The organism is Flavobacterium sp. NRK F7 (assembly GCF_024054195.1).
Classification (GTDB): Bacteria; Bacteroidota; Bacteroidia; order Flavobacteriales; family Flavobacteriaceae; genus Flavobacterium.
In genome coordinates this window covers 1,370,621-1,428,291 of sequence record NZ_JAMXLB010000001.1, presented here as the reverse complement: position 1 = coordinate 1,428,291, position 57,671 = coordinate 1,370,621, and the positions used below count along the sequence as shown (strand labels likewise).

General features: G+C 31.5%; 55 protein-coding genes and 1 pseudogene (1 of these 56 cut by a window edge). 29 read left to right on the top strand and 27 right to left on the bottom strand.

Features of this window, described 5'->3' with window-relative positions; all coding sequences use genetic code 11:
- Positions 1-286 precede the first annotated feature (286 nt).
- From NHF47_RS06130 to NHF47_RS06120, 3 genes are all read left to right on the top strand, one after another.
- Entirely contained in the window at positions 287-1,660 is a 1,374-nt protein-coding gene (locus NHF47_RS06130) for an SPFH domain-containing protein (protein ID WP_252764101.1), read from the top strand.
- 193 nt (positions 1,661-1,853) lie between these two features.
- Complete coding sequence (locus tag NHF47_RS06125; protein ID WP_252764100.1) at positions 1,854-3,608, top strand: hypothetical protein; 1,755 nt, start codon at positions 1,854-1,856, stop codon at positions 3,606-3,608.
- A 107-nt stretch (positions 3,609-3,715) separates the two neighbouring features.
- Positions 3,716-4,162: a KTSC domain-containing protein gene (locus NHF47_RS06120; protein WP_252764099.1), complete on the top strand. Its 447-nt coding sequence runs from the start codon at positions 3,716-3,718 to the stop codon at positions 4,160-4,162.
- A 214-nt stretch (positions 4,163-4,376) separates the two neighbouring features.
- On the opposite strand, the gene NHF47_RS06115 is transcribed toward NHF47_RS06120, so the two are convergent.
- The 5 genes from NHF47_RS06115 to NHF47_RS06095 all read right to left on the bottom strand — a co-directional run bounded on the left by NHF47_RS06115 (position 4,377) and on the right by NHF47_RS06095 (position 7,451).
- Complete coding sequence (locus tag NHF47_RS06115) at positions 4,377-5,048, bottom strand: response regulator (protein ID WP_252764098.1); 672 nt, start codon at positions 5,046-5,048, stop codon at positions 4,377-4,379.
- Positions 5,049-5,053: 5 nt separating this feature from the next.
- A complete protein-coding gene (locus NHF47_RS06110) occupies positions 5,054-5,701 on the bottom strand; it encodes a sensor histidine kinase (protein WP_252764097.1) in 648 nt (215 codons plus the stop codon).
- Positions 5,702-5,784: 83 nt separating this feature from the next.
- Positions 5,785-6,441 (bottom strand): hypothetical protein, encoded by a 657-nt coding sequence (locus NHF47_RS06105; RefSeq protein ID WP_252764096.1) that lies wholly within the window; start codon positions 6,439-6,441, stop codon positions 5,785-5,787.
- 59 nt (positions 6,442-6,500) lie between these two features.
- Positions 6,501-6,815 carry a hypothetical protein gene (locus NHF47_RS06100; protein ID WP_252764095.1) on the bottom strand — a complete coding sequence of 105 codons (315 nt, stop codon included), beginning with the start codon at positions 6,813-6,815 and terminating at the stop codon, positions 6,501-6,503.
- 183 nt (positions 6,816-6,998) lie between these two features.
- On the bottom strand, positions 6,999-7,451 hold the full coding sequence (locus NHF47_RS06095; protein ID WP_252764094.1) for a hypothetical protein: 453 nt from the start codon (positions 7,449-7,451) through the stop codon (positions 6,999-7,001).
- A 233-nt stretch (positions 7,452-7,684) separates the two neighbouring features.
- On the opposite strand from NHF47_RS06095, the gene NHF47_RS06090 reads away from it, so the two are divergent.
- Together NHF47_RS06090 and NHF47_RS06085 are read left to right on the top strand one after the other, a co-directional pair.
- A complete protein-coding gene (locus tag NHF47_RS06090; RefSeq protein WP_252764093.1) occupies positions 7,685-8,155 on the top strand; it encodes a DUF1761 domain-containing protein in 471 nt (156 codons plus the stop codon).
- Between the two features lie 68 nt (positions 8,156-8,223).
- Positions 8,224-9,369, top strand: coding sequence for an 8-amino-7-oxononanoate synthase (locus tag NHF47_RS06085; protein ID WP_252764092.1), 1,146 nt, complete (start codon positions 8,224-8,226; stop codon positions 9,367-9,369).
- 7 nt (positions 9,370-9,376) lie between these two features.
- Here the strand turns inward: NHF47_RS06085 and NHF47_RS06080 are convergent, their stop codons facing one another.
- Positions 9,377-10,255: a diacylglycerol kinase family protein gene (locus NHF47_RS06080; protein WP_252764091.1), complete on the bottom strand. Its 879-nt coding sequence runs from the start codon at positions 10,253-10,255 to the stop codon at positions 9,377-9,379.
- A 61-nt stretch (positions 10,256-10,316) separates the two neighbouring features.
- Here NHF47_RS06080 and NHF47_RS06075 point away from each other — a divergent pair, with 61 nt between their 5' ends.
- A complete protein-coding gene (locus tag NHF47_RS06075) occupies positions 10,317-11,285 on the top strand; it encodes an App1 family protein (RefSeq protein WP_252764090.1) in 969 nt (322 codons plus the stop codon).
- Between the two features lie 49 nt (positions 11,286-11,334).
- Here NHF47_RS06075 and NHF47_RS06070 read toward each other — a convergent pair whose 3' ends face one another.
- From NHF47_RS06070 to NHF47_RS06060, 3 genes are all read right to left on the bottom strand, one after another.
- A complete protein-coding gene (locus NHF47_RS06070) occupies positions 11,335-11,715 on the bottom strand; it encodes a hypothetical protein (RefSeq protein WP_252764089.1) in 381 nt (126 codons plus the stop codon).
- A gap of 181 nt (positions 11,716-11,896) precedes the next feature.
- A complete protein-coding gene (locus NHF47_RS06065; RefSeq protein ID WP_252764088.1) occupies positions 11,897-12,337 on the bottom strand; it encodes a carboxymuconolactone decarboxylase family protein in 441 nt (146 codons plus the stop codon).
- 66 nt (positions 12,338-12,403) lie between these two features.
- A complete protein-coding gene (locus tag NHF47_RS06060) occupies positions 12,404-12,979 on the bottom strand; it encodes a Crp/Fnr family transcriptional regulator (RefSeq protein WP_252764087.1) in 576 nt (191 codons plus the stop codon).
- A gap of 283 nt (positions 12,980-13,262) precedes the next feature.
- On the opposite strand from NHF47_RS06060, the gene NHF47_RS06055 reads away from it, so the two are divergent.
- Positions 13,263-13,598 carry a hypothetical protein gene (locus tag NHF47_RS06055; protein ID WP_252764086.1) on the top strand — a complete coding sequence of 112 codons (336 nt, stop codon included), beginning with the start codon at positions 13,263-13,265 and terminating at the stop codon, positions 13,596-13,598.
- A 281-nt stretch (positions 13,599-13,879) separates the two neighbouring features.
- Here the strand turns inward: NHF47_RS06055 and NHF47_RS06050 are convergent, their stop codons facing one another.
- A complete protein-coding gene (locus NHF47_RS06050; protein WP_252764085.1) occupies positions 13,880-15,802 on the bottom strand; it encodes an ABC-F family ATP-binding cassette domain-containing protein in 1,923 nt (640 codons plus the stop codon).
- Between the two features lie 69 nt (positions 15,803-15,871).
- Between NHF47_RS06050 and NHF47_RS06045 the strand changes: the two genes are divergently transcribed.
- Positions 15,872-16,279 carry a DUF983 domain-containing protein gene (locus NHF47_RS06045; protein ID WP_252764084.1) on the top strand — a complete coding sequence of 136 codons (408 nt, stop codon included), beginning with the start codon at positions 15,872-15,874 and terminating at the stop codon, positions 16,277-16,279.
- On the opposite strand, the gene NHF47_RS06040 is transcribed toward NHF47_RS06045, so the two are convergent.
- The 7 genes and pseudogenes from NHF47_RS06040 to topA form a co-directional block, all read right to left on the bottom strand.
- Positions 16,272-17,327, bottom strand: a complete 1,056-nt coding sequence (locus NHF47_RS06040) for an FAD-binding oxidoreductase (RefSeq protein ID WP_252764083.1) — start codon at positions 17,325-17,327, stop codon at positions 16,272-16,274. The genes NHF47_RS06045 and NHF47_RS06040 overlap by 8 nt on opposite strands.
- 70 nt (positions 17,328-17,397) lie before the next feature.
- The gene (gene gldN / locus NHF47_RS06035) at positions 17,398-18,285 is read right to left on the bottom strand and encodes a gliding motility protein GldN (protein WP_140996994.1); all 888 of its coding nucleotides are present in this window, start codon (positions 18,283-18,285) and stop codon (positions 17,398-17,400) included.
- 44 nt (positions 18,286-18,329) lie between these two features.
- A pseudogene (gene gldM / locus NHF47_RS06030) lies at positions 18,330-19,879 on the bottom strand (gliding motility protein GldM).
- Between the two features lie 53 nt (positions 19,880-19,932).
- Positions 19,933-20,565, bottom strand: a complete 633-nt coding sequence (gene gldL, locus NHF47_RS06025) for a gliding motility protein GldL (protein ID WP_252764082.1) — start codon at positions 20,563-20,565, stop codon at positions 19,933-19,935.
- 55 nt (positions 20,566-20,620) lie between these two features.
- A complete protein-coding gene (gldK, locus tag NHF47_RS06020) occupies positions 20,621-21,997 on the bottom strand; it encodes a gliding motility lipoprotein GldK (protein WP_252764081.1) in 1,377 nt (458 codons plus the stop codon).
- 147 nt (positions 21,998-22,144) lie between these two features.
- A complete protein-coding gene (locus NHF47_RS06015; protein ID WP_252764080.1) occupies positions 22,145-23,293 on the bottom strand; it encodes a formimidoylglutamase in 1,149 nt (382 codons plus the stop codon).
- Positions 23,294-23,299: 6 nt separating this feature from the next.
- Positions 23,300-25,798 carry a type I DNA topoisomerase gene (topA, locus tag NHF47_RS06010; RefSeq protein ID WP_252764079.1) on the bottom strand — a complete coding sequence of 833 codons (2,499 nt, stop codon included), beginning with the start codon at positions 25,796-25,798 and terminating at the stop codon, positions 23,300-23,302.
- 242 nt (positions 25,799-26,040) lie between these two features.
- Between topA and miaB the strand changes: the two genes are divergently transcribed.
- From miaB to groL, 7 genes are all read left to right on the top strand, one after another.
- On the top strand, positions 26,041-27,492 hold the full coding sequence (gene miaB / locus NHF47_RS06005; RefSeq protein WP_252764078.1) for a tRNA (N6-isopentenyl adenosine(37)-C2)-methylthiotransferase MiaB: 1,452 nt from the start codon (positions 26,041-26,043) through the stop codon (positions 27,490-27,492).
- 100 nt (positions 27,493-27,592) lie between these two features.
- On the top strand, positions 27,593-28,861 hold the full coding sequence (locus NHF47_RS06000; protein WP_252764077.1) for a sigma-54-dependent Fis family transcriptional regulator: 1,269 nt from the start codon (positions 27,593-27,595) through the stop codon (positions 28,859-28,861).
- Entirely contained in the window at positions 28,862-29,365 is a 504-nt protein-coding gene (locus NHF47_RS05995; protein WP_252764076.1) for an LptE family protein, read from the top strand.
- 15 nt (positions 29,366-29,380) lie between these two features.
- A complete protein-coding gene (locus tag NHF47_RS05990; RefSeq protein WP_252764075.1) occupies positions 29,381-30,415 on the top strand; it encodes a tetratricopeptide repeat protein in 1,035 nt (344 codons plus the stop codon).
- A complete protein-coding gene (gene secG / locus NHF47_RS05985; protein ID WP_252766063.1) occupies positions 30,416-30,778 on the top strand; it encodes a preprotein translocase subunit SecG in 363 nt (120 codons plus the stop codon). It begins immediately after the preceding gene.
- Between the two features lie 137 nt (positions 30,779-30,915).
- Positions 30,916-31,191, top strand: coding sequence for a co-chaperone GroES (gene groES, locus NHF47_RS05980; protein ID WP_252764074.1), 276 nt, complete (start codon positions 30,916-30,918; stop codon positions 31,189-31,191).
- A gap of 44 nt (positions 31,192-31,235) precedes the next feature.
- A complete protein-coding gene (gene groL, locus NHF47_RS05975) occupies positions 31,236-32,867 on the top strand; it encodes a chaperonin GroEL (protein ID WP_252764073.1) in 1,632 nt (543 codons plus the stop codon).
- 55 nt (positions 32,868-32,922) lie between these two features.
- Here groL and NHF47_RS05970 read toward each other — a convergent pair whose 3' ends face one another.
- Genes NHF47_RS05970 through xrtF form a run of 7 tightly spaced genes read right to left on the bottom strand, consistent with a single transcriptional unit; the run spans position 32,923 to position 39,219 of the window.
- The gene (locus tag NHF47_RS05970; protein WP_252764072.1) at positions 32,923-33,267 is read right to left on the bottom strand and encodes a heavy-metal-associated domain-containing protein; all 345 of its coding nucleotides are present in this window, start codon (positions 33,265-33,267) and stop codon (positions 32,923-32,925) included.
- Positions 33,268-33,287: 20 nt separating this feature from the next.
- Positions 33,288-35,528, bottom strand: coding sequence for a TonB-dependent receptor (locus NHF47_RS05965; RefSeq protein ID WP_252764071.1), 2,241 nt, complete (start codon positions 35,526-35,528; stop codon positions 33,288-33,290).
- A gap of 59 nt (positions 35,529-35,587) precedes the next feature.
- The gene (locus tag NHF47_RS05960; RefSeq protein WP_252764070.1) at positions 35,588-35,992 is read right to left on the bottom strand and encodes a hypothetical protein; all 405 of its coding nucleotides are present in this window, start codon (positions 35,990-35,992) and stop codon (positions 35,588-35,590) included.
- 44 nt (positions 35,993-36,036) lie between these two features.
- Positions 36,037-37,392 carry an MBL fold metallo-hydrolase RNA specificity domain-containing protein gene (locus tag NHF47_RS05955; protein ID WP_252764069.1) on the bottom strand — a complete coding sequence of 452 codons (1,356 nt, stop codon included), beginning with the start codon at positions 37,390-37,392 and terminating at the stop codon, positions 36,037-36,039.
- Complete coding sequence (locus tag NHF47_RS05950) at positions 37,389-38,216, bottom strand: restriction endonuclease (RefSeq protein ID WP_252764068.1); 828 nt, start codon at positions 38,214-38,216, stop codon at positions 37,389-37,391. Before NHF47_RS05950 ends, NHF47_RS05955 begins: the two co-directional genes overlap by 4 nt.
- Positions 38,217-38,243: 27 nt before the next feature.
- Positions 38,244-38,687 carry an exosortase F system-associated protein gene (locus tag NHF47_RS05945; RefSeq protein WP_252764067.1) on the bottom strand — a complete coding sequence of 148 codons (444 nt, stop codon included), beginning with the start codon at positions 38,685-38,687 and terminating at the stop codon, positions 38,244-38,246.
- Positions 38,671-39,219 carry an exosortase family protein XrtF gene (gene xrtF, locus NHF47_RS05940; protein WP_252764066.1) on the bottom strand — a complete coding sequence of 183 codons (549 nt, stop codon included), beginning with the start codon at positions 39,217-39,219 and terminating at the stop codon, positions 38,671-38,673. Before xrtF ends, NHF47_RS05945 begins: the two co-directional genes overlap by 17 nt.
- 73 nt (positions 39,220-39,292) lie before the next feature.
- On the opposite strand from xrtF, the gene NHF47_RS05935 reads away from it, so the two are divergent.
- The 10 genes from NHF47_RS05935 to NHF47_RS05890 all read left to right on the top strand — a co-directional run bounded on the left by NHF47_RS05935 (position 39,293) and on the right by NHF47_RS05890 (position 52,039).
- Positions 39,293-39,748: a GAF domain-containing protein gene (locus NHF47_RS05935; RefSeq protein WP_252764065.1), complete on the top strand. Its 456-nt coding sequence runs from the start codon at positions 39,293-39,295 to the stop codon at positions 39,746-39,748.
- Positions 39,749-39,964: 216 nt separating this feature from the next.
- The gene (gene rpsO / locus NHF47_RS05930) at positions 39,965-40,234 is read left to right on the top strand and encodes a 30S ribosomal protein S15 (RefSeq protein ID WP_252764064.1); all 270 of its coding nucleotides are present in this window, start codon (positions 39,965-39,967) and stop codon (positions 40,232-40,234) included.
- A 138-nt stretch (positions 40,235-40,372) separates the two neighbouring features.
- On the top strand, positions 40,373-42,541 hold the full coding sequence (locus tag NHF47_RS05925) for a polyribonucleotide nucleotidyltransferase (RefSeq protein WP_252764063.1): 2,169 nt from the start codon (positions 40,373-40,375) through the stop codon (positions 42,539-42,541).
- A gap of 126 nt (positions 42,542-42,667) precedes the next feature.
- Positions 42,668-43,612, top strand: coding sequence for a C1 family peptidase (locus tag NHF47_RS05920; protein WP_252764062.1), 945 nt, complete (start codon positions 42,668-42,670; stop codon positions 43,610-43,612).
- Between the two features lie 19 nt (positions 43,613-43,631).
- Positions 43,632-44,195 carry an RNA polymerase sigma factor gene (locus tag NHF47_RS05915; RefSeq protein ID WP_252764061.1) on the top strand — a complete coding sequence of 188 codons (564 nt, stop codon included), beginning with the start codon at positions 43,632-43,634 and terminating at the stop codon, positions 44,193-44,195.
- On the top strand, positions 44,182-45,630 hold the full coding sequence (locus NHF47_RS05910; protein ID WP_252764060.1) for a hypothetical protein: 1,449 nt from the start codon (positions 44,182-44,184) through the stop codon (positions 45,628-45,630). The genes NHF47_RS05915 and NHF47_RS05910 overlap by 14 nt, the downstream gene beginning before the upstream one ends.
- Before the next feature lie 129 nt (positions 45,631-45,759).
- The gene (locus NHF47_RS05905; RefSeq protein WP_252764059.1) at positions 45,760-46,485 is read left to right on the top strand and encodes a hypothetical protein; all 726 of its coding nucleotides are present in this window, start codon (positions 45,760-45,762) and stop codon (positions 46,483-46,485) included.
- Complete coding sequence (locus NHF47_RS05900; protein ID WP_252764058.1) at positions 46,472-49,219, top strand: TonB-dependent receptor; 2,748 nt, start codon at positions 46,472-46,474, stop codon at positions 49,217-49,219. The genes NHF47_RS05905 and NHF47_RS05900 overlap by 14 nt, the downstream gene beginning before the upstream one ends.
- Positions 49,220-49,223: 4 nt before the next feature.
- Positions 49,224-50,417 carry a DUF4249 domain-containing protein gene (locus NHF47_RS05895; RefSeq protein WP_252764057.1) on the top strand — a complete coding sequence of 398 codons (1,194 nt, stop codon included), beginning with the start codon at positions 49,224-49,226 and terminating at the stop codon, positions 50,415-50,417.
- Positions 50,414-52,039 carry a hypothetical protein gene (locus tag NHF47_RS05890; RefSeq protein ID WP_252764056.1) on the top strand — a complete coding sequence of 542 codons (1,626 nt, stop codon included), beginning with the start codon at positions 50,414-50,416 and terminating at the stop codon, positions 52,037-52,039. The genes NHF47_RS05895 and NHF47_RS05890 overlap by 4 nt, the downstream gene beginning before the upstream one ends.
- Before the next feature lie 180 nt (positions 52,040-52,219).
- On the opposite strand, the gene NHF47_RS05885 is transcribed toward NHF47_RS05890, so the two are convergent.
- Positions 52,220-53,293: an acyl-CoA desaturase gene (locus NHF47_RS05885; protein ID WP_252764055.1), complete on the bottom strand. Its 1,074-nt coding sequence runs from the start codon at positions 53,291-53,293 to the stop codon at positions 52,220-52,222.
- A 103-nt stretch (positions 53,294-53,396) separates the two neighbouring features.
- On the opposite strand from NHF47_RS05885, the gene NHF47_RS05880 reads away from it, so the two are divergent.
- The 4 genes from NHF47_RS05880 (at position 53,397) to rpe (ending at position 57,107) form a co-directional block, all read left to right on the top strand.
- Complete coding sequence (locus NHF47_RS05880; protein ID WP_252764054.1) at positions 53,397-54,341, top strand: hypothetical protein; 945 nt, start codon at positions 53,397-53,399, stop codon at positions 54,339-54,341.
- 82 nt (positions 54,342-54,423) lie between these two features.
- Complete coding sequence (locus NHF47_RS05875; protein ID WP_045967558.1) at positions 54,424-55,287, top strand: RNA polymerase sigma factor RpoD/SigA; 864 nt, start codon at positions 54,424-54,426, stop codon at positions 55,285-55,287.
- A 394-nt stretch (positions 55,288-55,681) separates the two neighbouring features.
- The gene (locus NHF47_RS05870; RefSeq protein ID WP_252764053.1) at positions 55,682-56,299 is read left to right on the top strand and encodes a hypothetical protein; all 618 of its coding nucleotides are present in this window, start codon (positions 55,682-55,684) and stop codon (positions 56,297-56,299) included.
- Between the two features lie 139 nt (positions 56,300-56,438).
- A complete protein-coding gene (rpe, locus tag NHF47_RS05865; protein WP_252764052.1) occupies positions 56,439-57,107 on the top strand; it encodes a ribulose-phosphate 3-epimerase in 669 nt (222 codons plus the stop codon).
- A 50-nt stretch (positions 57,108-57,157) separates the two neighbouring features.
- Here the strand turns inward: rpe and NHF47_RS05860 are convergent, their stop codons facing one another.
- The gene (locus NHF47_RS05860) at positions 57,158-57,577 is read right to left on the bottom strand and encodes a CBS domain-containing protein (protein ID WP_252764051.1); all 420 of its coding nucleotides are present in this window, start codon (positions 57,575-57,577) and stop codon (positions 57,158-57,160) included.
- Positions 57,578-57,660: 83 nt separating this feature from the next.
- Positions 57,661-57,671 carry the final stretch of a zinc-dependent peptidase gene (locus NHF47_RS05855; protein WP_252764050.1) on the bottom strand. Its footprint extends 787 nt past the window's final position, so the window shows 11 of its 798 coding nt (coding positions 788-798); its start codon lies off the right edge, out of view; the stop codon is at positions 57,661-57,663.

The window sequence follows — 57,671 nt, the reverse complement described above, 5'->3', positions numbered from 1 at the left end:
AATTGAAATTGTAAACCCTATGAAAACTGCCCCTACTCTTCTTATTTTTAAAAAGCCTATAAAAAGCTTTTGCGATAAACTTCCCGACACAATTGGTGGCGTATTTGTAGGAATGTAATCAAAAACCACCAACTTAAATCCTAGTATTTTATCATCGTTAATGTGTCTGTAACTCCTTATTGAGAGTCGTCAGCCGTACATCTTGCTATGCTTCATAGTTAGAAACACTTTCTATTTTTAATTTTTAAACCTTATATACTATTAATCTATTTTTAATTTATTTATCATGTTAACATTTTTTGGTTATTTATTAGTCATTTTTGCTATCGTTGTTACTATTGTTTATCCCTATTTACATAAAAAATGGAGCGAAAGCGAAAAAAAATCTTCTTATTTAAACTTCATCTCTTATTTGAATTTTAAAGTAAGAGCTGGACTTCTTCTTACTGGCTTACTGATTCTTTTAATTAGCGAATCCGTAATTTTTTCAAAAGAAGGACATCAATATTATATTTTAAGCCCTACTGGAGCTCGTTCTACTATTATGACTCCTGGTCTTAAGTTTATTGTACCTTTTAGTAAAATTCAGGAATGGGAAAAATTTATCGACATCAAATGTGTAGCCTTAGACAAACAAGGCAATTACAAACAAGATGTAACGGGTATTGAAGGTGTTATTCCTAATGGAATTAATGTGCGTTTTATAGATAAAGTAGATGCTAACGTCTATGCTTCGGTTCGTTTTGAAATGCCAAGTGATGATGAATCCTTTATTAAATTAGTGGAAACCTATAGACATCCATCTAACTTAATCAACAACACTTTATTGCCAACAGTTTCTGAGCAATTAAAAAACGTAACCTTTATGTATTCTGCTGAAGATTATGTTTCTGGTTCGGCAACTGATTATCGTATGACAATTGAAGATGCGTTGAAAAATGGTGGTTTTGTCGTAAAAAAAGTGGAAGTACATGATACGATTTATGACGAATCGGGTGTTGAAGATGTTTTAAATAAAAGACGTCACATTAAAGAAATCAACAAATTCATTCGCAACGAAAAAGTATATGTGAATGGAGTACCAAAAAGAATTCCCCACGAAATTAACGTGAATAAGATTGTAACGGCTCAGGTAATTATTGATGATGTGGATTTAAATAAAGCTTTCGAAGACAAATTGAAACAACAAAGAGACATTTCTGCTGAGAAAATTATTGAAATTCAAAAAGTGGAAACCGCAAGAGCTGCACAACAACGTATTGTAGCTGAAGGGGAAAGAGATAAAGCTGCTGAGCGTGTAAAACAAGAAAAAATGCAGGTTAACACCTTAATTGCGATTGAAACACGTGTAAAAGAAGAGGAATCCAACAGACAATTGGCTGAAATTGCAGTAAAAACTGCCGAACTAGAAGCAAAAGCTTTATTAATCAAAGAAAAAGCACAAGCTGATGCTAACCGTCTTAAAGTGAATGCAGGTTTAACTCCTCAAGAAAAAGCGCAAATTGAAAAAGAAACACGCATTGGTGTAGCACATGAGCTTTCTAATATGCAAGTTCCTGCTAATATGATCATTTCTGGCGGAAACAATAGTGGCAACACTACCGAATCGTTATTACAAATTAAACTTTTAAACGATTTGACCACTAACAAAAAACAATAATGGTTATTTTAAAAGTCACTCCTTATAGAGTGGCTTTTTTTATTTATATTGCCGATAATATAATTTCCACAATATTTTAGCGTTCTATCGATCAGAAATGAGCTGGAGAAACCGTATTATGATAAAGAAAATTGTACTGTTATTATTTTTAAATCTACTTGTTTTTCAACCTTGTTTTTCTCAAAAAAAAACAATGGAAAATGATTCTGTACAAATCTATCACGACATACATGAATACTCTAAAAAGAGTAAGTTCTCTAAGTTTGTATACCGCTTATTTTTTCGTCCTTCTAAATTGAATGAAAAAGAAAACAAACCCCAAAAAAAAGTGGTAACGGTTGATTATTCAAAGTACAATGGAAAAATCATTCGTAATATTAATATTCAAACATTGGACCCATTTGGATATGCCGTTGATGACACGACTAGAAAACCTAAAAAAAGCTTAGAAATAGCCGGCAATGCGCTTCATGCCAGAACCAAAAAATTTACCGTTAGAAATTTATTACTTTTTAAAAAAAATGAACCTTTTGATAATTTAGCCATTAAAGAATCGGAACGTTTAATTCGTGACCAACGTTATGTAAGACGGGTAGTAATTACTCCCAAAACTATATCTAAAGCCTCAGATTCTATAGATGTTGCTATCGTTCTTTTGGATTCTTGGAGCATTTTACCAAACGGTAGTTTATCTTCAGATCAAGGACGCTTTTCATTAAGAGAAAGGAATTTATTAGGTACCGGACATCAGTTAAGTGGCAGTTATAAAGAACGCTTTACAGATGGTTACAATGCCAAATCGGGAGCTTATGCCATCAATAATATTAAAAATAGCTATATCAGTTTCAATGCCATTTATGAAAATGATTTTGACAACAACACCAGAAGAATTCTGTCTCTTAATCGAAATTTTTTCTCCGCTTTAACCAAATGGGCTGGCGGAATGTATTTTGAAAATAGAGTTCTTGGCGAACCTTTTATTATTGAAGCTGATAGCGTTTTTATAAGTCCAACTAAATCGGAATTTCAAGAATACTGGGTAGGACGTTCCTTTAAATTGTCAAACAATAAAGATTATGATAGTAGAACCAAACGTTTAGTGGTATCACTAGCTTACAATAAAAAAATATTTTTACAGAAACCAGATATAACATTAGATCCCACTTCTTTTTTTGCGAATGAAACCAACATTATTTCTCAAATTGGTATCACTTCTCAAAAGTATTATAAAGACAGTTTTATCTTTAACTATGATATTGTGGAAGATGTACCGTATGGAGAAATTGCTGCAATTAATGTGGGGTACCAATATAAAAACAATTTGACGCGGCTATATTTAGGTAGTAAAATTGCCTATGGAGCCAAATATGATTTTGGCTATGTTAGTGGCGCTGTAGAATGGGGTAGTTTTTTTTATCAAGGTAATACCTATCAAAACACATTAAAAATTGGATTGAATTATTTCAGTCCTTTGATGCATTTCGGAAAATGGAAAACGAGACAATTTATTAAACCATCTTTCGTTTGGGGTAATAATCGCGATGCCTCACAAAAAGACGTAATTGGATTAGATGGAAATTCAGGAATTCAAGGTTTCACCGATTTAGTAAAAGGAACAAAAAAGTGGTTGATTTCTTTTCAAACACAAACCTATTCACCTGGTAGTTGGAAAGGATTTCGCTTTAGTCCGTATTTAAATATAACGATGGGTTCTATATCTGAACGCAACAGAAGTTTATTAACAGGGCGTGTGTATTCTAAATTCGGTATTGGTCTACTAATAAATAACGATTATTTGGTTTTCAATAGCTTTCAAATTTCTTTTTCCTACTATCCTAGTATTCCTTTTCAAGGTACGAATGTAATTAAGACCAATTCGTTTGAAAATGATGATTTGACATTGCCTCAATTCCGACTTTCAAAACCCTATCATATTAGATATCAATAAAATAATATTTTTTTTACAATTGGAAAGGTAAAAAACTGTACATTTGCCGCTAATTTATTTTTTACCTGTTACTTTCTAGAAAGTATTTATCACTTTTACTTATGAATATGAAAAAAATTGTAGAGTATCGTAAATTACTCAACGTTACAAAAGACGTTACTCTAAGCGAATTAAAATCTATCTACAGAACCAGTATGAAAGAAAATCATCCAGATAAATTTACGGATGAAGAAAAGAAAAAAGAAGTAGAAGCCATCAGCACTTTAACTATTGAAGCTTATCATTTCTTAGTTAGTATTGCTAATGAAACTTTGGCAAAAGATAAAGACATGTATGTAAAAACGACTTCATCAGTAAATATTGAAGATTTCTATATGGAGAATAGTGTTTTGTACATTCAATTCTTAGATGGAAACCGATACGAGTATTTTGGTGTACCTAAAAACACCTATATTAAGATGATAAATGCAGAATCTCCGAGTCGATTTGCAAGAAGACATATTTATGGAAATTTTTTATATCGTAGTGCTTCTAAATTAGTTGCTGCAGAATAATTTTTTCAAAATTATAAAATAAAGAAGCTGCCTCTAAAGGCAGCTTTTCTTTTTTAAATTTGCTTACTATCAAACAAACTTAACAAAACAAACTCTAAACTATCTATTCAAAGATAAGTCGATTTAAAACAAAAAAAAATACGTATTTACACGTATTTTTAAGCCTTTTTCATACGTAATTACACGTATATTGCTATACCTAGTAGTCTTTTTATTAAATTTCTTCTAAAGCAATGAGTTGATATTTTAAAGCAAAAACAACCACTCCAATAAAATTTTTGGAATTTGTTTTTTCCATGATATGTTTTCGATGTGTCTCTACTGTTCGTACATTAATATTAAGTATTTCAGAAATTTCTTTACTACTTTTCCCATTAGAAACCAATTTTATGATTTCAATTTCTCTTGCAGTCAAACAATTTTCATCAATTTCGAAAGCATCTTCTACTTGTTCATCATTACGCTTTTTTTCCCAAAGCATCACTTCTCGAATGACAGAACCTAGTTCATTACCAAAATAATACCCATTTTCTTTAATACTTATAATCGCATTATGCAATTGAACTGGATCTGAATTTTTTGTGAAAAATCCATGAGCTCCTAATTCCATAACTTTATGAATACTTTCTTTAGTAGTTAATTGAGAAATAATTAAAACATAAATATTGGGATATTTATCTTTTAAAATCCTGCATGTTTGAAACCCATCCATTTCTGGCATTTGAATGTCTAATAACACTAAATCAATGTCGTAATCCTCAATAGAGCTTAAAAACTCCCTCCCATTATTTGCTTGTAAAACTACTTCAATCTCGTCAAATGAATTGAGCAAATGGGCTAGACTCTTTCTAAAAAGCTGATGATCATCTACTATCGCTACCTTCATTATGTTTATTTTTTTACCGAAATTACGAATTCATTTCCTAAAACGGATTGATTTTGTTTAAAAATTGCATCTATAACTTTTAATCTTGAACTGATATTTTTTAATCCTGTACCTTTCGATAAGGTATACATCTCTTTAAAATTAAAAGGTATTCCATCATCGGTAATGCAAATAGAATATCCAGTAACATCCTTTAAAATTTGAATTTCACATTTAGAAATGTTCCCATACTTTATCATGTTAGTGGTCAATTCTTGAATAACTCTAAATAGTTCATAGGAAATTTCATTGGATAAATGTACCGTATCTAAATCGGTTGTGATAAAAAATTTCGCAGTAGTTTTAGAATTTAATCGCGAAAAATAATCTTCTAAAGCTACTAAAAAACCTGAAGTTTCTAATAAAGGTGGCATTAATTTGTAAGAAACCAATCGCGTATTTTCTATCGCCGCTTCCACTCCAGTTTTAATATCATCATACAGTGCCTTTTTTTCTTCAGAAGTTTCTGTTTTATAAAGTACAGAGAGAAAATTACGAATGGCATTCAAATCTCCAGATACACCATCATGTATATCTGCAGCAATCCTTTTACGCTCTTGCTTTTCAGATTCTAAGGAAGTTTTAAGAAGTAGTTCAGCCTCCTTGCGTTTCATTTTCATCACATAAGTCTGATAAAAAACAGCCAAAAATAGAACAATTAGGACTAGTAAAACTATAAATCCTGTACCTATAAAAATTAATGTTCCAATTTCACTCTTGCTTTCCAAACGGTAAAAATTAAAGTTAGCCTTAACAATGCGTTAAAAATAACAATTATATCCCAATAATAAAGCAATTCAAGCGAATCATTATTAATGATATAATCCGTCATCAAAAACATTAAAAAAGTGGAGGAGAAATAAATTAATAACACTGAAATGTAATAAAATTCAATTCTTCTATAAAGAGGCACATCTTCTAACTTTTTAAATACCTCTATAAACCAAAAAAAACTCGAACAAATTACTGTTAATGTTACAATTATATTTAAAGGCAAATCATCTAAACCTCTCTTATCAGTATTCCATTGGAATAATAAATATACATAAGCAACAAAATAAATTAATCCAAAACCAAGCAAAACCTTTTTAAAATTTAACAATTTGTAATAAAAGTATAATACCGTATAAAATTCTAAAAACATATAGGCTCTAAACCAATACTTTGTTCTCAATTGAAAAATGGATGTACCTATTATCTCATATAAACTGGCAAAAGCTGTCAAAAAAATCAATGGTAAAAGATAACGGGTTTCAACAGTTACATTTCGGTTGAATAAATAAATAATTAAAGGAATTACTCCAAGAAGACAGACAAAATCAACAAACGCAAAATTTTCTATGTACTGTAACATTAATAGCAAAGGTAAATAAAAAGAGAACTTCAAGAAGTTCTCTTTTTATATTATTAATTTTATTTGATTAACGGACTTGATGTGTCACAATATTCTGGACACGGTTTTAATCGATCTAGAATAACACCATCTACCATGTCTTTCCCAGTGGCATCTACTCCTACTAATACTGGAGCTAATTTTCCAGTTGCATTATCATATCCATTATAAATACGAACACCTATACAATTTGGTTGAGATAAGATAAGATTAATTGTTTCAATACCAACGAAAGAAGCCTTAATATCTTTTGGATTATTACTTCTAAAAGCACTAACTAACTCTAATGCTACATCTAAACTAATTTTTTCACCTGAATTTGGGTTAATTGACATAATTTATCTTTTTAGGGGTTAACAGAACTAAAATAAACATTTTTTTAACAAAAAAAGATTTTAAAAAATTTTTTTTAACATTTTTTTAATAAGAATTAATCCTAAAAAGCAAAATAACCAACTAAAAAAAACTGGACTATGAAGCTAATCATTTTATTTAGAAGCAGGTATAATAAAATCAATTCAAACAAAACTCTTATTAAAAAATAATGATTTTATCATCGACCATACAATTCTTACAGCGATAAAACTAAATGAAAAAGAAATAAAATGTTTAAAATCATAATCCAGCAAAAAGTTAATCAGCATGGCAAATGTTAAATAACCTATAGAGCATATCATGGAATTAATAAAAATTCCAGAGGGATTACCTAAATATTTAGTACTTCTTCTATGATCGGTAAAAAGAAGTAAAACTGTTGAAACGCAAATATTCATAAAAAACCAAATGAAAGACATTACAAAACTAATCCCCATTACATAATAAAAATTCTTGTCAAAAAAATAATTTTCATCTATTAGTAATAAGAAATCTTGCTTAAATAGAAAAAAAGCAATTAAAAAATAATACGTCTGACCTGCAATTGCTAAAAATACAGTTCGCTTATTAATTTTTAAATCTTCTATTAAACTCATCAAATGCATGTTTCTTTATTTATCATATCAACATTTCAAAACTAAATACAAAAACAAAGCTAATCAATACGTATTTATACGTATTTTTCGACCTTTTTTGTACGTATTTATACGTATTTTCTAGATTTCATCGGATTTTCACCTTCTCTAAACAAAAAAATATGCCTATTTAGTAATGTTTTTTTCATCTATTTTTTAATTATATTTGATATACTAACCAAAAATTATTAATTATGAATTATTTAGCAATTTTAGTCGCTGCATTAAGCACATTTGTATTAGGTGCCATTTGGTACAATCCTAAAGTTTTTGGAACCGCTTGGATGAAAGAAGCAGGTTTAACGGAAGAACAACTAAAAAAAGGAAACATGGTCAAAATTTTTGGATTTGCCTTTGTATTTGCTTTTTTAATCGCTTTTTTAATGCCAACCTTAGTCAATCATGAGATTGGTGCTATACAAGCTGCTGGTGGTGATGCTAATGATCCTGCATTAATTGAATTCTTAAAAGTACATGGAGGTAAATTTCGTTCCTTTAAACACGGAGCCTTACACGGAACTTTCATTGGAATATTTTTAGCTTTACCAATCTTAGGAACAACTTTTTTGTTTGAACAAAAATCTTGGAAATACATTTTTATTCATGCTGGATATTGGATTGTAAGTTTTGCCATTATGGGTGCTATCATTTGCGGTTGGGTGTAAACATTTGTAGAAATTAACATTTTATTATATAATAATCGTCCTATTTTTGTGGGACGATTTTTTTTACCTTGGAAAACATTACTTTTAAAATATATCGAGATGTTCAATCACTACCAGAGCAATGGGATGAAGTAGCGTCTGAAAATCATTTCTTACAAAAACCCTATTTAAATGTGTTGCAACATACCGCACCTATTAATATGGAGTGTTTTTATATTGGTATTTTTAATGTTTCAGAATTAATTGGTGTTTCTATTGCACAATATGTTAATGTTGACCAATTAGAATCTTTTGGAGAGAGAGACAATTGTTTGAAAACACATATTCGGAATTTTATCTTTAAAAAATTTTGTTCGCATGTCTTATTCTTAGGCAATAATATGATTACTGGTGAGAATAGTTTTGTATTTAAAAACAAAGTTCCAGTAGCTTGGATAAGTAAAATTCTGTCGGAATGTACCCAAGAGCTCATTCATTATTTCAAACAAAAAAAGATTAAAATTCATATTGTTACCTATAAAGATTTTTATAAATCTTTTACTAAAGAACTAAAAGCGCATGATTTTAAATCTCTTTACGAGTTCAATACGCAACCCAACATGATTTTTAAGCTGGATCCCGAATGGAAAAACAGTGCTGACTATGTAAATGCATTCACCAAAAAATACAGAGACCAATATAAAAGAGCACATAAAAAAATTGAAGGTATTGTTACTAAAGAACTTTGTTTAGAAGAAATCATTCAATATGAAGAACGCATTTATGAACTTTATCATTATGTGGCCGTAAATGCTCCTTTTAATACCTTTTTCCTTTCCAAAAACCATTTTTCTTTTTTTAAAAAACAAAGTGGTAATCGGTTTAAACTATTTGGCTACTTTAAAGACTCTATTTTAATTGGTTTTCATACTATTTTATTAAACGAAAGCACCTTAGAAACCTATTTTCTAGGTTATGATGAAGAACATCAAAAAGAACACATGTTGTATTTAAATATGCTTTATAACATGACCGAATTTGGAATAGAACATCAGTTTAAAAAAATTATTTTTGGACGTACCGCTTTAGAGATAAAGAGTTCCATTGGTGCAGAGCCAATAGATATGACCGGGTTTATCTTTCACACCAATCCATTCATTAATTTTTTAATGCCCAAAATTTTTAGCAAATTAGAACCTAATGTTTCTTGGCAACCACGTCATCCTTTTAAATAACCTATTTTTAAGGAACTGCTACTTTCATTTGAGCAGGTAAAATTCCCACTTTTAATTCGTCTTCTTCACCACAATATTCGCCATCAATTTGAAAGCTAATTTTCTTCTGAGTGGTAATTACTGCTTGATCGGTAGAAAAAATACTAACTTCTTCTGTGTTAGAAAGAATGTTTCCAGTTACAATTTTACCAATGGTAAACACATCTAAACTTTTTAAAACTACGATTTCAAACTTTCCATCATCAATCTTCCCATTAGGATTAATAGTAACTCCGGTTCCGTACTTTTGAGAATTGGCAATCACAATCATTTTAGCATTGGTATGCAGCACACCTTCAGTTGTTTTTATGACAACTTCAAAAGGTTCATCATCAGCTTCTGTTAAAGTAGTAATAACCTGTAATGCATAACCTAATTTTCCTCTAGTGTCACTCTTTTCATAGTTTTTAACCAATAAAGCATTCAAACCTAAATCACTTAAATGCAGACTTTTCTTTCCGTTAATTTCTACCATATCAATTTCGATATAGTCATTTTGAAAAGCAATTTTAATATTTTCTTCTACCGAACTCGGTAAATTCAAATCGATAGACAATCCATTTGCAGAACCTGCCGGAATGATTCCAAAAACAACATCTTCTTGCTCTAAAGCTTCTCCTACCATTTTAATAGTGCCATCACCACCTGCAATAAGTACGCGAACAGGTTGGTGTTTTTGATATAATTTTTGAATGGCTACTTCATCTTCATTACCTGTTGTCTCATAAACCAAAATTTCTTGTTGTATTTCTTGAGCAAAATCTCGAACCTGAGCAATCAATGTAGCTTTATCTTTATCACCTGAAATAGGATTTACGACTAGTAAATAAATATTTTTAAACGACATATTATCGAATCCCTAATTAATTTGTAATTTGTAAAACTCTTAATCAAATGTATAAAATTAAATGAAACCGGTATTAAAATTATATCGCGGCTATGCAAATAATCAAGAATTAATTGTAATGGGACATGTATTTAAGCCTAATAGTATTTCCGATTATGACTTTCAAAAGAAAAATTTTCAGAATGCGCAATCCATTATTCGCCTATTTCAAGTAAAAACGAAACCCAATACCGATGTTTTTTTAGACATTAATGGAACAACGATTCATACTAAAACACTGGAAGATGGCTATTTCAAATTTTGTATTCCTTTAAAAGACAACGCTACTTTTGGTTGGAAAAAATACACAGTTTCTATTGTACATGAAACGGAAAGAATTACTGCTTCTTCTAGTTATATCCAACCCAGGCTGGGAAAATTTGGTTTTATTTCCGATATTGATGATACCTTTTTAATTTCGCATACGCGAAATCCTTTTAAAAAAATCTATATTCTTTTGTTTAAAAATGTAACCAAAAGAAAAGTCTTTGAAGACGTAGTACCGCATTACCAAGCCTTACAAAAAGCAGGAAGAGTAAATAAAGAAGAAGAAAATGCTTTTTTTTATGTTTCAAGTAGCGAATGGAATTTATACAGTTTGATTACCCAATTCACAGAACTACATCAACTACCAAAAGCCGTTTTACTTCTAAAAGATATTAAAACCAGTCTAACTCAATTGTTCTTTACTGGTAGAGGTAATCACAATCATAAGTTTGAAAAAATAAAACACATTTTAGAGTTTTATCCTGAATTACAATATGTTTTATTAGGTGATGATTCACAACAAGATCCTAAATTGTATGAAGCTATTTGTAAAATTTTTCCTTTACACATTAAAGCCGTTTATATTAGACAAGTAGGCCGCTCTAAAAAGCAGGCAACAGAAAAAATTTTAGAGAATATTACAAGTTTAAATGTAGCGGTTTGTTATTTTAAATCGAGTAAAGAAGCGATTGCACATTCTAAAGCGATTGGATTAATTGAATAATTAATACTCAATTAACATTTTATTGATTTTATAAATCAAAAAGCAATACTTAATCCAATTTGTAAATATCATCATAGGTGACATAACCACTTCTACTTAGCGTATACACAATTCTTCCATCTTTATCTAATAACATCCCTACACTTTTATCCTTTTTTGGAAAAAAAAGTTGATATTCTCTACCATCACTCAATTGAATTCCATAAGTAGAAACTCCATTTTTATATTCAATTGAATGTTGTGTATACCCATATTTTAGTGTTTTCCTTTTACTGTCTTTTGTAGTTATTTCCTTTGCAGTAAACGTAATTTCAAACCTTTCATCATCTCTATTTATAGCTTTCCATTTACCCTGATAAGCATCTGAGCCTTCACAAGAAAATAAAACAATCGAAAACAAGAACAATAACAGTAGGTTTCGCTTTTTCATAAATAGTAGTTTTAACAATATCTAGATTTGTGTCTGGTCAAATATAAATTAAACTTTTTGATTTTTAAAACTACTTTTTAGCAAGATAAGAACTTATTTTTTTCAAATCCAAATACCTTTACAACAACAATAGCAGTATAATACTTCTGCTATTGTTGTTTCGTTTATTACAACTATTCTTTTAAGCTTCAATTTGCATATGTGTACTTACTGCAATTCGATTCCAAGCATTAATCGTTATGATTGCTATAATTAGCTGAGCAATTTCATTTTCGCTAAATAATAAAACTGCTTTTTTATAGGTAGCTTCAGATAACCCTTGTTGGTGTACCAATGTAATCTCTTCAGTCATTTCTAAAATTACTTTTTCCTTTTCCGAAAATAAAGTAGTTTCTCTCCAAGCTGCTATTAAAAAGATACGTTGTTGTGTTTCTCCATTTTTCAAAGCATCTTTGGCATGCATGTCTATACAAAAGGCACAGCCGTTAATTTGTGAAGCACGAATTTTAAGTAATTCTTTATGTGATTTTGAAATTTGAGTGGTTGTTAAATAATTTTCTAAACCTAACATGGCTTTGAAAGCCTGTGGTTCTAATGTACTGATGTTAACTCTTGTTTCCATTTTTTGTGTATTTATAATGAACGAAACAAAGTTCGTTATCCAATTACACAAAAAACTTAAACTGGTTTAAGAACGCTTTTGATTCCTAATTTCACTTAAATATTCGGGTGTAAATCCTAGAAAAGAAGCAATTAAATATTGTGGTACGCGTTGCACAAATTCAGGTTGGTTTTTACAAAGTTGAAAATACGCTTCTTCTTTCGAAAAGTCGTAAAGGTATTTAATCCGCATTTGAGAAGCTGCAAAAGCACGTTGATAAATAAAACGGAAGTAGCGCTCTAATTTTGGATGTTCCAATACTAATTTGTCTTGTAACTGTTTATCGATTACCAATACTACTGAATTTTCTACTGCTTGAATATAAAACTCCGTTGGCAAACCTCTTTCATACGCAATGTTATCTGTAAGCCACCAATTTTCAATAGCAAACTCCGTGGTTTGCTCTACCCCTTTACTATTGATAAAAAATTTTCTCAAACAACCTTCTAGCACAAAAAAATGCGTTTTACAAAGCTGTCCTGCTGTTAACAAATTCTCTTTTTTATTTGCCTTGATTGTTTTAAAAAAAGACAAGACCGTTTCAAACTCTTTCTCTTCTAGTGTTGTAAACTTAGTAATGTGTGAATAAAAAGAATGAGCCATAGTTTTAGAATTAACTTACTCATACAAATATAAGAACTATCCTTAGGATTTAAGATGATAAAATTAGAAAAAGAAAAGTATTAAATTAATTTGATTACTTATTTTCAGTACTTCTAAGAATTACCTGTTTTCATAACATGTAAGTTTACTTAGTTTGTAGGTACAATTACCCTTTTGATTTTTCAAGAAAAGATACGCTTACCTAAAGTTATAATTCAGAATACATTTGCTAAGTAATCCATACCGATTATGTAAAAATTTATTAACTTAAAAATTATTTAAAATGGCAGGTGTAAAAACGTTTATCAACAATTCAGGTCAGTATGTAAATGTTACATTACTTATTAGACAAGGTTCAAACATTCAAAAACCGTCTTTAGAACAAAACTTCTCCTTAGAAGCGGGACAAAAATTAGAAGTAACTTATGGAAACAGTGAAAACATCTATTTAAATGGTCTTGTATTTGAATGGAAAGATGCAACCACACAATCGTTATCTACAGACAGACAAGAAGTAATAGCAACAGGTGTAGCACCAACATTTGATTGGGTTTTAAACACACACAGTGTAATTACTATTAAGTCTTTAGAAGGTTTAGCAATAAGTGCTAGTAATTAAACTTTTAAAAAAAAAACTCTAGTTTAAGACAAAATTAAACTAGAGTTTTTTTTATTTAAATATCCGTTCCTAATTTTATAGCCCAGAGCGAAAGGAAAAGCTTTTTTTAAAAAACACGTTTTTTTCTTGACTTTACCAAGCGACTGAAAGAAGCTTTGGCAAAGACTTAGAAAATACCTGTTTTTTTTAAAAACTTGCACTGGAGCGCTGGAAATAGCTCCTTAAAAAATCATCAGTGTCCTGTTTTGAGTTTTTACTAACTGTTAGAACCTGCTTTTAAATTAATTCATCCCATCAATCTCTTCTTGAACCGTTTCCCAATCTTCTAACAACTGATCCAGTTCTTTCTTTTTCTTTTCATAAGCTGTAAAGAAAGACGCATTTTCAATTAATTTATCGTAATTAGTGGCCAATTCTTTGTCGTCTTTTTGAATGTCTTTTTCCAACTCTTGTATTTGACTTTCAATTTTACTCAACCTATTTTGTAACGTTTTTTGTTTCTTTTGCTCTTCATATGAAAGTGATTTTTTTTCTACAATTGGAGCCGTTTGTTTTGGAGTCTTCACGGTGTCTTTGGTCTCAAAAGCACGCATATCTTGTGCGTTTCTTTGTTCCAAGAAGAAATTGATATCGCCTAAATACTCTTTGATTTTTTTATCTTTAAACTCATAGGTAATATTAGCCAAACCTTGTAAAAAATCCCTATCGTGTGAAACCAATAACAAAGTACCTTCATATTTTTCCAAAGCCGCTTTTAAAACGTTCTTAGATTTAATATCTAAGTGATTGGTAGGCTCATCCATCAACAAGACATTAATAGGCTGTAAAAGCAGCTTACATAACGCCAAACGATTTCTTTCTCCTCCAGAAAGTACCTTGACTTTCTTTTCAACATCATCACCTCTAAAAAGGAAAGCCCCAAGCATGTCTCTCACTTTAGAACGATTCGAATCTAAAGCTGCTTCCAACATCGTATCTAATAACGTTTTTTCGCCATCCAAATATTCAGCTTGATTTTGAGCAAAATAACCGAGTTGTACATTGTGTCCTAATTTGATAGTGCCTTCGTATTCAAATTCATTAACAAGAGCTTTAATAAAAGTAGATTTTCCTTGACCGTTTTGACCTACGAATGCAATTTTGCTACCTCTTTCGACTAATAGTGAAATATCTTCTAAAATTACTTTCTCGCCATACGCTTTAGTAACATGTTCTGCTTCTACTACAACTCGTCCTGGTGTTTGTGAAACTGGAAAAGAAATACTCATGACCGAATTGTCATCTTCATCTACTTCAATGCGCTCTACTTTATCTAATTTTTTGATTAACGATTGTGCCATAGAAGCTTTAGATGCCTTTGCACGGAACTTTTCAATTAATTTTTCAGTTTCTTCTATTTTTTTAGCCTGGTTTTTTTGTGTAGCCAATTGCTTTTCGCGAATTTCTTCTCGCAATACTAAATATTGGGAATACGGTTTGTTAAAATCATAGGCTTTACCTAAAGATATTTCAATGGTTCTATTAGTAACATTATCCAAAAACATTTTATCGTGAGAAACAATCACTACTACTCCAGGAAAACTTTTTAAAAATCCTTCTAACCAGATGATACTTTCTATATCCAAGTGGTTGGTAGGCTCATCTAACAATAAAATATCATTGGATTGTAATAATAATTTGGCTAATTCAATACGCATTCTCCATCCACCAGAAAAGGTACTCGTTAAATTGTTGAATTCTTCTCTTTTAAAACCAAGACCTAATAAGATTTTTTCAGTATCTCCTACATAATTATAACCACCTAAAATTTCATAATGATGGGTTACTTCTCCTAACTCTTCGATTAACTCAGAATACGATTGACTTTCGTAATCGGTTCGGGTAGCCAGTTCATGATTAATTGCGTCGATGCGCATTTCTGCTTTTTTAATTTCACTAAATGCTTGATACGCTTCTTCTAAAACCGTTCTTCCTTCTTCAAAATCGATATCCTGACGAAGAAACCCCATTCTCACTTCCTTTTCAGTAGCAATAACTCCAGAATCTGGTTTTATATCACCTGCTAAAATCTTCAACATCGTTGATTTACCAGCTCCATTTTTCCCAACCAGACCTACTCTATCTCCAGCACCTAAACGAAAAGTTACTTCTTCAAACAAATATGTTCCACCAAATGAAACTGATAAATTATGTATATTAATCATGACTATTTTGTTACTATTGTTACACAAACCCATTCTTACAATTTGTACCTTTGTGTAAATATTTTGCAAATGTTAAAAAAAGGAACGAAAATAAATAGCATTTTAACAGGAAGTTGCCCTAAATGCCAAGAAGAAAGTATGTATGTAGATAAAAACCCATATCATTTACAACATATTTATCAAATGCATGAAAGATGTAGCCACTGCCATACTCGTTATAAAATTGAACCCTCCTTCTTTTATGGAGCTATGTATGTAAGCTATGCGGTAGGAATTGCTTTTGCAGTAGCCGCTTTTGTAATCACAAAAGTATTTTTGGATAGTAGTTTGATGAGTTCTTTTTATGCCATCATTGGAACACTAGTGGTTTTTATGCCATTTATCATGCGTGTTTCTAGAAACATATGGATTAATATGTTCATTCATTTTGACAAAAATTGGGAAGAGAAGGAGAAAATTAAAGAAGAAACTAAATAAGGTTTCTTTTTTTATAAATACGAATGATATCGATTTCTTTCTCTAAATTACCTCCCCATACCAGATGATTGAAAAGTTGGTTTGCCAAAAATGGAGCCAACATTACCCCTCTTGTTCCGAGTCCGTTTAAAACGTGAACATTTTTATAGTTGTAATGGGTGCCAACTAAAGGTCTTCTATCTTTAACGGTAGGTCTTACACCTGCAAAATGTTCGACTATTTTATAGTCACATGTAATTGTATCTTTCAGTTTTTCGATTAATTCATTTTTACCTATTTCTGTTGGCACATTGCTTTTATCATTCCAGTCATAAGTAGCACCAACTTTGTATAAGTTATTACCAATAGGAAGAATAAATATATTGGATTTTATAGTAACATCGATTTGTAGATTTGGAGCTTCTATAATTAGTAATTCACCTTTCGTACCATCTAATGGCAAGTCATTAAAATAAGGATTAGCATGTAAACCAAAACCTTCTGCGAAGATGATATTTTTATATTTCGCATCCTTGTAAGTAATAGAATCCTTTGTAATAACAACTTCATCATAATTAAAGCGATCAGAAATTAAGAGCTGAGATGCTTTTAGATAAGAACTATAAGAAGAAACCATTTTTTTAACATCTAGATAACCCGTATACAAAACTTCTCCGTAACCATAAGAAGCAATCACAGAAGGATATTTATCTTCTATAAGTTTGGTAGAAAGAAAATCTGACAAGCTAGGCTTATCTGCTGCAGTGAACCAATCATTTTGCTCTTCAACAGAAGCGAATCTTCTATAAATTGGTATCTTATAGTCAAATGTAGTTTGTAGCTTTTCTTCTAAATTTTGATAAAAAGTAAAAGCCAATTGCAATTGTTCTTTAGCTTTCCAAACTTCACTAAATCTTTTCAACACAACAGGATTATACAAGCCTCCTGCAATACGTGAAGAGGGTTGTGAATTGTCATCATAAACCACAAAGGATTTATTATGCTGTTTACACAATTCTGCAAAAGAAACACCAGCAATACCAGCACCAACTATTAAGAAATCTTTCATAAGGCAAAAATAAAAAAACTCTTATCAAATTAATGATAAGAGTTTATATTAAAATTGGAGAAATTTTATATTAATAATTCCACATATCTTGTTCAAAATTACGTAGCTTTTCTTTGATGCGTTCTGCTTCTAAAAGTTGCATTTGCGCATTCTCTTTCATGTAATCTTTAATCTGACGATCACCATAAACGTTTTCTTCTTGATAAATCACAGCGTTAAATCTTCTAGAGTTTAACAAGTGATCAAAAGAAAATGGCATCGCAGAGTTTTTGTTATTGAACGATTTAGCTTCGTGTAAAACGTCTCTAACAGCTGGGAAATAAACCCAAAATAATTCAACGTCCTCTGGTTCTTCACTATTCAATGTAAATACATCAGGAACCACTGGACAAATACCTAACATACGGTATTTCATTTCACCTTGACGTTTGTCAAAGTACCAGTAACCTACAGTCTTATAAGCATTTACGTGAAAAGCCTCAATTTCTGTTTTTACGATATATTCTTCAGGAATTGTTTCACCTGCATTGAAATATTCTCTACCAGCATCAGTAGTATCAATATAAACTAAAGAAGCTTCAATATCACTTAATGATTTCTTTTCAGTAAAATAGCTACTGTCGTAAACTTCAGTAATTTTACCATCCTTGATACCATTAATTAATACATTATAAAGTGGTTGTCTATCTGGACCTAAATCACCTTCAACAGGGAAGTATAATGGAAAATTAACTCTTTCATCAAGATCAATGTATTCCCAAACTCTTTTACCCATTAAAACGTCTCTGTCCATAACATAACCATAAGGTAATGGTTTGTCATTATCAGCCACTAATTCTGCTTCTGTTTTCTGACCAATTTGATCAGGTGTTTTTGCATTTAAAAGATTAGATTGAGCAAAAGTAAAAGTAGAACTTAAACCTAATGCAACAACTAACATAAAATTTCTCCAACTCATCTTTTCTATTTTTTAGTTTAATGAATAAACCTCTTGAAAACTTCTTATTTAATTTCGTAAGTACAAGGTGCAGTTTTCTTCATCATGATTGAACTACCTCTTAACCTTGTTTTAATTTCAGAAATGATAATTACATCACCTCTACCAGCTTTTTGAATAGCTCCTTTAGCTCTACTATCCATTCTGTTTCCAGAAACTACGATTGTAGGTTGACCAGGAACTTTAATATTGAATCCAGTTACATCAATTCCTAATTCAAAATCAAAATCTTCTAATTCAGCAGTAACTGTTGAAACTTCTAAACTTGATTTTGGACCAGATGCTGCCACCTCACCACGAATTTTACCTTGTGGACCAGGAATATCTTTGATACGGAAAGTCTTTTTGTCAGAAACATTTGAACCATCAGGCAATTTACCAGTTACGTTGATTACAACTTCTCTACCTTGACCTGGACTCATGTTGTATTTACCTACACCAGAACCTTTTGATAATCCAGCTGCAGAAGCATTTACTTTATCATCAGAGATACCAGCAAATGATATTGTCATAGGGTTAACAACACCTCTATATACCACATTCATTTTATCAGCTGAAATTGTAGCTGAGTTTGGTTTAGGAACAACTACATAATTTCCTTTAATATCAATATCAACTGGTTTACCATCTTCCATGAAAGTAAATTTACCTTCAATTTCATGCTCACCAACGTTACCAGCATTAAAACCTAAATTAACTTGACCATCAGTTACAGCTGTAGCTAAATCAATTTCTCCACCATTAACTACAACTTTTGTTGGAACTGTTGATTTGTCATAACGTCCTAAAACAACTTTACCTTTAAATTGCTCACCAGCAAAAAAAGCTGATTTTTCAGGTATAACGATAGCATTATAGTTTCTGAAAGAAGCAATTGTAGTTAAAGCATTTCCTAAGAAAGCATTGTAAATATCAGCTTCAATTGACTTAACATCATTTTGTAAAGCAGTCAATTTAGAAACAGTTGCAATAGCAGGAAAACCTTTAAAATGATAATCTAAATATTTCATTTTAACTTTTTCTCTGTTAGTAACATCTCCAGTAGAAAATTTTTGTTCCAAATTTTTAATAATTGGTTGATATTTTACATCATTACCAAACACTTTTTTCAAATCAGCTACATAAGCATTAAATTTCGCCTCAATTTCTTTTCCTTTAGGAGAATATCCGTCACCTTGAAACCATTCTTCATCAATGGTACTTTTATCCATTGCTTCATATGGTAATTTCCCATCCTCTTTTTCAAACTTAGACTCAACATCAGCTTTTAATGTTCCTAAATAAGCATAAAAAGATTTAGAAATCTTAGCAACCTCATCCGCTTTCTTTTTAGTAGCTGCGAATTGTTCTGGGCTATCATTTGCCTTAGTTTCTAAAGATGTTAATAAACCATTGTTACTATTATCTAAAGAAGCGTTAGCTGATTCAAACTTTTCGTTCATCAAACCAAAAGCCGTTAATACTTCTTTTGACATATTTAATGCCAACATTGCGAGAAAACCAAGTACATTAGGTTAATCATCTTCTGTCTAGGGGTTAATTTTCCTCCTGCCATGTCTTTTTAATTAGTTTTTTTTGATTAATAAATTAATTTAATGATAAAACTAATTATCCTCTATTGTTCATTGCAGAAAGCATACCTCCATAAACTGCATTTAATGATGCAATGTTAGAAGTCATAGACTGCATTTGTTCTTTTAATTTAGCTGCGTTATCAGCAATTTCTTTATTAGCTTCTGCATTTCTTGAAGCACTTTCTAATTGAACTTTATATAAACTGTTTAAAGCTTCCATTTGAGCAGCAGCTTGAGACATTTCCTCAGAATATTTCTTTTGTGAAGCTATAGAATCTACTGTTGGAGAAATACTTTTAGCAGCTCCTTCAAAGTTTCTAATACTACTTCCTAAGCTTTCCATTAAAGCTCCATCTATTCTAGCTTCTTTAAGCATATTATCTAATTTTTGAGATAATAAACCTTGAGCATCAGTTGGATTTTCCTTTTTCTTTTTGTCGCTAGCATCACCACCAGCTAATTCTGGATACACTAAAGACCAATCTAAGTCTTTTTCAGGTGCATCAAATGCAGATAAAGCGAAAATAGCAGCCTCTGTTAATAATCCTACGATTAACATTAAGTTTGCGCCTGGCCAGTGTTGTAACTTGAATAAAGCTCCAACGATTACTACTGCCGCTCCCATTCCGTAAAGGAAATTCATTACTGTTTTACTTAAAAATGCCATAATAAATAATTTTAGTTAGTTAAGTTTAATTTATAATTTAAAAATTGGTTAAATATTATTTAGGACTAGTTGCAGTTGCAGCAGTACCCATGTAATCTTGTACAGTTCTGAAACCAATATAGCTTCTTGCAGAATCTGCATACTCATAATCACGAGTAGAAACTTGTAAGAAGTAAGCTACATCTTTCCATGAACCACCACGAACAACTTTTCTTTGATTTTTGCGATCTGCAACGTTTGGATTCATTGTAGATACAAATTCATAAGCAGTTACATCATAAGCAGACTCAGTCCATTCTGAAACGTTACCCGCCATATTGTACAAGTTGAAATTGTTAGGCTCATACGACTTTGCTTCAACAGTATACAAAGCACCATCAGCAGCATAATCACCTCTATTTGGCTTGAAGTTAGCCATAAAACAACCTCTATCATTTTTAGCATAAGGACCTCCCCATGGGAAAGCTCCTGACTCTAGACCACCTCTAGCTGCATATTCCCACTCAGCTTCAGTTGGCAATCTAAAAGAGTTCACTTGATCTCTTCCTTTTTTCTTTTTAACGTATGAATTTTTATACAACGTTCTCCAAGCACAAAATGCTTTTGCTTGATTCCAAGTAACACCTACAACAGGATACTCAGCGTAAGCTTGATGCCAAAAATAATCATTATGCATTGGCTCATTATAAGAATAAGCAAAATCTTTAATCCAAACTGTTGTATCTGGATAGATTTCAATTGGAGGAACCTCTTTATACAAATCTTTACGACCTTTAACAGTTACCGCTTTATTCCAATCAACTTCTCTAAATCTAAATTTCAACTTAGAAACATCAATCGTTTTTAACCCATTATACGATTCTGATTCTGGAAGATACATAGAATCCATTACTTCAACGTAATATTCATCTGGATACTTCTGTGGATCATTGATTAATTTAGCTTTGCGATTTAATTTTCTACCAGCGTAGTTATCGTCCTCCGTACCAATACTGTAATAATTTTCATACATGTATTTGTCATAAGGAGACATTTCTTCTACGTTAGCATCTGCGAAAGCATAATCACCAATTCCTCCGTCAGAACCTTCTCCACCACCTTGACCTACTTCGTCTGCCAAGATTGCCAATCTAGTTCTAATTGTAGAATCTTTTACCCATTCCACAAATTGTCGATACTCTGCATTAGTAATTTCAGTCTCATCCATATAAAATGAACGAACTGTTACTGTCTTAGTAGGAGCATCTTGAATATTAGCTAAATCATCATCTGACTTACCAAGAATAAACGCCCCGCCTGGCACTAATGTCATTCCATAAGGCTTTTCTGGATGCCATTTTTTTCCTTTTACACCTACCAGTTCACCTCTATCGCCTTTACCACAACTGGCAAACAATGATAAGATTGCTGTAAATACAACTAACTTCTTCATATAAATTTGGGTTAAAATATAATTTCACTTTTAAGGGCGTAAACCTATTCAATAATTTTGAAAAAAACAATTTTTTTGAAGTATTTCTTAAAAAAATATTAAAATTAACACAAAAAAAATCGTTCAACTCCCTAAATCATCCTTGATTTACAACAAATTACGCCTATACGCCTTCCACCACCTACTTGGTATTTCTTGTTCACAAGCCGCCAAATAATCGTCGTGTGTGCATGGTAATAACGTATTTCTTTTCAATTTATTATTCTTATTATCTAAAAAAGGTATTTCTATCCACCATCTATCGGTTTTATTGCTTTTAAAAAAGATTAATTCTTCATCTTCTACCAAAACAATATATTTTAAATAGTTCTCTTTTGTGCCAAAAGGATACTCTTTGGAGCGGTAACTAAAACCCTCTATAAAATACCAAATCATTTGCGCAATCAAAATAGATTCTTTTTCAGATGGATTCCAATCAAAAACTCCAAAAGTTGACACTTTATCACTTATACCTGAATATCTTGCTAATGCACAAATTTCTTTACCATCAAAGCCATTGGGATTAAATTCTTTTTCATTACCAGAATAAGCAGACTGTACTGATTTCATATCTACACTTACTACATCTGCATCTCTAAAAACCGGCTCTGCAATCGCTATTTTATGAGACACTTCTCCTAAACGGTAGGCATCAAAATACAATTTCTCTATTAAATCTATTTCTTCTTGCGAATTGTAATAGGTTTGATAACCAATATTACTAAAATTAAACAAATTATTGGGTTCTTCCACAATTATCTTTGTTAAAAACGACCTATTGAACGCAACATTATCTTTTGCAAAATCAAATTGATTGTCAATAGTAACCAAATTAACCATTTGATCTAAATTATCATAGGCTCTATAAATGGGATAGGTCATATCATGACTACCACCTATAATAATAGGAATGACTTTTTTTCTTAACAGATCTTCGTTGATAGACTTAACCAAAAAATAAGTATCCTCTAAGGTTTCCCCAAACTGTATATTTCCTAAATCAACTAAAGAAACATTCCAATTTCCAGGAAACAAAGAGTAAAATTGTTTTCTAAAAAAGGTAAAGCTATTTACTTGATTTTCTTGACCACTCCCTCTATACTCATTTACACAAATTATCGCAACATCTACTCCTTCTAAATCTGGAAAGTCTTCAATGGTATGAAACGCTACTTTTTTACCTAAAGCATGGTTTGGCAACTGCTCTTTAAATGCAACAAAATCTTCACTAACAGGTTGTAAAAAATCGAAAACCATTTTCAATTATTTCTTTTTTGAAGTTGTTTTTTTTGCTGGAGTTTTTTTAGTTGCTTTTTTAGCAGGTGCTTTAGCTTCAATTAACTCTTTCACTTTTTCTAAAGTTAATTTAGCAGCATCAACATCTTTACTTAATTCAATTTTTAATTTCCCTTTTAATATAACAGAACGTCCCCATCTTGCTTTCTCAACTCGTATTCCTTCTTCTTCCCAATGATGAATTAGCTTCTCTTTTTCTTTTTGTAATTTATCTACTATAAGTTCTTTAACATCAGACTGTGACAAATGATCAAAATCATATTTTTTACTTACATTAATAAACATGTTATTCCATTTAATAAAAGGTCCAAAACGTCCCACTCCTTTTTGAACTGGCAATCCATCATAAGTCGCTATTGGAGCATCCGCTTGTTGTTTCTCTTGAATCAACTCTATTGCTCGATCTAGCGTAACGTCTAGAGGTTCTTCTCCTTTAGGTAGTGAAATAAAGGTTTTACCAAATCGAACATATGGACCAAATCGCCCATTATTTACTTCAACTTCTTCCCCTTCATATTTCCCTAAAGATTTTGGCAATAAAAATAAAGTAAGTGCTTCTTCAAGAGTAATAGTACCAATATTTTGTTCTGGTAACAAGCTTGCAAATTGCTTTTCTTCATCTTCTTGCTCTCCTATTTGTACCATTGGACCAAACTTACCTAAACGTACTGAAACTTGTCTTCCACTTTCTGGATGTTTACCTAAAATACGCTCTCCTGTTTCTCTTTCTGCATTTTTTTCAACATCAACCACATTGGGATGAAAATGCTTGTAGAAGTCATTCATCATTTTTACCCAATCTTCATTTCCAGAAGCAATTTCGTCAAAATCTTGCTCTACTTTTGCTGTAAAATTATAATCTAAAATGGTTTTAAAGTTAGAAACCAAGAAGTCATTAACGATAATACCGATATCTGTAGGAACCAATTTCCCTTTATCAGAACCTGTATTTTCTGTCAGCTCTTTCGAAATTACATTTCCTGCTTCTAAAACCAATTGATTGTATTTCCTTTCTTGTCCTTCAAAGGTACCTTTCTCAACATAATTACGATTGATGATGGTTGAAATGGTTGGTGCATAAGTTGAAGGTCTACCAATTCCAAGTTCTTCTAATTTTTTAACCAATGACGCTTCAGTGTAACGACTTGGCGGTCTAGAGAACCTTTCCGTAGCAGTAATATAATTATTTCGTAAATTTTCTTTTATTTTTAAAGCAGGCAACATTCCTTCTTGTTCTTCTTCATCCTCATCATGACCTTCTAAATACACTTTTAAAAAACCTTCAAATTTGATAACTTCTCCAGTTGCTGTAAAAATTTCACTATGATTGTTCGCTTCAATTTTTACATTTGTTCTTTCTAATTGTGCATCACTCATTTGAGAAGCCAATGTTCTCTTCCAAATTAAATCATACAACCTTGCTTGATCTCGATCCATATCAACAGTGTGTCGAGACATATCTGTAGGACGAATTGCTTCATGCGCTTCTTGTGCTCCTTTTGATTTTGTATTATAATTTCTTGGTTTACTATATTCAGCTCCATAGTAACTTACAATTTCAGCTTGTGCCGCTTGCATCGCCTCATTAGATAGATTTACACTATCTGTTCTCATATAGGTAATTAATCCTGCTTCATATAATCGTTGTGCAATTTGCATGGTTATTCCTACTGGAAGGTATAATTTCCTTGCAGCTTCTTGTTGTAACGTTGAAGTGGTAAACGGAGCGGCTGGAGATTTTTTAGTTGGTTTTGTTTCTAAATCAGCCACTTTATAAGAAGAACCAATATTTTTTTGAAGAAAATCTTCTGCTTCTTTTTTAGTGCTAAAATTTTTAGGCAATTTAGCTTTAAAAGTCTTTCCCGCTTCATTGGTAAACTCTGCATTTACAGAATAAGAAGCTTCAGAAGTAAAATTTTGAATTTCTCTTTCTTTTTCCACTATTAATCTAACCGAAACAGATTGAACTCTTCCTGCTGACAAGCCTCCTTTAACTTTCTTCCAAAGTACAGGAGATAATTCATAACCAACTAATCGGTCTAATACTCTTCTTGCTTGTTGCGCATTGACTAAATTATAATCAATTTTTCTTGGATTTTCAATTGCTTTCTGAATAGCCGTTTTAGTAATCTCATGAAAAACAATACGTTTCGTTTTGTTTTGATCCAACTTCAATTCTTCTGCTAAATGCCAAGCGATGGCTTCTCCTTCGCGGTCCTCATCGGAAGCCAACCAAACCATTTCTGCTGATTTTGACAAGTCCTTTAGTTTTTTAACCAAAGCTTTTTTATCACTAGAAACCTCATACTTTGGCTTAAAACCATTACTTACATCTACTCCAATTTCTTTAGAAGGCAAATCTGCAATGTGTCCAAAACTGGATTCCACTTGATACTCCTTTCCTAAAAATTTTTCGATCGTTTTTGCCTTTGCTGGGGACTCTACAATAACTAAATTCTTTGCCATTATCAATTTTATTTGGGACAAAAGTAGGAGTTTTTTTTAAATTTCAAGTTTTAATGATCTATTTAAAAAAAAATTAAATTTAAAATTTGTTCCAAAAACTACTTTAAAACTAAGACAAAAAGGAATTCGAAAACAAATCCAATTATATTTTTGTTAAAGTAAATATGACATCTTGTCAGAATTTATAATTTAGTATTATCTTTGCTGCTTGAAATTTGTATTGAAATTACAGAATATCTATTATGGAGAAGATAATTGAAGAAAACAAACAAGGCACAAGTCTGGTTTTAGAACAAAAAGAAGGAAATGCAAAAAAACTTTTTATAGAAAGTTATGGTTGTCAGATGAATTTTTCTGATAGTGAAATTGTAGCTTCAATATTAGTTAACCAAGGATACAATACCACTCAAAATCTAGAAGAAGCAGATTTAGTATTAGTAAACACATGCTCCATCCGAGATAAAGCGGAGCAAACCATCCGAAAGCGTTTAGAAAAATACAATGCGGTAAAGAAAATCAATCCTAGCATGAAAGTGGGGGTTCTTGGCTGTATGGCCGAACGCTTGAAAGATAAATTCCTTGAAGAAGAGAAAATTGTAGATATGGTTGTAGGACCAGATGCATATAAAGACATTCCAAACCTTCTAAAAGATGTAGAAGACGGTAGAGATGCCATTAATGTTATTTTATCCAAAGAAGAAACTTATGGAGATATTGCTCCTGTTCGATTGAACTCTAATGGAGTAACAGCATTTGTTTCTATCACTCGTGGATGCGACAACATGTGTACTTTTTGTGTGGTTCCATTTACTAGAGGACGTGAAAGAAGTAGAGAACCTCAAAGTATTTTAGATGAAATCCAAGATTTATGGAACAAAGGCTTTAAAGAAGTTACTTTATTAGGACAAAATGTAGACAGTTATTTATGGTATGGTGGTGGTTTGAAAAAAGATTTTGTAAAAGCTACAGAAATGCAAAAAGCAACTGCTGTAGATTTTGCTCAATTACTAGATCTATGTGCGACTCAATTTCCTAAAATGCGTTTTCGTTTTTCTACTTCCAACCCGCAAGACATGCATGTGGAAGTTATTGAAGTAATGGCAAAACATCATAATATTTGTAAATATATCCATTTACCAGTTCAATCTGGAAGTACGAGAATCTTAAAAGAAATGAATCGTCAACATACGCGTGAGGAATATATGGCGTTGATTGACAACATTAAAAGAATCATTCCAGATATTTCTTTATCTCAAGATATGATAACTGGTTTCCCGACAGAAACGGAAGAAGATCATCAAGATACACTTTCTTTAATGGAATATGTAAAATATGACTTTGGTTTTATGTTTGCTTATTCAGAAAGACCAGGAACAATGGCAGCTCGTAAAATGGAAGACGATGTAGCAGATGAAGTTAAAAAACGCAGACTTACCGAAATTGTAGATTTACAACAAGTACACGCTTTAGAAAAAACACAAAGATTTGTGGGTCAGACTGTAGAAGTTTTAGTTGAAAAAGACTCGAAACGTTCAAACGAACATTGGTCAGGCAGAAATTCTCAAAACACAGTAGTGGTTTTCCCAAAAGGAAATTACAAACCTGGTGATTTTGTTAATGTAAAAATTACAGATTGTACAGCAGCTACATTAATAGGAGAAGCTGTAGGTTATTCAGAAATAATGCAAGCTTAAAAATTGTTTAATATGGTTTAATATGGTTTAAAGTTGTTTCATTTAGAATCAAAACAACTTTAAAACTTTAAACTTTTAAACTTTTAAACAAAGAAAAAACATGGAAACAGTACAAGCCATAAAACAACGGTTTGAAATTATTGGTAACGATCCAAAACTCAATCGTTCCATTGAAAAAGCCATTCAAGTTGCTCCAACTGATATTTCGGTATTGGTTACAGGAGAAAGTGGTGTTGGTAAAGAAAGTATTCCAAAAATAATTCATTCTCTTTCACATAGAAAACACGGTAAATACATTGCCGTAAACTGTGGTGCTATTCCTGAAGGAACGATTGATAGCGAACTTTTCGGACATGAAAAAGGAGCTTTTACTGGTGCTACAGCCACTCGTGAAGGTTATTTTGAAGTGGCAGATGGTGGAACAATTTTTTTAGATGAAGTAGGTGAACTCCCTTTAACTACGCAAGTTCGTTTACTACGTGTTTTAGAAAATGGAGAATTTATCAAAGTAGGTTCTTCCCAAGTTCAAAAAACGAACGTAAGAATCGTGGCTGCTACTAATGTAAACATGTTTGATGCGATTGAAAAAGGAAAATTCAGAGAAGATTTATATTATAGATTGAGCACCGTTGAAATACAACTTCCTCCTTTACGTGACAGAAAAGAAGATATTCATATTCTATTTCGAAAGTTTTCATCTGATTTTGCACACAAATATAAAATGCCTCCTATAAAACTAACAGATGAAGCAGTTGCTTATTTAATTCGTTATAGATGGAGCGGAAATATTCGTCAATTAAGAAACATTGCCGAGCAAATATCGGTTTTGGAGACTAAAAGAGATATTAGCATTCAAACTTTACAACATTACTTACCTTCTGAAGGAAACAATTTACCATCCGTAATCAACAACAAAAAGAGCGAAAATGACTTTAGTAATGAAAGGGAAATCCTATACAAAGTCCTTTTTGATATGAAAGCGGATTTGAATGATTTGAAAAAGTTAACCTTAGAATTAATGCAAAATGGCACTACTAAAGTGCAAGAAGCAAATAAAAATTTAATCCAAAGGATTTATGGTCAAAATGACGAAAATGTTATCTTTGAAAAAGAAGCAAAATCAGAAATAATTCCAGTTCCAAATCAAATCACACAAGAACGTTTTGACGATCAAGATTTAGAAGATGATGAAAATTATCTTTTTGCGGAAACGGTGGAAGAAGAGGAAACCTTAAGTTTAGAAGCCAAAGAAATTGAATTAATCAAAAAATCATTGGAACGTAACAAAGGCAAAAGAAAAGCGGCTGCCGATGAATTGGGAATTTCTGAACGAACGTTATATAGAAAAATCAAACAATACGATTTATAAATGAAATCTTTTTTAAAAATAATAGTTTTCTTCTTATTTATTACGGTTAGTAGCTGTAAATATTATAATTTTACTGGAACAGCACCAATAGACGCTAAGACTTTCCAAGTCAATTATTTTCAAAATACAGCCGATTTAGTAGAGCCTGGTATTGAGAGAACCTTTACTTTGGCTTTACAGGAAATTATTCAGAATCAAACCAACTTGAATTTAGTTTCTCAAGGTGGAGAATTATTATACGAAGGGGAAATCACAGAGTATCGTATTACCCCTATGACAGCTACTGCCGATCAAAGAGCCGCTCAAAACCGATTGACCATTTCTGTCATGGTTCGTTTCTCTAATAAGAATAAAGAAGAGGATGATTTTGAAAAACGTTTCTCTTTTTATCATGATTATCCAGCTAACGAACAAATGACAGGTAGTCGTTTAACAACTGCTTTAGATGAAATTTTTACTCGAATAACGCAGGACGTTTTTAATGAATCGCTAGCCAAATGGTAAAATAACATTATACAATTGAATACAAACGACTTAACATATCTTTTAAACAAACCTCACGCCATTAATGACAAACAGACAATGGCCTTAGAAATTATATTACAACAATTTCCCTTTTTTCAAAGTGCAAGAGCCTTACATTTGAAAGGCTTATACAATCAAGAAAGTTTCAGATATAATTATGAATTAAAAAAAACTGCTGCGCACACACATGACAGAAGTATTCTTTTTGATTTTATTACTTCACAACAATTTGCTACACTTCAAAAAAATCATATAGAAAACAAAGAGGCGCTTATACACAACATTACGGTTACCGATAGTTTAGTATTAACTCCTATATATGAAGACACTGTAGAAAATATAGAACAAGAAGTAGAAAACACAGAGAAAATAAAAGAAGACATACTAAAACCTGTTGAAGAGAAAACAGAAGAACTATCACAACCATTAGAAGAGGAAACAATTCCTTATGAAACTGCATTAGAAATTGCAACAAAAGAAGCAGTTACAAATGAGAATGTAACTGAAAGTTTCATTGAAAAGAACATTGATACAAACGTAAATACTATTTCAGAAGAAAGTAATTCGGAAGAAAACATAACAGAAGATAGTACGATTTTAGAAGAAAAATTAGAGATTGGTAAACCGTTAGATTTCAATCAAAGTGAAAAGCACTCCTTTCAAGAATGGTTACAACTGACAAAATTTACACCAATAGAAAGAGAAATTGAAGAAAAAACAGTAGTCAAAGAGGATGAAAAAGAGGATGAAAAATTAAAAAAGATAGATATTATCGATCGCTTTATTGAGTTAAATCCAAAAATTTCACCTGTTAAAGAAATAGTCGCAACACCTTTAAATATAAGCAAAAGTATAGAAGAGCCCACCCATTTAATGACGGAAACTTTGGCCAAAATATACTTAGAACAAAAAAAATATCAGAAAGCAATACAAGCTTATGAAATTTTAATTTTGAAATATCCAGAAAAAAGTAGTTTCTTTGCAAACCGAATTAAAGATATAAAAGATTTACAACAAAATAATAATTAGATTATGGGATTCACAGGTTTTTTAATTGCAATAACAATCGTTTGCTTTTTATTAATTTTAGCTATCATGGTACAAAATCCTAAAGGTGGAGGTTTATCATCATCATTAGGTGGTTCTCAACAATTAGGTGGTGTACAAAAAACGACTGACTTTTTAGATAAAAGTACATGGACTTTAGGTGGAATTCTTATTGCACTTATTTTATTATCCTCTTTAGCTTTTAGTGGAAGCGGTACTAATGGATCTAAAGTTTTAGGTGATGAAGATGTAAATGTTCCAACACAAACTACGATTCCTACCACACCTCAAGCAACTCCAGTTGAAGCTCAAACTCCTGCAAAAACAGAAGAAACTTCTAAATAATATAGTAGATAAGATTATAAAAATGCCAGCCTGTCAGTGCTGGCATTTTTATTTCAGTAAAATTGGCACAAATTGATTTTGGCACAATTTCTGAAAAAAAAGTAGCAAACAAATACTAATTTAAAATTTTAAAAAATATGTCATTAAACATTAAACCAATTTCAGATCGCGTAGTGATTGAGCCAATGGCTGCAGAAACTACAACGGCATCAGGAATTATTATTCCAGATACTGCAAAAGAAAAACCTCAAAAAGGAATTGTTGTAGCTGTAGGTAATGGTAAAAAAGACCATACCATGACTGTTAAAACGGGTGATGTTGTACTTTACGGAAAGTATGCTGGCACAGAATTTAAATATGAAGGTAAAGATTACCTTATCATGAGAGAAGAAGAAATTTACGCAATTCTTTAATCAAAGGAAATTTTAAACTTTTAAAAACTAAAACAAAAAGAAAAATGGCAAAAGATATTAAATTTGATATTGAAGCACGCGATGGATTAAAGCGTGGTGTAGATGCATTAGCAAATGCAGTAAAAGTAACTTTAGGTCCAAAAGGAAGAAATGTAATTATTAGCAAATCATTTGGTGGTCCAACTGTAACTAAAGACGGGGTTTCTGTTGCAAAAGAAATTGAATTACAAGATCCATTAGAAAATATGGGTGCTCAAATGGTTAAAGAAGTAGCATCAAAAACAAATGACTTAGCTGGTGACGGAACCACTACCGCAACGGTTTTAGCTCAAGCTATTGTAAAAGAAGGACTGAAGAATGTTGCTTCTGGAGCGAATCCAATGGACTTAAAAAGAGGAATTGACAAAGCGGTTGAAACTATTGTTGAAGATTTAGGAAAGCAAACAGTGGCTGTAGGTGATTCATCTGAAAAAATCAAACAAGTCGCTTCCATTTCTGCTAATAACGACGAAACTATTGGTGAATTAATTGCTACTGCCTTTGGAAAAGTAGGAAAAGAAGGAGTAATAACAGTAGAAGAAGCGAAAGGTACAGATACCTATGTAGATGTAGTTGAAGGAATGCAATTTGATAGAGGTTATTTATCTCCATATTTTGTAACCAATGCTGATAAAATGATTGCTGAATTAGACAATCCTTACATTTTATTATATGATAAAAAGATTTCTAATTTACAAGAGTTATTACCTATTTTAGAACCTGTAGCACAATCTGGAAGACCTCTTGTTATCATTGCGGAAGATGTTGACGGACAAGCTTTAGCTACTTTAGTTGTAAACAAACTTAGAGGTGGTTTAAAAATTGCCGCTGTTAAAGCTCCAGGTTTTGGAGATAGAAGAAAAGCAATGCTAGAAGATATTGCTATCTTAACTGGCGGAACAGTAATTGCTGAAGAGAGCGGTTTTGCACTTGACAATGCTACTATTGACATGTTAGGTACAGCTGAAACAGTAACTATAGACAAAGACAATACAACCATTGTAAACGGTGCTGGTGATGCTGAAAACATTAAAGCAAGAGTAAACCAAATTAAAGCACAAATCGAGACTTCTACTTCTGATTACGATAAAGAGAAATTACAAGAACGTTTAGCTAAATTAGCTGGCGGAGTTGCAGTACTTTATGTTGGTGCTGCTTCAGAGGTTGAGATGAAAGAGAAAAAAGATCGTGTAGACGATGCACTTCATGCCACTAGAGCTGCTGTAGAAGAAGGAATTGTTGCGGGTGGTGGTGTTGCTTTAGTAAGAGCTAAATCTGTTTTAGCCAATCTGAAAGCAGAAAACGCAGATGAAGCAACAGGAATTCAAATTGTTAATAGAGCCATCGAAGCACCTTTGCGTACTATCGTTGAAAATGCAGGCGGTGAAGGTTCGGTAGTAATTGCAAAAGTTTTAGACGGTAAAGGTGATTTTGGTTACAATGCAAAAACAGGGGAATATGTTGAAATGCTAAAAGCAGGAATTATCGACCCTAAAAAAGTAACACGTGTTGCTTTAGAGAATGCAGCTTCTGTTGCGGGTATGATTCTTACTACAGAATGTGCCTTAATTGATATTAAAGAAAATGAACCAGCAGGACATAGCCATATGGGTGGTGGTATGCCAGGAATGATGTAATAAAATAATTTATATAACAAAAAAACCGATTAGAATTCTAATCGGTTTTTTTTATTTATTCTTTTCTTTCATACTGACAACAACCATGTAATTGATTGTAATCTTCGTCAGTTGCTTTCACTTTACCTGCATCATGACCTGCTTTTGCAACAGCCTTTTGCACATCTACAACCGAACATTTATTTTCATCTATGATTAAATGCAAATCTTTATGTTCAATATGCCAGTCTGCACTTTTTACACCTTTAACCGAAAAAGCCGCTTTTTCAATTCGTTTTTTACACATTTCACAATTGCCATTAACCGCAAATTCTACTTTTTTGTTTTTGTCTTTCTTTTCTTGAGAGAAGCTTGTTAATGCTAACAAACTTACCAATAAAAGCATTATTATTTTTTTCATTTTTTTTATTTTAAAGTTACTTATTTTATTTTAAATCGCAAACCTGCATAATACATTTGTCCAAAAACTGGGCCATAAATCATACTACTATCAAAATAGGTCCCAAAAGGGTTTGAAGCACTTACTATAGCATTGTCTTGCTTGTAATTACCAATATTCTCTCCTCCTACATATACTTCAAATACACTTGAAAAAGTTCTTGTAATTTGAGCATTAAATACTCCAAAAGCTGGAGCATAAGGAGACAATTTATATTCTGGTAAATTAGTTGTAGTATTTGGCAGTCTTTGCTCTCCTAACCAATTATAAGTGACATCATATTTCCATTGTTGCCCTTTTTCTTTAATATGCGTTTCAAAAGAAACATTGGTAAAAAAACGATGCTTCGCTTGTAAGGCACGCTGCAATTGCCCTGTTTTATATTGGGATTGTACGTCATAATATTTATAAGCGGTTTTTACACTAAAATGTTTGAAAGGTTCAATGGTAAACTCCGCTTGAAAGGAATTGGCAAAACTTTTTCCTTCTAAATTGTAAAACAAGACTTGTTGCGGGCTAAAATCTACATCTACTACAGCTTGATTATCAAAATCGGTTCTATAATAATCTAAAACCACTTCTGATTCTGCTCCAAATAATTTGAAAGACTGAATGAAACTTACGCCATAATTCCAAGCAATTTCAGGATTTAATCCATACAATTTTCCGTCATTGGAAAGAATTGAAAAATCCCTACTTGAAGCAAACAATTGCTGGTTTTCTGCAAAAATATTGGCTGCTCTTTTTCCTCTTCCAATAGAAGCTCTAACCACTGCCTCTTTCCAAGGATTATAGCGTAAATGCAATCGAGGCGTAATAAATGTTCCCAATCTATTATGATTATCTACTCGTGCTCCAGCAACCAAACTAAAATTGTCTAAATTATCATAAGTATATTCAAAAAAAGCACCTACCGAATTATCAATTCTTGAAAAATCTCGCACAAAATTTACTGCTACAGCTTCATCATAAGCATCATAGGAAAAATTCAGCCCTGTAGTAAATTTATTTTTGGTATTTGATATAATCGAATTGAATAACAAATTAGAATAATAACTTTTTTGATGAATTTTATATTGGTTCAAACCAAAATAAGAATCTTGTTGGTGTGATTGAAATGAATTTTGAAAACCAATACTTTGATACGGCATGTTTGGAAACACATAACCTGTTTTATTAGAAATTTCAACTTTCTCCGTATTGATTTCACTTCCCCAAGCATTGGTCGTAAATTTATCGCTATCTGGATTGAAGTCAACTTGACCCGATTGCTTTTCATCCTTCATGTAACGGATATTCAAAAAACTCACTATACCATTTTCAGCATCATTATATTGCCAACGGTTTAAAACATTAATCTGTTTTCCTATTGGATTATCTAAAAAACCATCATCATTCATATCGTTTTTAATTTGTCTCGTATTTCCATGTAAAAACAAAGTAGAACTCAATTTATCCGAATATTTCTGATTGAAATGAGCATTTAATTCATACCTTCCTCCCATTCCTGTATAAGCATTTAAGAAAAAAGGGATGTCGTTTACAGGCTTTAAAATCTCGTAATTAATTTGTCCAGAAATACTCTCGTAACCATTAATAACACTTCCAGCACCTTTAGTAATTTGAATGCTTTCCACCCAAGTTCCAGGCACAAAAGACAAACCGTAAGCTTGTGAAGCTCCACGTACCGAAGGAATATTTTCTTCTGCTATTAATATATAAGGACTCGTTAATCCTAACATTTTAATCTGTTTATTTCCTGTTACAGCATCGGAGAAGTTAACATCTATAGAAGGATTGGTGCTAAAACTTTCAGATATATTACAACAAGCTGCTTTTAGCAACTCTTTTTGACCCATGGTTTGCACATTAGTAACTTGATATTTAGAATGTTCCGTACTTTTTTTTGTTTTTGATACGGTAACTTCTTCTAAATTCGTAACTGCTTCTAATGAAATGGTTAAAAAATCTGTAGAAGTAATGGTTATTTTTTTGGTTTTGTAACCAATATAACTTACTACAAGGTTATCTGATTCATTTGATTTTTTGAGTGTAAAATTACCATCAATATCAGAAGTGGTTCCAGTAGCTGTGTTTTGCCAAAATACATTGGCACCTAAAAGAGGTTGGTTATTTTCATCTACAATTTTCCCTTTAATTTCTTCTTGTGCAGATAGAAATGAAGTGAAAAATAATAGCCATAACGCTATATTTTTATACATAACTTATTTTTAATGTTTTTGAAATTTTAAAAAATCTTAATTCGAAACAACATTAAAAATTAAGCGTAAAAAACAAGTTGACAATATAATTTATAAAAGGGAGGTGCGTTGGAATCGCAATAAAATTGAGACAGATTTGTTTTTACTTGTCTTTCACGAAATTGGAAAACAAAAGGATGCGTAATCGCTACAACAGGACAAGCAATATCAAACTGAAAACCAGAAACTAAAGTATGGTCGGTTTTCTTTTCAATTTCAACAATTTTATTCGAACAACAAGAAGCATGACTATCAACGGCTACGCAACACGATTTTTGATTTTCTACACAAGCCTCTTTAAATTGATAATCTATCGATATAAATGCCAATTCATCATGACAATAATGCAAATTAAAAGCCAATCCCAAATTTGAAAAAAGGAATATGACAGCTAATAACAAGGATGTACATTTTCTAAAAGGCATGGTGCAAAATTAGTAATTTATTTATTTTAGAAAGTTAATTTTGTCTAAATTTCTAAAACTTCCCCTCTTTTAGGGATTGCACAGCTAATTTGTAATCGTTCTTCGATTTTATTTTTCAATTCTTCTGCTCCAGCTGCTTCACCATGCACTAAAAAAATTGTTTTGGGTCTATCATTTAATTCACTAAGCCAATGTATTAAATCATTCTGGTCTGCATGGGCTGATAGTCCTTCAATCGACAAAACTGTAGCCTTAACGGGATACAATTTTCCATACATTTTAATAATAGGCTCTCCTTCTAACAATTTTCTACCTCTAGTACCTTCTGCTTGATAACCAACTAAAACAACTGTAGTTTCAGGCTTATCTATATATCTTTCTAGATATGACAACACTCTGCCACCTGTAATCATTCCACTTGCTGCTATAACAACCTTAGGTCTTGAATCATAAATTGTTTCTATAGTATCTTTATATTCAGAGATTAAAGTAAAAGCTTTACACATTGCTATACATTCTTCATCATTTAATTTATGCCATTTTCGATTATTGAGAAACAATTCTAAGACATCAATTCCCATAGGTGTATCTATAACATAGTGCATATTAGGTATTTTATTTGCCTTTTTTAATTGCCAAATTAAATACATGATAACTTGAACCCTCTCTACAGCAAAGCTAGGTATAATAAGATTTCCTCCTCTATTATACGTATTGTTAATGATTATTTCTAAATCAAATAAGGGATTTGTATTTGGATGCACTCGATTTCCATAAGTACTTTCCAAAAAAATATAGTCTGCTTTATGAGGTTTTTGCACTGGATATAAGAGTACATCATCGTCTTGACCAATATCTCCCGAAAAAACCAACGTTTTCCCTTCTATTTCTAAAGTAATTGAACAGGCACCTAAAATATGTGACGCATAAAAAAAAGAAAATGAAACCGATTCAGACAAGAAAACTACTTCTTCTTTTTCTACTACTTTAAAAGCGGGAAAAACATGTTGCACTTCATCCACGGTATATAGTGGCAATGCTGGATTATGTTTTGAATACTGCTCCTTATTTGCTTTTTCAGCTTCTTCTTCTTGAATTTTGGCACTATCTAATAAAATTAATTTCGTAATTTCTTTAGTGGGCGATGTACAGAAAATTTTTCCATTAAATCCATCTTTCACTAATTTTGGTAACCAACCGCAATGGTCTAAATGTCCATGTGTCAGTAATACATAATCTATTTTTTTAGGATCATAAGATAGAGGCATCCGATTGAGCTCTCTTAATTCTTTCAAACCTTGAAACAATCCACAATCTACTAGAATTGAAATCGAAGCGGTTTCAATTAATGTTTTAGAACCAGTAACGGTTCCTGCTCCTCCAAAAAAATGTATTTTCATCTATTTAATAATTGATTACTTTCTTCTTTAATACGTTTCATCCTATTTTCACTTATTTTCAATTTGTGAAAACTATTTTGAAAATGCATCAAATCATACACTGTTAAAATATCTTGCAGTAATAATAATTCTTTTTCAGCAGCTGTTAGCGTAGTCAAACAAGTTATTGGATACACCTTGTAATGATTTACTACATCTTTAATTCCTGCTTGAAAAGGATAATCCCAACTGAGTAACTTTAACCCAGAACATTCTGCAAACTTTATAGCTTCAGTAGTAAATTTACTATTGGTAACTAACCAACAAGTTGATATGATTTCCTCTTTTTGAAACACATCAACAGCTTTTTTATTCAAATCATTAAAACGAGATAAAATATACATCGGTACTTTTACATCCGTTTTAGCATCTTGACTGCTGTGAAATTTACATTCCACCATTCCCAAATACATATTTTTCTTTACTAATATATCCACTTCATGAGAAACACATCTTCCTTCTAAAAAGACATTTGTTATAACTTCATACCCTTGCAATTCAAAAATTCTTGAAATAAACTTCTCAAAATAAAATCCAGTAGGTCCTAACTCAAATATTCCATTTTTCAAACTATAGCGGGCAGCATTCGCTTTGGATATTGATTTTAATTTTCGAAAAGCTAAAGCATACACTTTATTTGATGGTATCCCATTATACAATTGCGGTTGTATCTCTTGAAGTATTTTTTTAGCGTCAGTAACGCTTGCTCCTGAATTAACTAATGAGGTTATTAATTTCGTATTATCAAATGGAACTATTTGACCCGATTTCTTCTTTATTTTCATTATGTAAAAAATAATACACTAAGGTAATCATTTTTTAATCATTTTTTGATAATAAAAAGCAGGTACAAACAACACCAAAAACAAAGGTTGAATTAAAAAACGTCTCACATAAAAAAGAATCAAATAATTGGGAAGCTTTTCCAAATGTAATAAAACGAAAAACCATCCAATTAAAATAATAAAAAACAGAAGATATAGTACGGAAGACAAAAAGATGATTTTTTTATCTCTAAAAAGAAGGTACAAGATAAATAAAGATAAAATCATATGCAGTCCATATCGAAATGCAATTCCTAAAAACAATTGTAGACTATTAAAATCAGGTAAAACTTGATTTTGATAATCTCTTTTAAAAAAATCTAAAAAAGGATCATAAAACAAAAAGTCTTCATAGATTCTTATTAAAACAATACAAACTAAGGCTATTACTAGCAAGCCAAAACGAAAGATTTGTTTAGCTTCTTTTATCATAACCTGAAAATTTCATTACCCAAAGCACCCATAACAAAAAAACCACACCATAAATGAACAAGGGAAAAACGGCACCATGCAAGACCGATTCATATTCTGGATAATAATACAACGCATAGGTTAACAAAGCTATTCGCACCACATTCAAAACATGAATTACAAAGGCTCCAATAATAATGTATACAAAAGTACGTTTCAACTTCACCGAGAAGGCAAATACAAAAGCCGCAAATAAGATAATCACACTCACAGCATTACAACCTTCAATCATTCTGGAAACATATTTACCCTTGTACAGAATTTTTAAAGAGGGGTCATTCGGGTTTTTCAAAATAGTAGCTTCATGTCCAAAAAAAGTCAAAAGGACTTTGGTTTGGTTCGCAACACTAATCGATATTTCATCTATTTCATTTTGAGCAGTATCAAAACGACTTAAATACACTTGATAAAGAAATGTAAAAAAGATATAGAAAAGTAAAAACTTTGCTAAAAAAACAAGAAAGGGTTTATATTCAACAAAAAGAGATTTCAAACTAGTATTTTTAACAAAAATATATAATTTTTGATAGGAAAGAATAAATACTTTTGCAAAAACATTTTAAACCATGTCATTCGAAAATTTAAAACCAGAAGTAACTCAAATAATTACAACAGAAAACACTTCTCGCGACGAGAAATTATTACAAATTTGTCAATTATTACAAGATAACATCTCCTATTATAATTGGGTTGGATTTTACTTTGCCAATCATGAAACCAAAACTTTACATCTAGGTCCTTATGTAGGTGCTGAAACCGATCATACCGTAATTCCATTTGGAAAAGGGATATGTGGTCAAGTAGCAGAATCCAACACCAATTTTGTGGTACCAGATGTATCGGCGCAAGACAATTACATTGCGTGTAGTTTTACCGTAAAATCAGAAATTGTGGTGCCTTTATTCGTAAAAGGACAAAATATAGGTCAAATCGATATCGATTCACATGTAATTGATCCTTTTACTGAAGCGGATGAGCGCTTTTTAGAATTTGTAAATGAACAAGTAGCTACTCTATATTAATTTTATTTTCTGGAGCCTTTTCCAGCTGTACACTATATCTTTTTACTTTTTTGATTATAAAGACGTTATAAAAAAGTAAAAAGGATGTCGTTTCCATCTGGGCTATTAAAAATAAATACTAAAACATAGTAATTAATATATTATAATTTCTATATTTGCACCCGAATTGGAATAATATCCATTTCATACATAATAATCATTTAAAATAATATTAGCATGTACTTAACTAAAGAAGTTAAAGAAGAAATCTTCGCTAAACACGGAGGAAAAGCAGAAAACACAGGATCTGCTGAAGGACAAATCGCTTTGTTCACATTTAGAATCAACCACTTAACAGGACACTTAAAAAACAATCGTCATGATTACAACACAGAGCGTTCGTTAGTGAAATTAGTAGGTAAAAGAAGAAGCCTTCTTGACTACTTAAAAAAGAAAGATATCAACAGATATCGTGAGATTATCAAGGAATTAAATATCAGAAAATAATCAACTTAAAGGGGCTTTGCGCCCCTTTTTGTTTTATATATTTTAAAGAAAAAGTTTGGTTTTTCATTGGGTTTCAAACAACTACGCACACACAACAACAACACAACTGACCCTTTGTTTAATTAAGAATTACATTTTATGATTCCAAAAGTATTCCAAGAAGTAATCGATTTGGGAGATGGTAGAACCATTACAATCGAAACTGGAAAATTAGCCAAACAAGCCGACGGATCAGTCGTAGTAAGAATGGGAGACGCTATGTTATTAGCAACTGCCGTTTCTGCGAGAACTGCTAATCCAGGAGTTGATTTTTTACCTTTAACGGTAGATTATCGTGAAAAATTTGCTGCTGCAGGACGTTTTCCTGGTGGATTTTTCAAAAGAGAAGCACGTCCTAGCGACAGTGAAGTATTAACCATGAGATTAGTAGATCGTGTATTACGTCCACTTTTCCCAGACGATTATCATGCAGAAACACAAGTAATGATTCAATTAATGAGTCATGACGATGCTGTTATGCCTGATGCTTTAGCAGGTTTAGCGGCTTCAGCTGCATTAGCTGTTTCAGACATCCCTTTTTACAACTTAATTTCTGAAGTTCGTGTAGCGCGTATTGATGGAAACTTTGTAATCAACCCAAGTAAAGAACAATTGGCTCTTTCTGATATCGACATGATGATTGGAGCTTCTTTAGATTCTGTAGCCATGGTAGAAGGAGAAATGCATGAAATTTCTGAAGCTGAAATGGTGGCTGCCATTAAATTTGCGCATGAAGCCATCAAAACTCAAATTCATGCACAACAACGCTTAAGAGCTGCTATTGGCACACCTGAATACAGAGAATATGAAGGTGAAGTAGAAGACGAAACGGTATATGAAAAAGTCAAAAAAGCGGCTTATGATAAATACTATACCATCGCTCAAGAAGCATCAGCAAAAAGTGAAAGAGGTGAGAAATTTGCTTTAGTAAAAGAAGAAGTAAAAGCTTTATTTACGGAAGAAGAATATGCTGAGAATTCAGATTTAGAGGAATTAGTAAGCAAATACAATTATAAAACGCAAAAAGAAGCGGTACGTAATGTAATCCTTGAAAAAGGAATTCGTTTAGACGGTAGAAAAACTACAGAAATCAGACCTATTTGGTGTGAAGTAGACTATTTACCCTCAGTACACGGATCGTCACTTTTCACACGTGGAGAAACACAAGCATTGGCAACTGTAACTTTAGGAACTTCGAGAGAAGCAAATGTGATTGACAATCCTAGTGAACAAGGTGAAGAAAAGTTCTACTTACACTATAACTTCCCTCCTTTTTCAACGGGTGAAGCAAGACCATTAAGAGGAACTTCTCGTAGAGAAGTAGGTCATGGTAATTTAGCGCAACGTGCTTTAAAAAACATGATTCCTGCTGATTGTCCTTATACAATTCGTGTGGTTTCTGAAGTATTAGAATCGAATGGTTCTTCTTCCATGGCTACCGTTTGTGCGGGAACAATGGCCTTAATGGATGCTGGAATTCAAATGACAAAACCAGTATCTGGTATTGCTATGGGATTAATCACAGATGGTGAGAAATTTGCAGTTCTTTCCGATATTTTGGGTGATGAAGATCACTTAGGAGACATGGATTTTAAAGTAACTGGTACTGCTGAAGGAATTACTGCTTGTCAAATGGACATCAAAATTGATGGATTACGTTATGACATTATGGAGCAAGCTTTGGCTCAAGCAAGAGATGGTCGTTTACACATTTTAGGTAAATTAACAGAAACCATTGCACAACCAAGAGCCGATGTAAAACCAAAAGCACCAAAAATCATTACAAGGACAATTCCTGGAGCTTTCATTGGAGCTTTAATTGGTCCTGGTGGAAAAGTAATTCAAGAATTACAAAAAGAAACAGGTACAACTATTGTTATCAATGAAGTTGACGAACAAGGAGTGGTTGAAATTCTAGGAACAAGTCCGGAAGGAATTGCAAAAGTACTTGCTAAAATTGACTCTATTGTTTTCAAACCTGAAGTAGGTGAAGCATACGAAGTGAAAGTAATAAAAATGTTAGATTTTGGAGCCGTAGTAGAATATACGAAAGCACCTGGTAATGAAGTTTTATTACACGTATCTGAATTGGCTTGGGAAAGAACAGAAAACGTAGCCGATGTTGTAAAAATGGGAGATGTGTTTATGGTAAAATATCTAGGCATCGACCCTAAAACACGTAAAGAAAAAGTCTCTAAGAAAGCACTTATCCCTAGACCTCCAAGAGAAGAGAAAAAAATCGAAAAGAAAGATAACCCACAAGGTTAATTCAATTATTTAGTTCATAAAAAAATCCCGTTTTATTCATTTAAAACGGGATTTTTGTTAATTACAATTTATTCATACGCAACCTTTTTCATTTTACAAGACTATTTAATAAACAAAAGCCTTATTATGAAAAAGTCGATTCCTTTTTTAAAAACCCTTACAATAAGTATTATTTCATTTATATTTCTTCAGTGTGAAAATGAACCCGTAGATTTTTCCATACTACAAAATAATATTGAGGAAGAAATAGAGGAAGAGATAACTGATGAAGAAATTATTGACAGTACTATTTTTTTCACTGGATTAGAGTGTGTAGGAACTGGTGAATACTTAAAAGATGATTCAAATCTAATTGAAGACTTGATTATACCAAATAATTTACCTAACAACTACGATTTATCGCACTTCTTACCACCAATTGGAAATCAAGGAAATCAAGGATCATGTGCTTCTTGGGCAGTAAGCTATTATATGAAATCGATGCAAGAAAGAATTCAATCGGGCGAACCCTTCCTTTCATCTACTATTATGAGCCCTTCTTACACCTATAATCAAATTGCTCAAGGAAACTGTGGTTCCACAAGTTTAACTCAAACCTTAACCCTTTTAAAAGAAAGAGGTGTTTGTCCAATGGATTCATTTCCTTACTTTGATAACAATTGTGCAACACAACCCTCAAATGTTCATCATGAACTTGCACAAAATGCCAAAATAAGTGATTTCAAATATCTTAGTGGCAATAACATGGTAGCAGAAATGAAAACATTATTAGTAAATCAAACCCCAATATTAATTAGCCTTTTTTTATCCTCTGAATTTGGACTAAAAGATGAATTCAATCTGACGGCATACAGAGAACATAGAGTTAATTATGATTCTGAAAGATGTCATGGGATGTTAGTAGTTGGTTACTCAGATACATATCACGCCTTCAAAGTTGTTAACTCATGGGGAGAAAATTGGGGAGACCAAGGCTTTGTTTGGATTGACTATAAAGCTTTTGAAAATGTTTCTAATGAAAATGCTTACTTTAGAGTGATTAATTCAGCCTTAGTTGCTTTTGATTTATAAAAGATAAAAACAAAGAATTTTGATTTTAGAAAAATTAATACAAGAATGTTTAGCCCATAATCGAGCCTCTCAAAAGGAGCTGTATCTTCTCTATAAAGACGTCTTATTTCATTTGAGTCTAAAATATTGCAGTAGCTTTTCAGATGCAGAAGACAATCTTCAAGATGCTTTTATTGAAATATTTAACAATCTAAAAAAATATGACAACAAAGGTAGTTTTGAAGGTTGGATGAAACGTATAACCATCAACAAAGCCATCGATAAATACAAAAAAAGTATTCAAAACAGTGATATCCCCTATTTATTTGTTGAAGAAAAAGAGGAAGAAGAAGCTATTGACATCTTAGATATTTCAGTAAACGAAATACTACAAATGATACAAAATTTACCAAATCAATATCGATTGGTATTCAACTTATATCAACTAGAAGGGTATTCTCATAAAGAAATCGCTTCTCTATTAGCCATTAGTGAAAGTACTTCTAAATCTAACTTCCATAGAGCCAAGAAAATACTTAGAGAAGAGATTCATAAATCGCAAAAAAAAATTATAAAATCAGTAAGAAAGCATGAGAAAAAATAGTGATTTAGAAAAAATGATTGCTGATAAACTAAACAGCTTGAATCAAACTCCAAATGATTTGATTTGGGAAACTATTGAAGCAAAATTAGATAAGAAAAAAGATAGGAAGTTCGTCTATTTCAGTATACCTATATTACTAACAGGCATTCTTCTAGGATACTTATTGACCAAAACTTTTTCAGGTACTAGCAATACCCAGTCACCAAGAGAAATTGAAGTTGCAAAAGACAATATGATTATGAATCCAAAGAAGAAAAAAAATACTATTTCAAACGATACAATTACATCCCCTGAAGTAAAAATCATTTCCACACAAAAAACAATTATTAAAGAAACTTCAGACTATAGTATTTATGACGAATGCACCACATATTTAGTTAAAAAAAATATCATAAAAGTAACTGATTCAATTAATAACCCAACATTATTAAGTGCAAATTCTAAACCCGAAAAAGTAGTAGAAAACACTAAGAGTACAACTAAAAAGAAAATTCCTAATACAAATAGAAATCAAAAAGAAAATCAAAATGTAAGCATTAAAGAATCTAAAAACATTACTATTAATGATACTAATGAACAAATTACTTCAAAGGAGGAAAAGAATGTATTCGATAGTATTTCTTTGGTAAACCCAAATAAACCAACACTAATAACTGAAAACACTAGTAAAGATTCAACAGCTTTGCCTATTGAAAAAAATCAAACCAAAAAAACTTTTAACAAAAAAGAATCTCAAGAAGAAAAAAAGAAGAAAAAACAAAAAAAATCGAACGAAACATTTTATGTAACAGCATTTTACGGACCTTCTATTTTTAGTTCTTTAAAAAAGGGCTCTTCTATTAATGATTCATTTGATTCCTATGAAAAATCTCATCCTATAACAACTGCATATGGCGTTTATTTTAGAACTATGTTTTCAAAAATAGGTTTCCGAGCTGGTATTTCCGTTCACAACTTAAGTTATAATACTCAATTGAATAACGATAATATTAGGGATTATAGAAATATTGAACTCAACAATACGATTACTTCTAGCACACTTAATGCTTCTTTTACAAATAACACAGCTATTCAATTGAAACAAAGACTGACTTATTATGAAATCCCATTAGAGCTTTATTACGACATTTCAGAAGAAGATTCAAAACTTGGATGGGCTGTTTTTGGAGGAATAATTCCACAATATTTAAAGAACAATTCTCTTTTAATGGGGTCCAATGAAACTCAAGAAATGGAAATAGGCAACGCTTCTAATTTATCTAAAGTTAATATTGCTTTAGACTTAGGACTTGGAATACACTATAAAATAACAGATAAAATTCAACTCAATCTAAATCCTGTTATAAAGTATCAAACCAACTCCTATAAGAGTAAACCCAATTTCAATCCGTATTCCTTTTCGATACAAAGTGGTGTTACCTATAAAATCAATTAAAACTCAAAACCCTATATTTTATAGGGTTTTTTACTTTACTTACTATCACTAAGAAGTTAAAATTGAATTCTGACACACCCATAATTCAAAAAATAATCTATATTTATAAATTCAAAACAAAAAAACAAAATGAAAGCAACAAAAAGAGTTCTTTTGATCTTATTCTTTTTGGTTTCCATACAATCTAAAAGTCAAAGCCTAAATTCTATTTCCGATTATTTCGATACTCAGGTTAGCCAACAAAATTCGCACCTATATAATGGTCGTTTATACATCAACTCCTACCTTGTTCTAAATTCAAAAAATCAGTTTTTAAAAACCAATAAAAACTACACCAAAGGCAGTATAACGATTGAAAGCATAACTTTCAATGAGATAGAATTACAATATGATCTTTTTTCTCAAGAACTTATTGTAAAACCCGATCCAAAAACATCCTTATATGGCGTAATTGTGGATTCTACAAAATTGACACATTTTACGATGTATGGCTTGCATTTTGTAAACTTAAAAAGTGCTGGCCCCCATTCTTTGCAAGGCATTTATGAATTGAGCATTGACAAACCCATCTCTTTACTGGTTAAACATAAAGCCAAGCGTTTTAAAATATTGGATAAAAATTTGATACACTATGAGTTTGAACCAACATATAACTACTACCTCGTTTACAATAACAATTATATTCTTGTAAATTCAAAAAAAGATTGCATCAAAATATTCCCAAATTTTAAAAAAGAAGTTAAAAATTTCTATTCTGAAAATGCTTACACAGAGAAAAATGACCCAAAAGAATTCATGAAAAAATTAGTACTATATATCAATACATTAAAAGAGGTTGTAAATGAAAAAAATTAGTATTTATCTCTTTTTAATATGTTTCAATTTACTACATGCGCAGGTTAAGGAACCAAATATATCCGTTTCTTTTAACGATAAACCTATACAGGAATGCTTCTTGGAAATTGAAAATAAAACCAATGAAAAATTTTATTTTGATAGTAATTGGTCTCATTTGAATCATAAAATAACTGCTTCTTTTACAAATGAGCCGGTTTCTTCAATTTTGAGTGCTATTTTAAAAGAAACCAATCTTAATTTTTTCCATACCAATAATACGTATATCATTACACAAAATAATTTTATTTACAACCAGTTAAATACTTCCCTTATTCAGACAGATAGTTTACCTACTGCAGACCAATCCAATCCGCTTTTCTTTGAAAAATTAGTAGATGCTACAGATGAAAATGATGCTATTACTATTATTGGTAAACAGGAAGAAGGAAACACCAAAAAAACACATGTTATAGAAGGAATGATCTTGGATACCAAAACTAAAAATCCTTTATCTGGTGTACTTATTTCAGCTACAAACCGAAATATAAAAACGGAAACAGATATCGACGGTCATTTTAAAATAGTACTCCCAGACGGCTTAAACATCCTTGAAATTAATGCCATGTCTTACAAAAAACTGAACCGAAAGATTGTCTTGAAAAAAGATGCTGTCTTACATTTTCAGTTAACCGAAAGTGTAACCTTATTAAATGAAGTCGTTGTTGAGAGAGAACGAAATAAAGAAGTTAAAGAAATAGCCAGCGGAGTCACTACTTTTAACGTAGAAAAAGCAAAAAGTGTTCCATTAGTGTTAGGAGAAAGAGACATTATAAAATTGGCTTTGGCATTACCTGGAATTAAAACAGCTGGAGAAGGAACCTCTGGAATCAATGTTAGAGGTGGTAAAGACGATCAAAATTTATTTTTATTAGATAATGCAACAATTTATAATCCTTCTCATTTCTTTGGTTTTTTTAGTTCCGTAAATCCTTATTTAGTCAATGATGTTAATATTTACAAAGGTTATATTCCAGCAGAATTTGGCGGGCGAATTGCTTCTGTTTTTGAAATTAACTCCAAAGAAGGTAATTATGAAAAATTCAAAGGTGAAGGAGGTATTGGTCCTGTAACCTCTAACTTAACATTTACAACTCCAATTATTAAAGAAAAAGCCTCCCTAATAGGTGGTGTAAGAGCTACTTATTCGAAATGGATTTTAAAACAAATTGACAATAAGGAACTAAATAAAAGTGACGCTAGCTTTTATGATGCGTATTTAAAATACAGTCATAAAATTAACGAAAATAACACTTTAGAAACTAGCATTTACTACAGTAAAGACAAGTTTAAAATTTCTTCTGATTCCTTATACAGTTATTCCAATACGGCTGTATCCCTAAAATGGAGACACAATTTTAACGCTAAAAACATCGCTACTTTTCAATTGATTAATAGTAACTATGCATTTGCAATTGATTATGATTCCAACAATTTAAAATCTTTTAATTATAATTTTAATATTAACGAATCGAAATTCATTTTCAAAAATGTATATTTCTACAATGAAAAACACAAATTCACCTATGGATTAAATTCGGTTTTATATCTTTTAAATCCTGGTGAGTTAAATCCTAGTGATACTAATTCCTTGTTAACATATAAAAAAATAGACCAAGAAAAAGGCTTGGAAAATGATCTTTTTATAAACGACGAATACACACTTAACAAAAAACTTTCTTTCAATTTAGGCCTTAGGTACTCTACCTTTTTAGCTTTAGGACCAGCAACTCAAACCGTATATGAAGATGGTGCACCTATAGCTCCTGGATATGTAAAAGAAATAAAAGAGTATGGTAATAATGAGGTAATTAAAAATTATAATGGTTTTGAATATCGATTAGGTACTCGTTATCTATTAACCGAAACTTCCTCGATAAAACTAGCTTATACCACCAACTATCAGTATTTGCATAAATTATCCTCAAACACCACTCAATCTCCTACTGACACTTGGAAATTAGCAGATTTGAATATCAAACCTTCTTATGGCCAACAAATAGCATTAGGTTATTTCAAAAATTTTAAAGAGGACTTATACCAATTTAGCGTTGAAGGTTATTATAAAAAAACCGAAAACTTTTTAGATTTTAAAGTAGGTTCTGACCTCATTTTGAGTGAATCTGTAGAAACTGATGCCATACAAGGAAAAGGAAAAGCATACGGTGTAGAATTTCTAATTAAAAAATCAGAAGGAAAGCTTAACGGATGGGTTGGATATACATATTCTCGTTCTTTAATTCAATTAAATGGGGAAACTGCAGACAAAAGAGTCAACAACGGTAAGTATTTCGCATCTAACTTTGACAAACCACATGATTTTAATGCCATTCTAAATTATAAATTTACACAAAGATACAGTGCTTCATTTAATTTTACTTACCAAACAGGTAGACCTGTTACCTATCCTATTGGTTCCTATACCTATGGTAATGCACAATATACTTTATATAGTGATCGAAATAAATTTAGAATACCTGATTATTATCGAGTAGATGTTGGGTTTAATATCGAAGGAAATCATAAAGTTAAAAAACCATTTCACAGTTTTTGGAATATTTCTGTTTATAATTTACTGGGTAGAAACAATCCTCAATCTGTTTTTTTTGTTACCGACAATGGTAAAATAAAAGCCTATAAATCAAGTATCTTTGCATATCCAATTCCTACTATAACTTATAACTTCAAATTTTAAAAACATGAAATTAAAACAGTACATCGTATTAATTTTGATTGCCATTGTAAGTTGTACGGAACCTTACGAACTTCAAACTGAAAATTTTGAAGATTTATTAGTAGTAGAAGCTACAATTACAAATGAATACAAAAAGCATAACATTACTTTATCACGCACCATACCTTTAGAATCAGAATTACCAAATATTGAACACGGAGCAAGCGTCATGATAACAACCAATACCGGTTTGGAGTTTCCTTTTTCGGAAGTGGGCGACACCTATATTTCTAATCAAGAATTTCAAATTGAACCAAACCTCCTTTATACTTTAAAAATCACAACCAGTAATGGTAAAAGTTATATTTCAAATAGCGAAACCATGCCTGCCACCTCACAAATAAGTGAGGTAACTGCAACTCAAGAAATTAAAGAAAATGAACTGGGTGTTGCTATTAATGTAAATTCAACAGACCCTAATAACGCTTCCAAATTTTATCGCTATGAATTTATCGAAACGTACATCGTAATACCTCCTTATTGGAGCCCAAATAAATTAATTGTAGATTCTAATAATCAATTACAGTTAGTTCCTCGTACAGAAGAAACTCAAATTTGTTATAGCAACAATTTTTCCAATACAATCAATGTTACAACTACTGAAAATCAAACTGAAGATATAGTATCCGATTTTAATATTCATTTTATTCGTAAAAACGATCCTAAAATTGCACATCGTTACAGTGTCTTAGTAAGGCAATACATTCAAAACCCGGAAGCAAATAATTTTTACAAAACATTAAAAACACTTTCAGCTACGGGCAGTCTATTATCTCAAGTGCAACCTGGATTTATTAATGGAAACATTAAAAGTGTTACTAATCCAGATGAAAAAGTGGTAGGTTATTTTGATGTAACCACAGTTTCAGAAAAAAGAATCTTTTTTAATTTCGAAGACATTTTCCCTTCCGAAACATCAGAAAATTATTTGTTTTCATGTAATATTTTTGAATATCGTAGTGATATTGATGAGTTACCGATAGGCTACATGGGACTTGAAGTAGGTGCTCGAAATGACATGAAATATGTTACGCAAGCTGGAATTTTAATCTATGCATCAGGTGATTTAGAAAATGAAGAAAACATAATACTTGTTTATCCAAATTGTACAGACTGTACTTCTTTTTCATCTAATGTTCAACCCGATTTTTGGCAATGAAAAAAGCAACCCTATTATTTCTATTTTTATATCAAATCCTGTTTAGTCAAACCATAGATTGGAATCTATATAAAGAAACCATGGCTTTACAAGTAAACGCCAAAACTCTTATAACCGGAGAAAAATTAAGGTATTCTTTATATTGTTTACAACAAAACAATCAAGCAAGTGAACTGAGTAAAGTAGCTTATGTAAAATGCATTGATGCTTCTGGAAAAGAAATTTTTGTACACAAGCATTATTTAGACAAAGGAACCGCTTCAGGTTATTTTTTCATTCCTACTGAATTAAAAACAGGAACTTATTATCTTTTAACTTACACCCAATGGATGTTGAGTGCTTCTCCCCTTAATTTTACGAGTAATGAATTGCTGATTATTAATCCGTATCAAGAAAATCAAAATGAAAAAATACGCTTTGATACCTCAACTGTTCCTAGTTCAACTTCTCCTGAAATCGAACTAAAAAATTACTCAAAAAGAGAAGCCATTACTTTTAGTGATTTTATAACCAATGAAAAAGGAAATTTTACTATTTCTGTTCGAAAAAAAGATGCCATAAATGTTCCTTTTGGTTCACTTTTTAGTTTCCCAAACCCAGCTTCAAATAGCAATCCTATTACGCTTCTTCCTGAAGCCAAAGGAGAACTCATTTCAGGTAAAATACAACGACTGGATAGTTTACTTCCTCTGGAAAACATTGGCATTGCATTATTAGACAAAGGTAATAAAGACTTTATCCAGGTTACTTCCACTAACCACAAAGGGCAATTCCATTTTATTTTAGCTAGACCTTTACACAGTTCTAGGCCCTTTCTTGAAATTATTAGTGAAAATGAAAACTACACATTGGAATTGGATTCTAAATTACAACCAGGAATTTTGGCTATAAAACAAACACCAACAATATATTTAGAAACAAACTATACTAAAGAAATTGAAAAAAGAGCCATTGCTTCTCAAATCGAAAATGCATATTATGAAATAAAAAAAGATAGTACCTTTCAACCAAAAGCATTACCATCAATTAATCCTAATTATTTAGAAGTTTTTCCAGTTGAAAAATACAATCGTTTCACTTCTCTAAAAGAATTCATTACTGAAGTACCAAATCAAGTGTATTATACTGAAAAAAATGACCAATTTAAAATTCATTTTAGAAATACTGGTGTTCAGTTAGAATTAAATGAAAATCCACTCACTCTTGTGGATGGTTCTGTAATTATAAACCCAAACGATCTTTTAAAAATTGAATACAATAAAATAAAAAGTATCGCTATCAATATCCAACCCTATTACTTGGGCAACAAACTATACAGTGGTTTGTTTATCATACATACTACTGATGGCTCTTTTGAAGAGAGTAGCACAAAAAAATGGAATACCGAATATATTGTTCCTCTTTACAAACAACAACCCTATGTACCCGATTATAAAGACAAGGCTGCTTTAGAGCGAATTCCAGATTATCGAACACAATTGCTTTGGCAACAAACTACCTCATTAAACCAACCCATTTCTTTTTACACCTCTGATGTAGAAGGAACTTATGAAATTTCAATTTATGGGTATACCAATGAAGGTGAGTTTGTAGAAAAAAACGGTTTCTTTAAAGTAGAATAATCAATACTTTATAAATTTTGTCTTATTTTTTCTTACTTATTGGTTTACATTTTTTAAAAAAACATTTCTTCTGAAATCGATTAATAAGTAATGAATAAAATAATAGGTCACTACTGGTAACTGCATCCCAATTATGATATAAATTAGAACTATTTCTTTTTAACAAAACTGACATACGCTTTACTTTAATTTACCCATTTTATGAAGATGTTTAAAATGAGACATTACCATTTCCAATAAAGTCTTATGATGATAAGGTAATTGATATTTTTGAGTAGTTTCCTTAATAATTGTATTAATTTCCTTGTAATTGACGTGACAAATATTAGGAAATAAATGATGTGCAGCATGACAATTAGAACCTCCACTTATAAATCTAGCCCAAGATTTATCTGCATTCCAATCACAACTCGTGTATAGTTGATGTACAGCCCATGAATGCTCTAAATTTTCATCATTTGAAACTGGGTAATAGGCTTCTTCAAAAAAATGAGTTCCCACTAGCATCACAATAAAAATTAGCGAAGTAAATGCACTCGATAATAAAAAAGCAAAAAGTATGATTTTCCAACTGAATGTAGTAAAAAGTATAGGAAGAAGTAATACTAATGCAAAATACACTATTTTGTAAAGAAAAAAGCGAAAATACAATTCTAGAGTTGAAATTCCTTTTTTCATCCAATCATAATCATTGGAAAACAAATAAATCCAATCACTCACAAAAACAGAATGCAATAAGGTTAGCATATATACAAAAGGAGCATAATAGGCCTGAAATTTATGCTTTGGAGCCCAAGGATGTGTAGGACTTAACCGCAAAAAAGGATTTTTATCGATATCAACATCACTACCTTCTACATTAGCATATAAATGATGGGAACGAATATGTCTTAAACCCCATAACATTGGATCAATTCCCACTGTCATAAAACTAATAAAATGAAGTATGGCATTGTATCTTTTATTTTTAAAAGCAGTATTATGACTCGCATCATGTCCTAAACTAAAGCCTATAAGTAAACCTGCCAATTGAAAAATAAAGTAACTCATAAAAAATTGAAAAACCGATATTTCTCTTATAAAAAGTATCACATAACTGGTATAACAAAGTAAAAACCAAAAAATGCCTTTTCTCCAAAAGGTTACATTTCCATGACCAATCTGCTTATCATTAAATTGCAACCGTACTTTCTCCTTTAAAGTGGAATAAAAAACACGTTCTTCTTCTGATTTGTTGAAATATTTTGCTTTCATATATTTAAGAATGGATTAATAGTAAAACAAACCTACTTTATAAATCACAAAAAAAATTGCGTTAAATAATATTACTTATATTTGTATTTGCGAAAATCACAAAATGAAAAACCAAGAACTCCTTTTAAAAGCCATTCAAAAAAAGGTTCAAAACAAATCCCTTTTAGATGAAATTGCAAAAGTTTTAGGCATTAGCTATGATGCAGCACATCGGAGAATTTCATTAAAGAGTAAATTTTCTATTGATGAAACCATTCTTTTGTGCAATCATTTTGCTATTGCTATGGATACCTTATTCCGAAAAGAAAACAAATACATTTTAGACAAAACCAATACTATTAAATCTATAACCGATTTTAAAGCCTATTTGGAAAAATCTATCAACTTATTACAACCATATAGTCAATACAGCTGCATCTATTATTCTGCTAAAGACATTCCCTTACATTACACGTTGGGAGGAAGTGTTCTTGCAAAATTTAAAATTTATGTTTGGTTAAACATTCTTACTTCCGATCAAAACATAAGCTTTGAAAATTTTACAATGGACATCTCATTATTACAGGAATCAACTCGCTTAGTCCAAATATTTGAAAACAACAAACGCATTGAAATTTGGAACGATACTACTATTAATAGTTCCTTACAGCAAATATATTATTTCTATGAAGCAGGACTACTCCACTTCAACAATGCGCTATCCATTATAGAAGATATTAAAAATATTATTTTAAAAATAGAAGAAGAAGTGCGAAACGACAGTTCTACTTTCGAACTGTTTTACAATGAATTATTACTTTTAAATAATACCGTTTTGTTTACCAATGAAAAACAAGCTTCTTTTTTTATCCCACACAACATGTTAAGTTATTATGTAACCTCTGATGCAAAGATTTGCAATGAAGAAAAAGAATTTATTTTTAATCAATTGAAAAATTCCATGTCCATTTCCAAAGCAGGCAAAAAAGATCAAAAAATATTCTTCAACAGAATGTATCAAAAAATAGATTTTTACACCTCCAAAATAAAAAATTACCTCACTGAATAATTTTTTTAAAGTTTTTGTAACTTTTTAGTAACCTCTTACGTATAACTACTGTAACACTTAAAAATTTAGAGGAATTATATAAATGAGACAACTCAAAATCACCAAGCAGGTAACGAATCGTGAAACTGCTTCCCTAGACAAATACCTACAAGAAATTGGAAAAGTTGACCTTATTACTGCAGATGAAGAAGTAGAATTAGCACAACGTATTAAGGCAGGAGATCAAAGAGCTCTTGAAAAATTAACAAAGGCTAATTTACGTTTCGTAGTTTCTGTAGCTAAACAATATCAAAATCAAGGTTTAACATTACCCGATTTAATTAACGAAGGAAATCTTGGTTTAATTAAAGCGGCACAACGTTTTGACGAAACCCGTGGTTTTAAATTCATTTCTTATGCGGTTTGGTGGATTCGTCAATCGATTCTTCAAGCTTTAGCTGAACAATCTCGTATTGTACGTTTACCCTTAAATAAAATTGGTTCTATCAATAAAATCAACAAGATGTATGCTTTACTAGAGCAATCTAGTGAACGCGCTCCATCTGCTGAGGAAATTGCAAAAGAACTAGACATGACCGTAAATGATGTAAAAGAGTCTATGAAAAACTCTGGACGTCATTTATCAATGGATGCGCCTCTTGTAGAAGGTGAAGATTCGAACTTATACGATGTATTGCGTTCTGGAGAATCTCCAAACCCTGACAGAGAGTTAATTCACGAGTCATTACAAACAGAAATTGAAAGAGCTTTAGAAACCTTAACCCCAAGAGAAGCAGATGTAGTTCGCCTTTATTTTGGTTTAGGTGATCAACACCCAATGACTCTTGAAGAAATTGGAGAAACTTTCGATTTAACTCGTGAGCGTGTACGTCAGATTAAAGAAAAAGCAATTAGACGTTTAAAACACACTTCTAGAAGTAAAATATTAAAAACCTATTTAGGATAAATTATAATTTCTAAGTTTCGGGATAAATTCCAAATTCCAATATTTGTAATTTGGAATTTGTTTTTTAATTTTACATCATTACAAAACAGTCACTATAACTGATTTTAATAGGTTACTCCGTTTCTCTCCGTCAGTTCGAGCAAAGCTCTCGGGTGATGATTGAAACCAAACATATAGAAAGCAACAACAGTTTCAATAACTGTTCGTTTTTTGATTGATGATTGAAACCACGGCTGATTACCGTGGTTTTGTTTTTGTGAAACAAACTCACGGTCAGTTCGCATAAAAATGCTCGGGTGTCCGTGGTTTTGTTTTTTAAGTAGAATTTCTTCTTCGTTTTCTATATAAAATTCAAATCTTATCTTATTTTTACATCAAATCTAAGCAGAATAACATGAAAAAAACAATTGTATTACTTTCAATGCTAGCCATGATAGCATGTAAAAAAACAGAAGAAAAAAAAGATGAACCAGGAGTAATGGATGCTGTTGAAGGCTTTAACAACATTAGTAAAGCAGGAGACGCATTAAAAGAAAATGAAAAACAACTGGAAGCTTTAAAAACCATGACACCTGTTTCCAATGATGTTTTAAAAGAAGTATTGGCGGAACAAGTTGGTGGATTAAAAAGAAACCGTTTTAATGCAGGTGATGCTTCCATGATGGGATTAACAACAGCCGACGCGAAATATGGTGATGAAGTAACAGGAAAAGAAATTGAAGTGAGTATTATGGATGGTGCTGGTGAAACTGGAAGTAGCATTATCAGTTTAACCATCATGGCGCTGTCTATGAATGTAGAAACTATCAACGATACAGAAACAAAAAAAACGGAAACTATTCATGGCTTCAAATGTTTAACAGAAGAAGACGAAAATCCAGATAATATTAGTTCGTCTATTACTTTCATCTATAAAGAACGTTTTCAAGTAGCTTTAAAAGGAGAAAGAATCACACTAGATGAATTAAAATCTTTTTTAAAGGAATTAGATTTATCAAAATTAGAGCAATAATAATTGCATTCTATTCTTTAAAAAGGCTTTTTTGAATTTCAAAAAAGCTTTTTTTATGCTTTAGAAAAGGATTTTATTTCTAAAACTATTTCAATCTAACTTCTAAATAATATCTTTGCACAAACAACATAACTACACAATGAGTACTTCAAAAAATACCTTGATTGCACCATCTGTTTTAGCAGCAGATTTTGCCAATTTACAAAGAGACATCGAAATGATTAACAATAGTGAAGCAGACTGGTTTCATATTGATATTATGGACGGTGTTTTTGTTCCAAACATTTCTTTTGGAATGCCCGTTTTACAAGCCATTAGTAAACATGCTAAAAAAACAATCGACGTACATTTAATGATAGTCGACCCAGATCGTTACATTACTACTTTTAAAAATTTAGGTGCCGATATACTTACAGTGCATTATGAAGCGTGTACGCACTTACACCGTTCTTTACAAGCGATTAAAGCAGAAGGTATGAAAGCAGGTGTAGCCATTAATCCACACACCAATGTAGCCTTATTAGAAGATACTATTAAAGATATTGATTTAGTTTGTCTTATGAGTGTCAATCCTGGCTTTGGTGGTCAATCTTTTATTGAAAACACCTATAAAAAGGTACAACAATTAAAAGAAATCATCACAAGAAATAATGCAACCACATTGATTGAAATCGACGGTGGTGTAACTAATCAAAATGCCAAACAATTAGTCGATGCTGGTGCTGATGTTTTAGTGGCTGGAAGCTATGTATTTGGAGCTACCAATCCAACAGCGACAATAGCGAATTTAAAAGAAATTACAAAATAAATACTATTTCATCCTGACAGGACCTAAAACTCTTGTCAGGTTCTTTCTCTTTAATATTGATCGATTAAGTACTTGATCAAATCGGTAGTGGTTACAATACCCACTAATAAATTGCCTTCACAAACAGGCAAAGCATGAAATTCTTTAGAAGCTAATATTTCAGCGGCCTCTTTTATTGTAGTTTCAGGTGTTATAGTCACTAGTTTTTTTGCCATCACTTGCTCTACGGTAAACATATTATATACAGTAGTGTCTATTTCATCTTCATCATCATCCACTGCATCAGCAAAGGAAATCCGCAGTAAATCGGTATAACTGAGCATCCCAATAATTTTATTACCAGAAACAACAGGAATGTGCCTAATGTGATGCTTTTTAAAAAGAGATTCGGCTTTGGTGAGATTGTCGGAAATATTCAACTTTACAACATCTTGGGTCATAATCGTTGAAATGGGAACTTTCTGTTTCATGACGCGTCTATTTGTTACTTACAAATTTACTAAATATTTAGTCATAAAACACATAATTAGCTGAATATTAATTTTTTATAAAACTAATATTGCG

Bases quoted from the DNA above. Each gene is read 5' to 3' on its own strand.
- NHF47_RS06055 (WP_252764086.1), top strand. From the start codon at position 13,263: ATGGCAGGTGTAAAAACGTTTATCAACAATTCAGGTCAGTATGTAAAT.
- gldN (WP_140996994.1), bottom strand. From the start codon at position 18,285: ATGAGTTGGAGAAATTTTATGTTAGTTGTTGCATTAGGTTTAAGTTCT.
- NHF47_RS05945 (WP_252764067.1), bottom strand. From the start codon at position 38,687: ATGATAAAAGAAGCTAAACAAATCTTTCGTTTTGGCTTGCTAGTAATA.
- NHF47_RS06130 (WP_252764101.1), top strand. From the start codon at position 287: ATGTTAACATTTTTTGGTTATTTATTAGTCATTTTTGCTATCGTTGTT.
- NHF47_RS06115 (WP_252764098.1), bottom strand. From the start codon at position 5,048: ATGAAGGTAGCGATAGTAGATGATCATCAGCTTTTTAGAAAGAGTCTA.
- NHF47_RS06065 (WP_252764088.1), bottom strand. From the start codon at position 12,337: ATGGAAACAAGAGTTAACATCAGTACATTAGAACCACAGGCTTTCAAA.
- NHF47_RS06075 (WP_252764090.1), top strand. From the start codon at position 10,317: ATGAAACCGGTATTAAAATTATATCGCGGCTATGCAAATAATCAAGAA.
- NHF47_RS06080 (WP_252764091.1), bottom strand. From the start codon at position 10,255: ATGTCGTTTAAAAATATTTATTTACTAGTCGTAAATCCTATTTCAGGT.
- NHF47_RS05900 (WP_252764058.1), top strand. From the start codon at position 46,472: ATGAAAAAAATTAGTATTTATCTCTTTTTAATATGTTTCAATTTACTA.
- NHF47_RS06090 (WP_252764093.1), top strand. From the start codon at position 7,685: ATGAATTATTTAGCAATTTTAGTCGCTGCATTAAGCACATTTGTATTA.
- NHF47_RS06110 (WP_252764097.1), bottom strand. From the start codon at position 5,701: ATGAAACGCAAGGAGGCTGAACTACTTCTTAAAACTTCCTTAGAATCT.
- gldK (WP_252764081.1), bottom strand. From the start codon at position 21,997: ATGAAGAAGTTAGTTGTATTTACAGCAATCTTATCATTGTTTGCCAGT.
- NHF47_RS05880 (WP_252764054.1), top strand. From the start codon at position 53,397: ATGAAAAACCAAGAACTCCTTTTAAAAGCCATTCAAAAAAAGGTTCAA.
- NHF47_RS05875 (WP_045967558.1), top strand. From the start codon at position 54,424: ATGAGACAACTCAAAATCACCAAGCAGGTAACGAATCGTGAAACTGCT.
- NHF47_RS05950 (WP_252764068.1), bottom strand. From the start codon at position 38,216: ATGAAAATAAAGAAGAAATCGGGTCAAATAGTTCCATTTGATAATACG.
- NHF47_RS06120 (WP_252764099.1), top strand. From the start codon at position 3,716: ATGAAAAAAATTGTAGAGTATCGTAAATTACTCAACGTTACAAAAGAC.
- groL (WP_252764073.1), top strand. From the start codon at position 31,236: ATGGCAAAAGATATTAAATTTGATATTGAAGCACGCGATGGATTAAAG.
- NHF47_RS05955 (WP_252764069.1), bottom strand. From the start codon at position 37,392: ATGAAAATACATTTTTTTGGAGGAGCAGGAACCGTTACTGGTTCTAAA.
- NHF47_RS05995 (WP_252764076.1), top strand. From the start codon at position 28,862: ATGAAATCTTTTTTAAAAATAATAGTTTTCTTCTTATTTATTACGGTT.
- rpsO (WP_252764064.1), top strand. From the start codon at position 39,965: ATGTACTTAACTAAAGAAGTTAAAGAAGAAATCTTCGCTAAACACGGA.
- miaB (WP_252764078.1), top strand. From the start codon at position 26,041: ATGGAGAAGATAATTGAAGAAAACAAACAAGGCACAAGTCTGGTTTTA.
- NHF47_RS05960 (WP_252764070.1), bottom strand. From the start codon at position 35,992: ATGCCTTTTAGAAAATGTACATCCTTGTTATTAGCTGTCATATTCCTT.
- rpe (WP_252764052.1), top strand. From the start codon at position 56,439: ATGAGTACTTCAAAAAATACCTTGATTGCACCATCTGTTTTAGCAGCA.
- NHF47_RS05895 (WP_252764057.1), top strand. From the start codon at position 49,224: ATGAAATTAAAACAGTACATCGTATTAATTTTGATTGCCATTGTAAGT.
- NHF47_RS05965 (WP_252764071.1), bottom strand. From the start codon at position 35,528: ATGTATAAAAATATAGCGTTATGGCTATTATTTTTCACTTCATTTCTA.
- gldL (WP_252764082.1), bottom strand. From the start codon at position 20,565: ATGGCATTTTTAAGTAAAACAGTAATGAATTTCCTTTACGGAATGGGA.
- NHF47_RS06105 (WP_252764096.1), bottom strand. From the start codon at position 6,441: ATGTTACAGTACATAGAAAATTTTGCGTTTGTTGATTTTGTCTGTCTT.
- NHF47_RS06040 (WP_252764083.1), bottom strand. From the start codon at position 17,327: ATGAAAGATTTCTTAATAGTTGGTGCTGGTATTGCTGGTGTTTCTTTT.
- topA (WP_252764079.1), bottom strand. From the start codon at position 25,798: ATGGCAAAGAATTTAGTTATTGTAGAGTCCCCAGCAAAGGCAAAAACG.
- NHF47_RS06125 (WP_252764100.1), top strand. From the start codon at position 1,854: ATGGAAAATGATTCTGTACAAATCTATCACGACATACATGAATACTCT.
- NHF47_RS06070 (WP_252764089.1), bottom strand. From the start codon at position 11,715: ATGAAAAAGCGAAACCTACTGTTATTGTTCTTGTTTTCGATTGTTTTA.
- NHF47_RS05860 (WP_252764051.1), bottom strand. From the start codon at position 57,577: ATGAAACAGAAAGTTCCCATTTCAACGATTATGACCCAAGATGTTGTA.
- groES (WP_252764074.1), top strand. From the start codon at position 30,916: ATGTCATTAAACATTAAACCAATTTCAGATCGCGTAGTGATTGAGCCA.
- NHF47_RS06100 (WP_252764095.1), bottom strand. From the start codon at position 6,815: ATGTCAATTAACCCAAATTCAGGTGAAAAAATTAGTTTAGATGTAGCA.
- NHF47_RS05925 (WP_252764063.1), top strand. From the start codon at position 40,373: ATGATTCCAAAAGTATTCCAAGAAGTAATCGATTTGGGAGATGGTAGA.
- NHF47_RS05890 (WP_252764056.1), top strand. From the start codon at position 50,414: ATGAAAAAAGCAACCCTATTATTTCTATTTTTATATCAAATCCTGTTT.
- NHF47_RS05910 (WP_252764060.1), top strand. From the start codon at position 44,182: ATGAGAAAAAATAGTGATTTAGAAAAAATGATTGCTGATAAACTAAAC.
- NHF47_RS06050 (WP_252764085.1), bottom strand. From the start codon at position 15,802: ATGATTAATATACATAATTTATCAGTTTCATTTGGTGGAACATATTTG.
- NHF47_RS05905 (WP_252764059.1), top strand. From the start codon at position 45,760: ATGAAAGCAACAAAAAGAGTTCTTTTGATCTTATTCTTTTTGGTTTCC.
- NHF47_RS06045 (WP_252764084.1), top strand. From the start codon at position 15,872: ATGTTAAAAAAAGGAACGAAAATAAATAGCATTTTAACAGGAAGTTGC.
- NHF47_RS05970 (WP_252764072.1), bottom strand. From the start codon at position 33,267: ATGAAAAAAATAATAATGCTTTTATTGGTAAGTTTGTTAGCATTAACA.
- NHF47_RS06095 (WP_252764094.1), bottom strand. From the start codon at position 7,451: ATGAGTTTAATAGAAGATTTAAAAATTAATAAGCGAACTGTATTTTTA.
- NHF47_RS05935 (WP_252764065.1), top strand. From the start codon at position 39,293: ATGTCATTCGAAAATTTAAAACCAGAAGTAACTCAAATAATTACAACA.
- NHF47_RS05885 (WP_252764055.1), bottom strand. From the start codon at position 53,293: ATGAAAGCAAAATATTTCAACAAATCAGAAGAAGAACGTGTTTTTTAT.
- NHF47_RS05870 (WP_252764053.1), top strand. From the start codon at position 55,682: ATGAAAAAAACAATTGTATTACTTTCAATGCTAGCCATGATAGCATGT.
- NHF47_RS06015 (WP_252764080.1), bottom strand. From the start codon at position 23,293: ATGGTTTTCGATTTTTTACAACCTGTTAGTGAAGATTTTGTTGCATTT.
- NHF47_RS06060 (WP_252764087.1), bottom strand. From the start codon at position 12,979: ATGGCTCATTCTTTTTATTCACACATTACTAAGTTTACAACACTAGAA.
- NHF47_RS06000 (WP_252764077.1), top strand. From the start codon at position 27,593: ATGGAAACAGTACAAGCCATAAAACAACGGTTTGAAATTATTGGTAAC.
- NHF47_RS05920 (WP_252764062.1), top strand. From the start codon at position 42,668: ATGAAAAAGTCGATTCCTTTTTTAAAAACCCTTACAATAAGTATTATT.